Source organism: Actinomycetota bacterium (assembly GCA_016700055.1).
Taxonomy (GTDB): Bacteria; Actinomycetota; Acidimicrobiia; order Acidimicrobiales; family Ilumatobacteraceae; genus Kalu-18.
This window is the reverse complement of sequence record CP064997.1, coordinates 515,605-571,123: the sequence shown is the minus strand read 5'-3', so window position 1 is coordinate 571,123 and position 55,519 is coordinate 515,605. Positions and strand designations below refer to the sequence as shown.

Below are 55,519 nucleotides of genomic sequence, written 5' to 3'. Positions count from 1 at the left end.
CGGCAGCCGCGGCTTCGGGTACGACTCGCTGTTCGTGCCCGCCGAGGGCGACGGGCGCACCTTCGCCGAGATGAGCGAGGCCGAAAAGCACGCCCTCAGCCACCGCGGGGTCGCGTTCAGGGCGCTGCTGGAGGCGTTCAGGAATCAGGGCTGAGCGGTCACGACGACGGTCACGACCCGGTCACGGCGACGGTCACGACCCGGTCACGGCGACGGTCACGACGAGGCCGGTGTGGTCGCTGCCGGGAATGTCGAAGTCCCGCACCTGAACCGCGGTGACACCGTCGGTGGTGAGCGCGTGGTCGAGCCGCACGAACGCCGGAAGCCAGCCGTCGGCCGGCCACGAGCGGGACCAGCCTTGGCCGAGGCGCTGGTGCGCGTCGGTGAACCCCCTGTCGAGCAGGTCGCGAAACGCCGGGTGCCACCAGCTCGCGTTGAGGTCGCCGGCCAACAGTGCCGGTGGCCCGTCGGCGAGGGCGGTGTCGGCCGCCGCGTCGAGAGCCCGCCGCCAGGCGCCGCCGTCTTCCTGCAGCGGATGCGTCGGATGGGCGGTCACCACGCGGATCGGCTCGGTGCCGCCTGCGGCCGAGGCGACGTCGAGCTCGATCACCGCGCCCCACCGCGGCCCGGTGCGGAACACCTCGCCGCGCGAGATCGGCATCCGGCTCCACAGCGCGATGCCGTCGCCGCCGGGGCGGACGCGCTCGGCCCGGTAGGGGTAGTCCTGCGCGGCTCCGGCGTCGTCCAACGCCGACGCCATCGCCGGGGTCAGCTCGTTCAGCGCCAACACGTCGACGTCCGCGCGGGCGGCCTCGGCCATGACCGCCTCGGCCGCGTCCTGCATGCGCGGGTTGACGCGCAACACGTTGGCCTGCAGCACCGTCAGCCGCGGCGCGGCGTCTGGCACGTCGGGATCGCCTCCGGGGAACAGCAGCGGGGCGGCGAGCCAGACGAGGGCGGCAACGACCACGGCCGCGGTGCCAGCGATCCACCAGCGCCTGGTGAGCGCGGCGGCGACGGCGATCGGCAACGCGGGGGCGAGCAGCGCGGGAGTCAGCGCCTGGAGCGCGTAGACGGGACCCCACGATCCGCCCCAACCGGTCACCTGGGTGAGCAGCAGCAGGCCCATCGCGCCGAGCGCGACCCACGCCGCGGACTCGGCGAGGCGCGCGGCCGAACTCGGCGTGCGGGACTCGGTCTTCTCGCTCACCTGGTCGCTACAGTGCCGGGACCCGGCCGGCGTAGCCCAACTGGCAGAGGCACGGCGTTTAGGTCGCCGTCAGTGAGAGTTCGAGTCTCTCCGCCGGCACTCACGGCACGGGCAGCCAGGCGAGCACGATCTGGGTCACCTTCACGTCGGTGCGCTCGAGGCTGACCGGCAGCGTCGTCGACTGGCCGGCCGCCGTCACCCAGGTGGCTTCGATCTCGCCCACCTCCTCGGCCAGCTCCACCTCCAGCTCGTCGACGTCGTCGAGCAGGTCGGTGAGCTTGTCCTTCGCGCTGTCCAACCTCGTGCCGCTCTGGCTCGTCCGGCTCCGGCGACCGGCCATCGACCCCGACTTGGAGAGCACCGAGCCGAGCATGCCCTTGCGGCTCCTGCCGCCGAGCAGTCCGCCGAGGATCGAGCCCGCGGTGGACAGCAGCTCCTCGTTGCGCCGGCCCTCCTGCTGCTCGGCCAGCAGCTCGACCTTGTCCTCGGCGGCGGCGATCTGGTCGCGCAGGCGCTCGACCTTGGCCTCGTACTTGTCCCGCAGCGCGGCGACGGCCTCGTCGGCCTTCGCATCGGCGGCATCGCGACACCGCTGCGCGAACGCCTCCGGTGTCTCGCCCGGGCGCGAGTACAGCTTCAGCGGCTCGTTGACCTGTAGCTCCAACGACCGCGAGCGCGCGAGGTGGTCGACGAGGTCACGCTGCACCTGCTTGACGAACGTCGCCGACGCGATCGGTGCGTCGCCGATGACGTACTTGCAGCCCGCCGGAGCCTCCGTCCGCAGGTCGCGCTCGTCGTAGTCGACGGCCTGCACCGTCGTGACGTCGACGTGTGCGCCGACGGGGTACAGCACGCACTCGTACTCCTCGTCGTGGACGAGGTCGGCCTTGGTCTCGTCGTAGCGCAGCGCGACCCGCGCGACGAGCGCGGCCCCATGGCGGGTGCTGGCCGGATCGCCGCCGACGGTGCCGAGCCACGGCGCCGCGGGGTCGGCCCAGCGCACCGCCACACCCCCGGCGACCTCGGGCATCACCGTCGTCTCGTCATCGCCCAAATCCGGAAGTGCGATATCTGGTGACAGACGGGTGTCTTGAGGTATCGCACTTCCGCCGGCCGCCGGCGATTCGCGGGGAAGTGCGATATCTGGTGACAGACGGGTGTCCTGAGATATCGCACTTCCGGGAGCGTCGGCGCCGGCTGGGGTCAGGGTCGCGATCTGGTCGCGGGTGAGCGGGCCGCGGAGGTAGCTCATCGCCCAGCGGGTGGTGAACACCTCGGGGGAGTCCTTGCCCGCGCGGCGCAGCACGAACTCACGCTTCGCGAGCCCGGAGATGGTGTCGCCGACGGCCTGCACGTCGACCCCGCCCGCCGCGGCGCTCATCCCGTCCAGCAGGCGGGCCTTATCGCGCTCGGTCTGGAGCCTGCCGATCATCCACGTCCCGGCGTTGGAGAGCGCCTTGTAGTCGACGTCGACGGGGTTCTGCGTGGCGAGCACCGTGCCCACGCCGAACGCCCGCGCCTGCTTCATCAACGTCATGATCGGCTTCTTGGTGGGCGGGTTGGCGGTGGGGGGCACGTAGCCGGCCACCTCGTCCATGTAGACCAGCGCGCGCAGGTCGGTCGTGCCGCTCTGGCGCCGCATCCACGTGACGACCTTGGCCAGCACGAGCGCGGTCACGAACTGGCGCTCCTCGTCGGACAGGTGCGCCGTGGTGAGGATCGCACAGCGCGGTCGGCCGGCAGGGTCGTGCAGCAGCGCATCGATGTCGAGCGCCGGGCCCTGCGCCCACGCGGCGAAGCTGGGCGAGGCGAGCAGCCCGTTCAGGCGCATCGCGAGCGCCATGCGATCGTCGGGCGGGAAGAAGGTGTCGAGCTCGAACACGCCGAGCTTGCGCAACGGCGGAGACTGCACCTGGCCGACGAGCGTGGCGAGGTCGAGCGAGCGACCCGCCGCCCACGACGTCTCGATCAGGTTCGCGAGCAAGATGTGCTCGCGCGAAGACAGCGGGTCGCTGGCGATGCCGACCAGGCCGAGCAGACCGGCGACGTAGCCCTCGATCTCGTCGCGGGTGGTCTCGAGGTCGTTCGTGTCGGCGGGCGCTTGTAGCGAACCGACGATGTTCACCGGCACCCCGGCGGTGGATCCCGGCGTGTAGATGGTGAAGTCGACGCGCTCACGCAGGGCGGTGATCTGCTCGGGGCCGAAGCCCCACCCCGCCAGGCCGGTGCGCCACAGCTCGGCCTGCTTGGCGGCGTGCTCGTCGGGCGTGATGCCGTCCTTCGCCGCGTCGCCTTCGTTGATCCACGGCCGGAACTCCGCCGCGGACAGGCCGGGAAAGGTCAGGCACAGGTTGGTCAGGTCGCCCTTCGGGTCGATCAACAGGGCGGGGATGCCTGCCGTGAGGCACTCCTCGATCAGCACGATGCCCAGGCCCGTCTTGCCGGATCCGGTCATGCCGACGATCACCCCATGGGTGGTGAAGTCGCCCGCGGGAAGGCGGATGTCGGTGCCGGTGCGTTCGTGGGATGCCGCGTCGACGGCGCCCCCGAGGAAGAGCTCTGCCACGGGGACGAGGTTAGGTGAGGCTCCCCGCTCGGCCGCTACAGGCAGCTACAAGCCGCTCACGTGCCGGCGCACCGAAAAAGCACGCTCAGCGGATCCACTGGCCGGCGTTCACGTCGATCGACTCGCCGGTGATCGAGCTCGACATCTTCTCGCTGGCCAGGAACACCACCGCCTGGGCGATCTCGTCGGAGCCGGGCAGGTGGTGCAGGGCGGTCTGCGCGGCGACCTCCTGGTACACGTCTTCGAAGCTCGTCTCTCGAGCATCTGCTTGGGCCTGCAGGTACGTGCGCACCGAGTCTCCCCAGATGTAGCCGGGGTGCACGGAGTTGACCCGGATGCGGTCGGGCCCGAGCTCCACCGCGAGCACCTTCGCCAGGCCGAGCAGCGCCATCTTCGACGCGGTGTAGACGCCGAAGTTCGCCCGGGTGCGCCGTGTCGACATCGTGTTGATGAACACGATCGCCGACGGTGCCGCCGCGCGGAGCGGAGCGACGGCGGCCTGCGCGAGCCACACGTGGCCGAAGAAGTTGACGTCGAACGCGGAGCGGAACGTGGCCTCGCTCGCATGCTCGATCGTCTCGAACGGAGGTTGCACGAAAGCGCTGCTGACCAGCACCTCCAGCCGCCCGAAGTGCTCGATGCACGCGTCGACGAGGCGCCCGCACTGGGCGGGGTCGGTGATGTCGGTCGGCACCACCAGCGCGTCCCTGCCGAGCTCACGCACCTCTGTCGCGACGCTCTCCAGCGTGTCTGCCGAGCGGGCGGCGAGCACCACGTCGGCGCCGGCACGGGCGAGGGCGAGCGACAGGTCACGGCCGAGCCCGGGGCCGACTCCGGACACGAGCGCCACCTTGCCCGCCAGCAGCCCGCTCGTCGCCCCGAGCTGGGGACCGTCCGGCGGCACGGTCCTTCGGTCGTCGGGCATCGGCGCGCACCCTACGCTCCACGGGATGCAGCAAAGGGGTGTCAACCGGGTGGTCTTCGCGGTGTGGGACTTCGACGAGGGCAAGCGGTTCTACGAGCGCCTGCTCGGGGCGACGTTCGCGCCGGAGAACGACGACGGTGAGGCCGCCGCGTTCGGGGTGCGGGTGGCGATGGCCTGGGACGCCGGCGTGGAGCTCGTGTCGCCCTTGCCCGACGTGGAGAGCCCGATCCGGTCGGAGATGGAGCGCAACGGCGAGGGCCTGAAGGGCGTCGTGTTCGCGGTGCCCGATGCCGACGCGGCGCTGGCCAACGCCAACGAGCTCGGCCTCTACGCGTACTACTCCCTCGACTACACGCGCGAGGTGATCGACTCGAAGTGCGGCGGGCGCTTCGACACGTACAAGGAGCACTTCCTCGTCGCGCAGCCCCCGCTCAGCGGCACCGTGCTGCTCGGCGAGTTCGTCGAACGGGAACCCGCGACGTGAGCCAGGAGGCGCTCGAGAACCAGTTCGGCCTCGCGGACCGGGTGGTTGACCCGCAGTCGCTCGCGCGGGCTGTAGACCGCTTCGCCGACCGCGGCATCGTGCTGCCCACGTTCGCCCAGCTGGCCGACCCGTCGACGATCGATCCCGCGCTCGTCGGCGATGCCGACCCGTCGGGGCCCGACCCGCGCAACCTGTGGCGGGTGCACTGGTACAACGACCTCGCGGGAGGTCGCGTCGCCGTGCCCGAGCACGTGGTGCTGCCGGCCGAGCTCACCGGCGTGCCGAGCCCGATCGTGGTCGTGTTCGGCGACCGGTTCCCGATGATCGACGCGCACAAGGTGCTGGCTGCATACGCGTGCCTCGCGCCACGGGTGGTCACCGGCCAGTTCGACCCCACCCGGCACCGCGCGATCTGGCCGAGCACCGGCAACTACGCGCGAGGCGGGGTGGCGATCAGCCGCATCATGGACTGCCGCGGGGTGGCCATCCTTCCCGCCGGCATGAGCCAGGAGCGCTTCGACTGGCTCGACCGCTGGTGCCTCGACCCGGCCGGTGACGTCATCCGCACGGTCGGCACCGAGAGCAACGTCAAGGAGATCTACGACGCGTGCAACGCGCTCGCGGCCGACCCGGGCAACTTCGTGTTCAACCAGTTCTGCGAGTTCGGCAACCACCTCGGTCACTACGAGGTGACCGGTCGCGCACTCGGCCACGTGTTCGAGGCCGTGCGCGACGGCCGGCGGGCATCGTCCGGTGCCGAGCTGTCGCTGGCCGCGTTCGTGTCGGCCACCGGCTCCGCGGGCACGATCGCCGCGGGCGACCGGCTGAAGGAGCAGTACGGCACGCGCATCGTCGCCGTCGAGGCCCGCGAGTGCCCGACGATGCTCGAGAACGGCTTCGGCGAGCACAACATCCAAGGCATCGGCGACAAGCACATCCCGCTGATCCACAACGTGATGAACACCGACGTCGTCTGCGCGGTCAGCGACCGAGCCACCGACGAGCTCGACGTGCTGTTCAACACCGCCGCCGGTCGCGCGCACCTCGTCGACCGCAAGGGGGTGGCCCCGGGAATGGTCGAGGCGCTCGGCCACTTCGGGTTCTCGTCGATCTGCAACATGCTGGCGGCGATCAAGACCGCCAAGCTGTGGGACCTCGGCCCAAACGACGCGATCGTGACCGTCGCCACCGACGGCGCCGCGTTGTACCCGAGCGAGCGGGCGAAGACCCTGCAGCGCCGTTTCGGGGGCGAGCTGAGCGCCGTCGCCGCCGCCGAGGTGTTCGGCGAGCACCTCGGCCACATCGGCACCGACGACATGATCGACTGCACCGACCGTGACCGCACCAGGGTGTTCAACCTCGGCTACTTCACGTGGGTGGAGCAGCAGGGCACTCCGTTCGAGCTGTTCGAGGAGCGGCGCTCGCAGCAGTTCTGGCACGGTCTGCGCAGGTACCTGCCGGTGTGGGACGAGATGATCGTCGACTTCAACGCCCGCGTCGCCAAGCGCTAGGTGGCCGAGGTGCACGACCAGCCCCTGGTCGCCGGGTTCCGCTGCGCCGTGTGCGGGGCGGTGGTCGACGTCGCCCGCGCGCAGCCGTGGCACTGCCCGAACGACCGCGGCGACCGTCACCACGTGCTGCACATCGTGCCCGCGCCGACGCCGGTGCGGCGCTGGTACGCCGACGCCGACCCGTTCGTCGCGTTCGGGCCACACCTCGCGTGGTGGGCCTTTGCCCGCGCGAACGGGATGACTGCCGACGCGTGCGCCGCGCTCAGCCGCGCCGTCGGCGCTGAGGTCGCCACAGTGGCTGGCGCCGGTTTCCAGACGACACCGTTCGCGCGCGCCGACGCGTTGAGCGACGCGCTCGGCTTCACCGCCGACGGGGGAGTGTGGGTGAAGGACGAGACGAATCAGGTCGGCGGCAGCCACAAGGGCCGCCACCTGTACACGATCCTGCTCCACCTGCGCGCCGCGGAACTGCTAGGCATGGCGCCGTGGAAGGCCGCCAACGAGCGGCCACGGCTGGCGATCGCGTCGTGCGGCAACGCCGCGATCGCCGCCGCCACACTGGCCGCGGCGTCGCACTGGCCGCTCGACGTGTTCGTGCCCGAGTGGGCCGATGCGGCCGTGCTCGCGCTGCTCGCCGACCTCCACGCGACCGTCACCCGCTGCCCTCGCCTCGACGACGACCCGCCCGGCGACCCGGCGCTTCACCGCTTCCGCGAAGCCGTGGCGGCCGGCTCGGTCCCCTTCACCGTGCAGGGCCCGGAGAACGCGCTGTGCCTCGACGGGGGGCGGACCCTCGGCTGGGAGATCGCCGAGCAGTGGCCGGGCGCGTCGGGCGGGCGGCCCACCACGCTCGACCGCTTGTTCGTCCAGGTGGGTGGGGGAGCGCTGGCGTCGAGCGTCGGCGCCGCTCTCGGGATGACAGCCGTACGACCCCGCCTCCACGCCGTGCAGGCGCAAGGCTGCGCACCGTTCGACCGGGCCTGGCGGCGCGCCGGCGACGTGCCCGGCGGACGGGCCGCCTCCGGCGCGCACTGGGCGCAGTGCATGACCCCGTGGGTGAACCCGCACTCCGCGGCCGACGGCATCCTCGACGACGAGGCGTACGACTGGCTCGGCGTCGTCGAGGCGCTCGGCTCGGCGGGCTCGCCGATCGTCGTCCCCGAATCCCTCGTCATCGAGGCGGCTGAGCTGGGACCGCTCACGACGGGCATCGACGCCAGCCCGACGGGCACCGCCGGCCTTGCCGGGCTGCTCGCCGCGCGCCGCGACGTGGACGACGGCGAGTGCGTGGCGGTGGTGTTCTCCGGCGTGCGCCGTGCTCAGCCGCGCGGGTCGGCCACCTCGATCAGCTGACCGTTGGCCACCTCGTAGACGAAGCCGCGGATGTGGTCCTTGTACATCACGAAGGGGCTGTTGTGCAGCCGACCCATGCTCTGGCGCACGTCGGCGTAGGGGTCGGCGAAGCTCTCCAAGGCCCATGACGGGCGGATGCCCACCTCGGCTTCGAGCGTCGCCTTGAACACATCCTCGGTGATCTTCTGCATCCCGCAGTCGCTGTGGTGGATGAGCAGGATCTCCTTGGTGCGCAGCAGGCGCTGGGACAGCACCAGCGAGCGGATCACGTCGTCGGTGACCACGCCGCCGGCGTTGCGGATGATGTGCGCCTCGCCGTGGCCGAGCCCGAGCATCTCGAAGATGTCCATCCGGCTGTCCATGCACGTGACCACGGCCAGGTGCCGCCGGGGCACGAGCCCCAGCCCGGCATCGGAGAACGTCTCCATGTAGCGGGCGTTGTTGGCGACCAGCTCGTCGGTGCTCGGCGTGAACGCGTCTTCGTCCGCGGGGTCGCTCGGATCAGCGGTCGGGGGAGCCACCCGGCCATTCTCGCGTCAGCCGCCCGGTCGGCTCCCAAACGACGGAGGTAGCCTGCCCGCCATGTCGAATCCCGTGGCCCCTAACGCCCTCGAAGCCGGCGGGTTCGACCCGCGCAGCGACATCTTCAACCGCCTGTTGAAGAACCGGGTGATCATGCTCGGCACCGACGTCAACGACGAGATGGCGAATCAGGTTTGCGCCCAGCTGCTGTACCTCGAGGGCGAGGACGCAGCCACCGACATCTGGCTGTACGTGAACAGCCCCGGCGGCTCGGTCACGGCGGGCATGGCGATCTACGACACGATGCAGTTCGTCAGCTGCGACGTGGCCACGGTGTGCCTCGGCCTGGCCGCGTCCATGGGCCAGTTCCTGCTCACCGCCGGCGCGACCGGCAAGCGCTACACGCTGCCCAACGCCCGGATCATGATGCACCAGCCGCTGGCCGGCATGCGGGGGCAGGCGGCCGACATCGCCATCCAGGCCGAGCAGCTGGCCTACACCAAGAAGCGCATGGCCGAGCTGATCGCGTTCCATTCCGGACAGCCGGTCGACCGCATCCAGGCCGACTCCGAGCGTGACCGCTGGTTCACCGCCGAGGGCGCGAAGGAGTACGGCCTGGTCGACAAGGTCATCCTGAAGCGCGGCGAGATCGTCTGATCAATCCCCCGAACGACCACTCGCTGCATCGACACGTAACAGCGTCAACGGGCGCTCACCCCTCGGTCGGCGGCGTCGTCTCGGTCGGCGGCGGTGATTCAGGCGGCGGTGATGTAGTCGGCGGTGTTGTGGTCGGTTGCGTCGCCACCGGCGGCATCGGGCCTTCGATCCCGATCACCGCGGGCATCTCCAAACCGCAGGTCGTCGCGACCCACGAGTTGACCGAACGCGCGCTGCGCTCGGCCGCGTAGGCGGCGTCGGCCACGCGCTGGACGCTGGCCGGGTCGTCGGGCAGCACTGTCGCCGCCGTCTGCACCAGCTCGGTGAGCTGGTGCCACTCGCGCTCCACGGCAAGCGGGGTGATGCCGTCGAGGTGCTCGTAGGTGGCGACGATCGCGTCGACGTCGGCCTGCGCCGCAACCGGGCCGTCGAGGGTGGCCAGCACCTCTGCCAGCTCTCCGCAGAACCGCTCGGCGCCGCGGTCGTCGTCGCTGCACCCGAGCGCGCCCGCGCCGCCGACGACGGCGAGCGACGTGATGGCGAAGATGCGGCGACCGGGGCGCATACGGCCGGGCAGTCTCGCACTGCTGGCAGCTCCGCGCAGGGCAGCGGTTGCCTTGTCACACCCCCTGGGTAGGTTGATCCGCAGCAGGCCTCACCGCCTGCGCCGTCGTGGGGCCGGCCGAGCGTCCCTCCCGTAACACCTGGCCCGCACGAGAACGTGGCGGGCCCGTCAGCCGGGAGCCCTGCGATGCTCGCCACCGTCAACACTGCCAGCCTGCTCGGCGTCCGCGGCCTGCTTGTGACCGTCGAGGTCCACTCCGCGGTCGGGCTGCCCGCGTTCAGCGTCATCGGTCGACCCGACGACGTGTGTCGCGAGGCCCGTGACAGGGTGCGCGCGGCGATGCTGTCGAGCGGGCTGCGGTGGCCGAACAAGCGGCTCACCGTCGGGCTGGCGCCACCCGACGAGCGCAAGGTCGGTGCGGGCCTCGACGTCGCGATCGCCGTCGGCATCCTCGTCGCCGAAGGTGAGGTGCCCGCCGACGCGGTCGCCGGCTGGGGCTTCGTCGGCGAGCTCGGTCTCGACGGCTCGCTGCGCTCGGTGCCGGGAATGGTGCCGATGGTGCTCGCTCTCGACCGGCCGGCGGTGGTGCCCGCCGACGCCGTGGCCGACGTGCGTGCCCTCGCCGCGGCCGAGGTACGCGGGGTGTCGAACCTCGCCGAGCTGGCCCTCTGCCTGCGCGGCGAGCAGCCCTGGCCCGACCCGCCCGCTCCGGGCGCGCCTGCGCCGCCGCCGCCCGAGCCCGACCTGGCCGAGCTGCGCGGCCAGGTCTCGGCGCGTACCGCGCTCGAGCTCGCCGCCGCCGGCGGGCACCACCTGCTCGTCGTCGGGCCGCCCGGGTCGGGCAAGACGATGCTCGCCCGACGCTTGCCGAGCCTGCTGCCCGACCTCGACGCCGTGACCGCGCTCGAGGCGATCCTCGTGCGCTCCGCAGTCGGGGTGTCGCTCCACGACTGCGCGCCCATCGGGCGGCCGCCGTTTCGCGCGCCCCATCACTCGTCCAGCCTCGTCGCGCTCGTCGGCGGGGGCACGCAGCTGCTGCGCCCAGGTGAGATCTCGCGAGCCCACGGCGGGGTCCTGTTCCTCGACGAACTGGGCGAGTTCAGCCCGTCGGTGCTCGACGCCTTGCGCCAGCCGCTCGAAGAAGGCGTCGTGCGTGTCGCCCGCGCCCGGGCGTCGGCAACCCTGCCCAGCCGGTTCCAGCTCGTCGCGGCGTCGAACCCGTGCCCCTGCGGCGGCGGCGCGCCCGGTACCTGCGAATGCGACGAGACGGCCCGGCTGCGCTACGTGCGCAGGTTCAGCGGTCCCCTGCTCGACCGTTTCGACCTGCGCGTCCTCGTGCAGCCCGCGAGCGCCGCCGAGCTGCTCGACGCCGCGCCGAGCGAGCCGAGCCGGCTGGTGGCGGCGCGCGTCGCCGCTGCCCGCCGGCACGCGCTCGACCGCCAGGGCCGCCTCAACGCGGCGCTCGGTGCAGAGCAGCTCGAGCGCTTCGCCCCGCTGTCGAACGCCGCCCGGTCGGTGCTGCGCGACGAGATCGAGCTCGGCCGGCTGACCGGGCGCGGGCTGCACCGGGTGCGACGAGTCGCCCGGACCATCGCCGATCTGGCCGGTGACGAGGTGCTCACCAGCGATCACCTGGGCGTCGCGCTTGGGCTGCGGGTGCGGCTCACCCAACAAGCGGCGGCCGGCTGATGAGCGCGCCAGCACCCACGCACGCCGGCCCGGGCGGTCTACCTCCCGAGGCCTTCGCGGCGGCACTCGCCGGGTTGCCGCGCATGACCCCGCGGCGGCTGGCCGCGCTACTGCGCTGGTATCCACCCGAGCAGGCCTACGCGGTCGCCGTCGGTGCCGCGCCTGCCGATCCGCCGAGCCGCGAGCTGCTCGCCGCCGAGGGCCTCGGTGCGCAATGGCGAACCGCCGGGGCGAGTGTGTCCCCGGCCGCGGTGTGGGACGCGTGCGAGCGCAATGGCATCGGCGTCACTGTGCTCGGCTCCGACGCCTACCCGGCGGTGCTGGCCGCCGACCTCGACCCACCGGCGGTGCTGTTCCATCGAGGAGACCTCGCTGCACTGGCAGCCCGCCGCGCCGGCGTCGTCGGCACGCGGCGGTGCACGTCGGCTGGGCGGCTCACTGCCGTGCGCCTCGGTGAGGGTCTCGCTGCCGAAGGGGTCGCCGTCGTCTCCGGTCTGGCGCGAGGGGTCGACGGCGCCGCGCACCGCGGCGCGCTCAGCCAGGGAGGCGCCGGCCCAATCGGCGTCGTCGCGTCCGGGCTCGACGTGGTGTACCCGCGCGAGCACGCGAACCTGTGGGCGGCCGTCGCCGAACACGGTGTGCTGCTCGGCGAGGCGCCGCCGGGCACCGCCCCCGAGGCGCACCGCTTCCCGCTGCGCAACCGCATCCTCGCCGCGGTGTGCGAGGTGATCGTGGTCGTGGAGTCCAAGTCCACGGGAGGTTCGCTGATCACCGTTCGCGAGGCGCTGCGCCGCGACGTGACGGTGCTCGCCGTTCCCGGTGCACCGGACGCCGCGGCGGCGGGCACCAACCAGCTGCTGCAGGACGGCGCGCTCGTGGCTCTCGACGTGGCCGACGTGCTGATCGCGCTCGGTCTCGACGCTCGGCGTGCCGTGGCCCGGTTGCCCTTCGACCCCCGGCCGATACCGCCGGCTTTCGACGCCGGAGTGCTCGCCGCGCTCGGCCCGGCACCTTCCACGCTCGACGACGTGGTCGCCCGGCTCGACGCCGGTCTCGGCGACGTCGCGCTGGCGCTCGGTCGCCTCGAGGCGAGCGGCTGGGTGGCGGTCACCGGCGGCTGGTTCGAGTCCCTGCATCCGCGGATCGGACCGACGTGAGCAAGTACCCTGCCGCCCGTGGCGTGGCACGTCGACGAGTTCACGCGTTCGCTGACCGCCTCGTCCGCGCACACCGTCAGCGCCTACCGCCGCGACGTCGAGGCGTTCGCCTCGTGGGCCGAGCGCGCCGGGGTGGACTCGCCCGGCGAAGTCGACCGGCTGCTGCTGCGGCGGTACCTGGGATTCCTCGCCACTCGCCAGTATGCGAAGCGCAGCGTGGCCCGCAAGGCGGCGGCGTTGCGGCGCTACTTCGGCTGGCTGTGCCTCACCGGCGTCGTCGCGACCGACCCCTCCACCACCTTGCGGGCGCCGTCTGGCGAAGGTCGCCTACCGAAGGTGCTCGACGGCGAAGAGCTCGCCCACCTGCTCGAGGCACCTCCGGCAGACGACGAGCCGTCATGGCGCCTGCACCGCGACGACGCCCTGGTCGAGATCCTCTACGGCAGCGGCTTGCGGGTCAGCGAGCTGTGCGGGCTCGACCTCGACTCCGTCGACCTCGCCGCGGGGGCGGTGACGGTCTGGGGCAAGGGTGCCAAGCAACGCCGCGTGCCGCTCTCCCGGGCGGCCGCGGAAGCTCTCGTCGACTGGATGCGCTCACGGCGCGACGTCGCCGAACAGCAAGACCCGACGGCCGCGCTGTTCCTCAACACCCGTGGCCGCAGGATGGGTCCGCGCGACGTGCGCCGGGTGATCGACCGGCGTTCGCTCGCTCCCACCCACCCCCACGCGCTGCGCCACACGTTCGCTACCCACCTCCTCGACGGTGGCGCCGACCTGCGGGTGGTGCAAGAGCTCCTCGGCCACGCCGACGTCTCCACCACCCAGCGCTACACCCACGTCAGCAAGGACCGCCTGCGGTCCGCATACACCGAAGCTCATCCCCGAGCGTGAGCATCACGGGCATGACTCCCGCTCTCGCCGTGGCGTGGGAGCGCTGGCACCAGTCGGCGGAGAGCTCGGCGCGTGAGCAGCTGATCGTCCACTACTCGCCGCTCGTCAAGTTCGTCGCCGGCCGCGTCGGTGCGGGCCTGCCGTCGAGCGTCGACACCGGCGACCTCGTCAGCGCCGGGGTGTTCGGGCTGATCGACGCGATCGAGCGCTTCGACCCGTCGCGGGGAGCCAAGTTCGAGACGTTCGCCATCCCGCGCATCCGGGGCGCCATCCTCGACGGCCTGCGCGCGCTCGACTGGGTGCCGCGCTCGGTCCGCTCCCGGGCACGCCTGATCGAGGCCGCGATCTCGAAGCTGGAGGCGACGCTGCACCGCGCTCCGACCGACGAAGAGATCGCGATCGAGCTGCGCGTCGGGCCCGAGGAGTTCCAGAAGTGGCTCGCCGCGGTGTCCATCGCCACGGTCGGGCCGCTCGACCATCTCGTCGGTTCGAGCACCGTCGAACCCCGTCCGTTGCACGGCGACGACTTCGAATCGCCACCGGCGGTGATCGAGGAGACCGAACTGCGCGAGCTGATGCGTGCCGAGCTGAAGCGCCTGCCAGAGCGCGAACGCACCGTGATCGCCCTCTATTACGACGAGGGTCTGACGCTCGCGGAGATCGGCAACGTGCTCGGAGTGACCGAGAGCCGGGTCTCCCAGATCCACACCAAGGCCGTACTGATGCTGCGCACTCGCCTCACCGGCGCCGGTATGTAGGCGTCGCTGCACACCCTCGTCACCGCGGTCGATGCGATGACCCTTTCGGCGCCGATAGCGCCCCGGAACTCGTGCAGATCCTCCGAAGAGGTGTCGAGGTGTTCAGTCCGCTCGCTCTCCTACTGCTGTTTTCCCTGCTCACGCCGGCGCCGTGCCTGGTTGCTCCCGTCGACGCACCGGTCGTCGACACGTTCCGTGAGCCCGCCTGCACCTGGTGCCCGGGCAACCGCGGCATCGAGTACGCGACCGTTCCCGGACAGCCGGTGCGCTCCCCGATGCAGGGACGGGTCAGCTACGCCGGGGTCGTGGCCGGCACGCGTTACGTCGTCGTCGAACGGATGGTGCAGGGCGGCCAGCCCGGTTCCGCTGCGGACACCGCGCTGCGCTGGCGGGTGACGCTCGGTGGGCTCGCAACTTCGGGCGTCGGCCTCGGCGACGAGGTCGCGCAGGGTGCCGTCGTCGCCACGTCGGGGTCGACGCTTCACTTCGGGGTGCGGCGCGGTGACGAGTACGTCGATCCCGCTCCGTTGCTCGCCGAGTTGAGGACCCGGCCACGCCTCGTGCCCCTCGACGGGCAGCGCCGGCTCCCCGCCCCACCGGCGGTGATGTCCTGCCCGGTCGCCGCCGCCGGCGCGTCGGGCGGGCAGTGGGGGACCGCGCGAGCGGTCCGCTAGGATCCTGCGTCGGCCAGGGCCGAGCAGTCGGCGCTGGTGCCAGTCATCCCATTGCACGCCTCCCACCCTGCGGTCGTCGCTTCGGCGGCGCGGTGAGCCGTGCTGGCAACCGCAGACGAGGAGACGAACACCAAGATGGCAATCATCACCATGCGCCAGATGCTCGAGGCGGGTGTGCACTTCGGGCACCAGACCCGGCGCTGGAACCCGAAGATGAAGCGCTTCATCTTCGGCGAGCGCAACGACATCTACATCATCGACCTGCAGCAGACGCTGGAGCGGATCGAGGCGGCCTACACGTTCGTGCGCGACCTGGTCGCGAAGGGCGGAACGGTGTTGTTCATCGGCACCAAGAAGCAGGCCCAGGACCCGATCATGGGTTACGCCGAGAAGTGCGGCATGCCTTACATCAACGAGCGCTGGCTCGGAGGCATGCTCACCAACTTCGAGACCATCCACAAGCGCGTGCAGAAGATGCAGGAATACGAGCGCATGAAGGCCTCCGGCGAGTTCGAGGCGATGCCGAAGAAGGAGGCGTTGCTGCTCGGGCGTGAGCTGGAGAAGCTGCAGAAGAACCTCGGCGGCATCCGGCACATGACGCGCCTGCCCGACGTCGTGTTCGTGCTCGACACGAAGAAGGAGCACATCGCCGTCACCGAGGCGAACAAGCTGAAGCTGCCCGTGGTGGCGGTGGTCGACACGAACGTCGACCCCGACCTGGTGCAGTACCCGATCCCCGGCAACGACGACGCCATCCGGGCGAACGACCTGATGACCAAGGTGATCGCCGAGGCCGTGCTCGAGGGCAAGTACATCGCCGCCAAGAAGAACCCAGCGGCCGCGCCCAAGCGCACTGCAGAAGAAGAGGCCGCCTTCGCCCAGCAGCAAGCCGACGCCCGGCGCCAGGCGGCTCTGGCCCAGGCCGAGCGAGACGCGCGAGTTGCCGCTCCGAAGGCAGAGGCGGCCGAGCCGGCCGAGGCCGCTGCCCCCGCCGAGCCGGCCGAGGCCGCTGCGCCAGCCGCTCCGGTCGAGGAGGCTGCCGCCGAAGCCCCCGCCGAGCCGGCCGAGGAGGCCGCTGCGCCCGCCGCGCCGGAAGAGGCTGCCATTGAAGCCCCCGCCGCTGCAGGCGGCGACACCACCCCCGAAACGGAGAGCTGACCACCGATGGCTTTCACCGCGAAAGACGTCCAGACGCTGCGCCAGGCGACCGGCGCGGGGATGATGGACTGCAAGAAGACGTTGGAGGAGACCGGCGGCGACATGGAAGCTGCGAAGCAGCTCCTCCGGGAAAAGGGCCTCGCCGCGTCGGCCAAGCGCGACGACCGCGAGAACGCCCAGGGCGTCGTTGCGCTCGTCGTCGACGGCGACGTTGGTGCGATCGTGAAGCTGAAGTGCGAGACCGACTTCGTCGCCAGCTCGGACCAGTTCAAGCAAGAGGCCGAAGAGCTCGCCGAGCTCGTCGCGTCGAAGGGGACCGAGGCCGTTTCCGAGCGGGCGAGCGTCCTCGAAGATCTGAAGATCTCGCTGAAGGAGAAGATCGAGCTCGGCGACGTCGTGCGCATCGCTGCTGCGCCAGGCAACGTGCTCGGCTCCTACCAGCACGTGCAGGGTGGCCGCGGGGTCAACGCGGTGCTGGTCGAGGTGGTCGGTGGCAACGCAGAGCTCGCGCACGACATCGCCGTGCACATCGCGTTCGCCCGTCCGAAGTACCTCACGCGCGACGCGGTGCCGGCGGCCGAGGTGGAAAAGGAGCGGGCGACGCTCGAGACCATCACCCGCAACGAGGGCAAGCCCGACGCCGCGGTCCCGAAGATCGTCGAGGGTCGACTGAACGGCTTCTTCAAGGACGTCGCCCTACTCGAGCAGCCGTACGCAAAGGACGACAAGTTGTCCATCGCCCAGGTGCTCGGCACGGCGTCGCTCGCCGGCTTCGCCCAGGTCGAGATCGGCTGATGGCAGCCGCCTCGTCCGAAGGTGACGGCACCGTCGGCACCAGGGCCCGCTGGACCCGGGTGGTACTGAAGCTGTCGGGCGAGGCGCTGGCCGGCTCGGGCGGGTTCGGCCTCGACGCCGCGATGCTGACCAGGATGGCGGGCGAGATCCGCGAGGTTCGGTCGACGCTCGGCGTCGACGTGTGCATCGTCGTCGGCGGGGGCAACTTCTGGCGTGGCCTCCAGGGCTCTGGCCAGGGGATGGACCTCGCCCAGGCGGACTACATGGGGATGATCGCCACGGTGATGAACGGCCTCGCGCTGCAGGACGCGCTGGAACGGGTCGGCCAGCACAGCCGGGTGATGACCGCGGTCGAGATGCCCAAGGTCGCCGAGCCCTACATCAGGCGCCGCGCCGAGCGCCACTTGGAGAAGGGGCGTGTGGTGATCCTCGCCGGCGGCACCGGCAACCCCTTCTTCACCACCGACACCGCCGCCGCCCTGCGGGCCGCAGAGATCGACGCCCAGGCGATCCTGAAGGGCACGCACTCGGGGGTGGACGGGGTGTACACCGCCGACCCCAAGCTCGACCCCACGGCCACGAGATACGAGGCGATCTCCTACCTCGACGTGATCGCGAAGGACCTGAAGGTGATGGACTCGACCGCCATCGCGTTCTGCCGCGACCACAAGATCCCGATCGTCGTCTTCGACGTGAGCAAGCCCGGCAACATCCGGTCCGTCCTGGAGGGTCAGCGCGTCGGTACGCTGGTCGGGTGATCGAAGAGACCCTCCTCGAGGCCATCGACAAGATGGACAAGGCGGTCGAGCACGTGTCGAGCCAGTTCACGACCGTGCGCACGGGTCGAGCTTCGCCCGCGCTGGTCGAGAAGCTGCTCGTCGACTACTACGGTTCCGATGTGCCGCTGCAGCAGCTAGCCGGGTTCCAGGTTCCCGAGGCACGCCAGCTGCTCGTCAAGCCCCACGACCGGGCCTCGCTGAACGCGATCGAGAAGGCCATCCGAGACTCCGATCTCGGCATCAACCCCTCCAACGACGGCGCCGTGATCCGGCTCAACTTCCCCTCGCTCACCGAGGAGCGCCGCAAGGAGTACGTGAAGGTCGTGAAGCACATGGCCGAAGAGGGCCGGGTGGCGGTGCGCAACATCCGTCGCGATGCCCGCAAGCATCTCGAGACGGCCGAGAAGGCCGGCCAGATGTCGGCCGACGACTTGGAGCGGGCGGAGAAGGAACTGGAAAAGATCACACACGAGCATGTGGAGCACATCGATCATGCCCTCCACCGCAAGGAAACCGAGCTGCTCGAGGTCTGAAAGACCCGCCGGGGAAGGAGACAGGCCATGAGCGACGACGTTTGGCGTCGGGGGCGATCGAGCGAGGACGATCCAGGCGACGAGTTCGGCCGGGGGCTGTTCGAGGACGACGAGCCGACGGAGCAGGTACCAGAGACCGAGGGTCCGCCGCTTTCGTTCGGCGACGGCACGGGCGACCTTCCCCATTGGACCGAGCCGCCGACGGGAGAGGTGCCGCGCCTCTTCGAACGTGAGGCAGAAGAGGCGCCCTCGGGTGCCGACCACAGCGACGACCTCGACGTGTGGTCGTCGTTCAACTCGTCGGGGCCGGCGTGGCGCGACGACGACGACGAGGACACGACGCTCGACGGGGTCGACTACGAAGGCGCCCCGGAGCAGTTCGAGTCGACCGACGCCCCGCGCCGGGAGCCGACCCGGATCTCGATCGGCACCGGCCTCGAAGAGCCGTCGGGACGCCCGATGCCGCGCCAGCGAGGTGGCCGCCAGCCACGCGGGCCACGTCCGGACGCGACCCGCGGCCAGCGCGCCGAAGGGCCCGGCGCTGGTGGGCGCCGGGGACCGACCAGGTCGGGCACGGGAACGCGAGGTCGTGACATGCCGACCGCGGTCGCCGTCGGGCTGATCATCGCCGCCGCGTTCATCGCCGCGCTGTTGTGGAAGCCCGTGGCCGTGCTCGCGATCGTCGTCTTAGTGTGCGGTCTCGGTGCGGTCGAGTACTTCGACCGCGTGTCCGAGCGCGGCTACCAGCCGGCCAATGTCGTCGGCATCGTCGGATGCCTGGCCGCGCCGCTCGTCGCGTACTGGGTCGGCGACGGCGGCTTGCCGCTGGTGCTCGCGTTCGCGTTGCTCGCCGGGGCCACCACATTCGTCGGGGCTGCCGGCCTCGACTCGTCTCCGCTGCCGAACCTGGCCGTCACCATGCTCGGCGTCACGTGGATCGGCCTGCTCGGCAGCTTCGCGGCGCTGATCCTCGGCCTCTCCAACGTGGCCGGCCTCGACAACGTCGGCACCGACACGCTGTTCATCGTCGCCCTCGGGATCGTGGTGAACGACATCGGCGCACTGTTCATCGGCTCTGCTGCAGGCAAGACCGCACTGCGCCCGTGGATCAGCCCCAACAAGTCCGTCGAGGGCCTGATCGGGGGCACCGTCGCCACCCTCGTCGCGGTCTGGGTGGTCAGCCTGCAGAGCGACACGTGGAACGACCTGCCCGAGGTGCTGCTGCTCGGCCTCGTCATCGCGGTGCTCGCCCCACTCGGCGACCTCACCGAGAGCATGTTCAAGCGCAACCTCGAGGTGAAGGACTTCGGCACCATCGTGCGCGGCCACGGCGGCGTGCTCGACCGCTTCGACGGGTTCTTGTTCGTGCTGCCCGGCGCCTACTACCTGCTGATGGCGCTCGAGCCCTGGGCCTCGTAGCCCCTCGCGCACGAGTACCGACAGCTTCCCGCCGACCGCTGTGCGCGTCGCCATCGCCGGGTGCACCGGGTCGATCGGCACCCAGACCCTCGAGGTGCTGCGCGCCGAGCGCGCCGGATTCGAGCTGGTGGGTCTCGGCGCCGCCAGCTCGGTAGAGCAGCTCGTCGCCCAAGCGCGCGAGTTCCGCCCTTCCGTCGTCGCCGTCGCCGATGCCGACCGCCGTGCGGAGGTGGCCGCGGCACTGCCGTTCGCCCGCGTCGTCGGCGACCTCTGCGAGCTCGTCGACGGGGCCGACGTGGTCGTCAACGCCGTCGTCGGCTTCGCCGGCCTGCCGGTGACGCTCGCCACGCTGCGCGCCGGCAAGCGCCTGGCGCTCGCCAACAAGGAGAGCCTCATCGCCGCCGGGCCGGTGGTTCGCCCGCTACGGGACACGCCGGGGGCCGAGATCGTGCCCGTCGACAGCGAGCACTGCGCGGTCCACCAGTGCCTCCGGGCGACGGTGCGCCCGGGAGTCGAGTTGAGCCGGATCGTCCTGACGGCGAGCGGCGGCCCGTTCCGCGGCCGCACCTCGGCCGAGCTGGCCGACGTCACCGTCGACGAGGCGCTCGACCACCCCACGTGGAACATGGGTCCGAAGATCACCGTCGACTCCTCGACCCTCATGAACAAGGGCCTCGAGGTGATCGAGGCGCACGAGCTCTTCGGCGCCGACTACTCGCAGATCGAGGTGGTCGTGCACCCCCAGTCGGTGGTGCACTCGATGGTCGAGTTCACCGACGGATGCACGATGGCCCAGCTCAGCCTGCCCGACATGCGCCTGCCGATCGGGTACGCGCTCGCGTATCCGGATCGGATCTCGACGCCGTTCGGACGCATCGCATGGGAGCGGCTCGGCAGGCTCGACTTCCAGCCGCCCGACCTGGCCACGTTCCGTTGCCTCGGGCTCGCCTACGAGGCCGGTCGCACCGGGGGCACGGCGCCGGCCTTCCTGTCGGCGGCGAACGAGGTGGCGGTCGAGGCGTTCCTCGCCGGGCGCATCCGGTGGCCCCAGATCGCAGAAATCGTCGAGGCCGCGATGCAGAAACACGTCGCCATGGCCGATACTGGTCTCGGCTCAGAAGACATAGTCGCTGCCGACGCCGATGGGCGCCGGGAAGCGACCCGAGCCCTCCCACGATGAGCGACACAAAGCCACTGCCGCCCCCCGGACAGCTCCCTCCGCCGTCTGGGCCGCCGAACCGCTCGACGGGCGCGTACGAGAAGTTCCGTAGCGAGATGGTGGCCGGTGGTGCCACCGAGGAGACCGCGACGGTCCCCGCCCGCGACGGCATCGTCGGAATCCTCGTCATCGTCGGGCTGCTCGTGTGGCTCGGTGTGACCAACATCTGGATGCTCGTCCTCGTGATCGGGCTGCTCGTGTCGGTGCTCTTGCACGAGGTCGGCCACTTCGTGACGGCGCGCGCCGCCGGCATGAAGTGCACCCAGTTCTTCCTCGGCCTCGGCCCCAAGCTGTGGAGCTTCCGGCGTGGCGAGGTGGAGTACGGGCTGCGCGCCATCCCCCTCGGCGCGTTCGTGCGCATCGTCGGCATGAACAACCTGGACGACGTCGACCCCGCCGACGAGGACCGCACCTATCGCTCCAAGTCGTACCCCTGGCGGATGCTCGTCATCACTGCCGGCTCGATCATGCACATGCTGATCGCCGTCACGCTGCTGTTCGGCGTGTACGCCAGCGCCGGGCGGCTGGAGGACACAGGGCGGGTGCGGGTGGAAGCCACCACGGAGGGCAGCCCCGCCGAGCTCGCCGGATTGCAGGCCGGTGACGTCGTCCTCGCCATAGAGGGAACGGCCGTGTCGTCGCGAGCCGAGCTCGTCGAGGAGATCACGTCGTTCGACCCGGGCGACGAGGTGACGTTCACGTACGAGCGTGACGGCGTCACCAACGAGGCGACGACCGTGCTCGTCCAACACCCGCAGGTGACCGACGAGGACCTCGCCTATCTCGGGGTGGCGAGCGACAGCCTCGCGTACGTCGACCAGTCCCTCGGCCAGGCCCTCGTGCACAGCGTCGGCGACCTCGTCGAAGGTTCGGTGCGCTCGGTGGAGGGCATGGTGAAGGTGCTCAACCCGGTCAACCAGTGGCAGCACCTCACCGGCCAGCGTGACGACCTCGCTACGCGGCCGACCACGGTGGTCGGGGTGACGCAGGTGGCGGGCGACATCGGTGGCCTCGACGGGCTGAAGGGTGTGCTCGCCCTGCTCGCCGGTGTCAACGTCTTCGTCGGGTTGTTCAACATGTTGCCGCTGCTGCCCTTCGACGGCGGCCACGCGGCGATCGCCACCTACGAGCGCCTGCGCAGCCGGGGCGGTCGGCGCTACTACGCCGACGTGTCGAAGATGATGCCCGTCGTCGTCGGGGTGATCTCGCTGCTCGCGTTCTTGATGTTCACCGGGCTCTATCTGGACATCACCCAGCCGCTGTAGTTCCGGTAGTAGTTGCGGCACACTTGGACCCGTGATGCGCGAACGCCGTCCCACCCGCCAGATCCACGTCGGCAAGGTCGCCGTCGGAGGCGATGCCCCGGTCACGGTGCAATCGATGACGATCACGAAGACCGCCGACGTCGAAGGCACCCTCCAGCAGATCTATGCCCTGGCCGCCGCGGGCTGCGACATCGTGCGCTGCACCTGCAACGAGACCGAGGCAGCGGTTGGGCTGGCGCAGATCGTGCCCCGCTCGCCGCTGCCGATCGTGGCCGACATCCACCACCAGTACAAGATGGCGCTGGCGGCGATGGAGGCCGGCGTGCACGGGCTCCGCCTGAACCCGGGCAACATCCGCCGGCCCGAGCACGTGAAGGCCGTCGCCGCCGAGGCGCGCGACCGCGGGGTGCCGATCCGCATCGGGGTCAACGGCGGCTCGCTCGACCCCGAGCTGTACGACAAGTTCGGTGGCAAGGTGACGCCCGAGGCGATGGTCGAGTCCGCGATGCGTGAGCTCGCGTACTTCCAAGACGTCGACTTCGACCTGGTGAAGATCAGCGTCAAGGCCTCGAACGTGCCGCTGATGGTGGAGGCGTACCGCCAGCTGTCCGAGGCGACCGATCACCCGCTGCACCTCGGCGTCACCGAGGCCGGGCCGCCGCCGGCCGGTCTGGTGAAGGCCACCGCGGGGATCGCGACGCTGCTGCTCGAGGGCATCGGCGACACCATTCGCTACAGCCTCACCGCCGATCCGGTGGAAGAGGCCCGTGCCGGTCGCCAGCTGCTCGAGGCGCTCGGGCTGCGGGAGCGCAAGAACGTCGACCTGATCGCCTGCCCGTCGTGTGGGAGGGCCGAGATCGACGTCATCGACGTCGCCGAGCGCGCGATGAAGGCGTTCGGCGAGCGCAAGTTGCCGTTGCAGGTGGCGGTGATGGGTTGCGTGGTGAACGGTCCCGGCGAGGCGCGTGAGGCAGACCTCGGCATCGCCGCCGGGTCGAAGCGGGGGCATCTCTTCGTGAAGGGGCGCAACGTCGCCGTCGTGCCGGAGTCGGAGATGGTCTCGGCGCTCGTCGAATGGGCGGAGTTCATCCACGAACACGGGACCGAGGCCGCGATCGCCAGGGCCGACACCGCCCGCGCCGAGCGCGAGGCCGCGAAGGACCGCGGCGACCTGCTCGACGCGAAGGGCGACGACGTGAACCGGGCGCGGGACAAGATCGTGGAGATCCGCAAGACCGTGCAGGGCTGACCCCCGGCGGCCCGACCCGGGCGCTGGGTCAGTCGAGCGCGGCGGCGACGGTGGTGAAGCTGTAACCCTGCGCGCGCAGCGAGTCGATGATCGTGCCCAGCGCGGCGACGTCCTGCGAGGCGGAGCCGACGTGGAACATCAGGATCGCGCCCGGCTCGACCCTGTCGAGGACGCGGGTGACGATCTGGTCGGCGGGCAGCCCGTTCCAGCCGAGCGAGTCGATCGTCCACATCACCGTCCACGGGTAGCCCGCCGCGCCGACGTCGGCGAGCACCGAATCGTCGATGTCGCCGTACGGAGGGCGCCAGAACGGCTTGGTCGTGTGCCCGATCAGCGGGGCGAGCGTGAGATCGGCGGCGGCGAGCTCGTAGGCACGTCCGGTCGGGTCGGTCAGCGCCGGCGACGCCGAGACGCCGGTGAGAGACGGGTGGGAGTACGTGTGGTTGATCACGTGGTGGCCCTCGGCGGCCATCCTCCGCACCGCGCCGGGATGCGCGCTCGCCCATTCGCCGGTGATGCCGAACGATGCCGCGACGCCCTTCGCGGAGAGGATGTCGAGGATCTCGTCGGTGTAGCCGTAGTCGGAGCCCGCGTCGGCGGTGATCGCCACCGTCTGCGCAGTCGTCGGCAACCGCCAGACTGCTTGCGACGGGGCTCCGGGCACCGTCGGCGGCGCGGTCGGTGGCGGTGCGGTGGGCGGCGGTGCCGTGGGTGGCGGTGCGGTCGGCGGTGCGGTCGGCGGCGGTGTCGGTGGGGCGGTGACCGGCGTCGTCGTCGTCGGCGTCGTCGTGGTCGTGAGGGTGGTCGTGGTCGTCGTGGTCGTGGTGGTCGTCGTGTTCGTGGTGGTCGTCGTGACAGCGGCGGTCGTGCTGGTCGAGCTGGTCGTCGCGGTGGTGGTCGAGCTGGTCGAGCTCGACGACGAGCCGTCGTCACCTCCACAGCCCGCCGCCACCAGCAAGAGGGCGACCAGGAGGACGAACCGATGGCTCCTCACCGTCTACGAGGGTAAGGCGCCAGGGCCGGTGACGGGAGAGGCGTTGGTCAGGTACCGCTGACGCGGAACAGCGTCGCCGTCCCGACGAGCGTCAGCTCTTCTCCGGGGGCGAGGAAGCACACCTGGCCGGGGCCGAGCAGGTCGGTGCGCCCGAGGGCGCAGAGCACGAGCTCGCGGCCCCGGGCGTGGACCACCGACTCGCCGCGCACGTGCTGCGCGTAGACGATGAATGGGGCCGCTTTGTCGGTGCCGTAGCGCCACAGGTCGGTGGTGACGGCCGACGGCCGCACGATCGGGTCGGTCAGCGGCGTCGTGTCGACGATCTCGAGCAGCTCGTGGACGTCGACGTGCTTGGTGGTCAGACCGCCGCGCACGACGTTGTCGGAGGCGCCGAGCACCTCGACTCCGGTGCCGTGGAGGTAGGTGTGGAGGTTTCCCGGCCCGAGGTAGACGGCCTCGCCCGGTTGGAGCACGAGGTGGTTGAGCAGCAGCGGCGCGAGAGCGGCGTGGTCGTCGGGATGGCGATCGGCGAGGCGCGTCACCCACCTGCACGCGGCATCGTCGCTGCGGCGGCAGGCGTCGACGACCGGTTCGATGGTGGCGCAGTCCTCGAACAGCCAGCGCAACCCGGCCGCCGTGTCGCCGCCCGCGAAGTGCCCGGTGAGCTCGGCCGCCGCGGGTCCTAGGGCGGCGAACAGGTCGTGGATCTCGTCCAGGGGCCGGAATCCGCACAGCACCTCGAACGGGGTCAGCGCGCAGAGCAGTTCGGGCTTGGCGAACGGGTCTTTGTAGATGCGGTGCGCGCTGCTCACGGGGACGCCCTGGGACTGCTCACGCGCGAAGCCGGCCTCGGCCTGCTGCGCCGTGGGATGGGTCTGCAGGGAGAGCGGTTCACGGGCGGCGAGCAGCTTCAGCATGTAAGGCAGCGCGCCGGCCACCTCGGCGAGCGGCCTGTCGCGCTGGCCGCGCTCGACCACCGTCGCTGGCCCGGCGGAGTGGGTGCCGAACCAGATCTCGGCCCACGGCGTGCCGTCGGGCTCGACCCCGGTCAGCTCGGCGAGCGCGGTCGGGTCGCCCCAGTCGTAGTGCTGGACGACTCCCCGGACGTGGCGCACGGCAGCGTTCCTAGGCCCGGCACGTGTCGATGATCGTCGCCGCGGCGGCGTCGACCGGCACGTCGGCGCGCGTCGAGCTGGCCCGGTCGCGCACTTCGACGACACCGTCCGCAAGCCCCTTGCCGACGACGACGATCGTCGGCATGCCGAGCAGTTCGGCGTCTTTGAACTTCACTCCCGGCGACACCCCCGAGCGGTCGTCGAGCAGCACGACCAGCCCTGCCCCGCTCAGTTCGGCGGCGAGCTTCTCGGCGAAGCCGGCCACCTCGTCGCCACCCTTGCTGGTGGAGACGATGTGCACGTCGGCGGGCGCGACCGATCGCGGCCAGCACAGGCCGAGATCGTCGGCGGTGGCCTCGGCGATGGCCGCGACGCAGCGGCTGACCCCGATCCCGTAGGAGCCCATCGTCACCACCACCTGCTTGCCGTGCTGGTCGAGCACGTTCAACCCGAGGGCGTCGGCGTACTTGCGCCCGAGCTGGAAGATGTGGCCGATCTCGATCCCGCGGGCGATCTCGAGCCCGGAGGCACAACGCGGGCAGGGATCGCCGTCGTGCACCTCGGCGACGTCGATCACCCCGTCGGCCGCGAAGTCGCGCCCGGCGACGAGGCCGGTGACGTGGCGACCGGGATCGTCGGCTCCGGTGACCCAGCTCGTCCCGGGCATCACCCGCGGGTCGAGCAGGTAGCGGATGCCACTCGACGCACTGCTGCCGAGGGCGCCGGGGCCGATGTAGCCCTTGACCAGGCTCGGGTGGCTGGCGAAGTCCTCGTCGCTGAACGGCGCAGGCTCGGCCGGGGCCACCTTGGCCTCGAGCCGTTTCACGTCCACCTCGCGGTCGCCGGGCAGGCCGATGGCCAGCGGTTCCCGGCTGCCGTCGGGGTGGCGCAGCATGACGACGACGTTCTTCAGCGTGTCCGCCGCCGTCCACTGGCGGTCGTCACGGGAGAGGTCGGCGCGGGTGTTCAACAGGTCGACGAGCGTGGCGATGGTCGGTGTGTCGGGAGTGTCGACGACGCGTGCCGCCGGCGGCGCGTCGTCGGACGTCTCCTTCTGCAGGCGCACCTCGACCGCTTCGGTGTTGGCCGCGTAGTCACACGCAGTGCAGCGCACGAAGGAGTCCTCACCGACGTCGAGCGGGGCGAGGAACTCCTCGCTGGCCGACCCACCCATCGCGCCCGACATCGCCGACACGATCACGTAGGGCAGGCCGAGGCGGTCGAACGTGCGCTGGTACGCGACGCGGTGCGCGTCGTAGGACTGCTGCAGGCCGGCGTCGTCGACGTCGAAGCTGTAGGAGTCCTTCATCACGAACTCGCGGCCCCGCAGCAGCCCGGCGCGCGGCCTGGCCTCGTCGCGGAACTTCGTCTGGATCTGGTAGATCCGCAGGGGCAGGTCCTTGTACGAGGAGTAGAGGTCCTTCACGAGCAGGGTGAACATCTCCTCGTGGGTCGGAGCGAGCAGGAAGTCGGCACCGCGCCGATCGCGCAGGCGGAACAGGTTCGGCCCGTACTCGGTCCAGCGGTTCGTCGTCTCGTAGGGCTCGCGGGGCAACAGTGCGGGGAAGTGGACCTCTTGGAAGTCGGCGGCATCCATCTCGGCGCGTACCACCGCCTCGACCTTGCACAAGGTGCGCCACCCGAGGGGCAGCCAGGTGAACCCTCCGGGGGCGGCGCGGCGGATGTATCCGGCACGCACCAGCAACCGGTGGCTGCGGACCTCGGCGTCGGCTGGATCTTCCCGCAGGGTGCGCAAGAACAGCCTGGACATCCGCAACAACTGGCCCGTCGGCATCCGCACGAGGCTACCGGGCCGCGCTCGCGGCCCGCCCGGTATACTCGGGTGTCCTCAACGTTCGACGAGCGGAAGGCGTGGGCTTCGGCTCACGCCTTCTTCACTGAATGAAGTCAAGACTGCGAAAGGGGTGACCCCATGGCGAGTGCCGAGACGAAGGAAAGCCCACTCGTGGCGCGCGTCATGCCCCTCGTCACCCCGATCGTCGACGACTTGCAGCTAGAGCTGCACGACTGCGAGTTCGCCGGAGGCGTCTTGAAGGTCACCATCGACACCCCTGCGGGCTCACCAGGTGGCGTCGACCTCGACGTGCTCGCCCTCGCCACCAGGTTGATCTCCCGTGAGCTCGATCACGTCGACCCGATCCCGGGCCACTACACCCTCGAGGTCACGAGCCCGGGCGTGGAACGCGTGCTGCGCCGGCCGGAGCACTTCCGCCGTGAGCTGGGCAAAGAGGTGGCCGTGAGGCTGCGCGACGTGGTGAAGGGGGAGCGCCGAGTGCAGGGCAGCCTCGTCGCTGCCGACGAAGAAGGCATCGTCGTCGCCGTCGGCTCCGACCCGGCAGCGCAAGCCGGCGAGCGCCACATCCCCTACGACCAGATCGATCGGGCGCGCACGGTGTTCGTGTGGGGCCCGGCGCCGAAGCCCGGCCAGCGCCAACCTGAGCGCGCCCGTCCGGCGACCAAGGAGGCCCCGGCGTCATGAGCAACCTCGACATGGCAGAAGCCGTGAAGATGCTGGCCACCGAAAAGGGCATCTCGGTAGACACGTTGCTGCACGTGCTCGTCGACGCGCTGGCAACCGCGTACAAGCGCCGCCCCGGTGCGGCCGAAGAGGTCGAGGTGTCCCTCGACCCGGACACGCTCGACATCGCGTTCACCGCCTACGACGTCGACGAGGACGGCAACTGGGTGAACCCGCGCGACGACACGCCAAAGCGCGACGAGCTCGGCCGCATCGCCGCGCAGACGTTCCGCCAGGTGATGAGCCAGCGCATCCGTGAGGCCGAGCGCGACCGCAAGTTCGAGGAGTACGCGAACCGCGAGGGCGACATCGTCACCGGCATCATCCAGCAGACCGACAGCCGGTACACGCTGCTCGACCTCGGCAAGGTCGAGGCGCTGCTGCCCCAGGCCGAGCAGGTCTCCTTCGAGCGCCCCGACCCCGGAGCCCGGGTCAAGGCCTACATCGTCGAGGTGCGCCGCACGGCCAAGGGCCCCCAGATCGTCGTCAGCCGTACCCACCCCGGGCTGATCAAGCGGCTGTTCGAGCTGGAGGTGCCCGAGATCGCCGACGGCGTCGTCGAGATCAAGGCCTGCGCGCGCGAGCCTGGCCACCGCACCAAGCTCGCGGTGTGGTCGAACGACCACAACGTCGACCCCGTCGGCGCGTGCGTCGGCGCCCGCGGCGGCCGGGTGCGCATGGTGGTCAACGAGCTGCACGGGGAAAAGATCGACATCGTGCCGTTCAGCGAGGACCTTCCCGACTTCATCGCGAAGGCTCTGTCGCCGGCGAAGGTGAAAGAGGTGCGACTCAGCGCCGACTACACCCAGGCCGACGTGATCGTGCCCGACTTCCAGCTGAGCCTGGCGATCGGCAAGGAAGGCCAGAACGCCCGCCTCGCGGCGCGCCTCACCGGCGTGCGCGTCGACATCAAGTCCGAGTCCCAGCTCGCCGACGAAGAGGCCGGCATCTACACCGTCGACGAGGACACCGAGTACGCCGAGGGCGAGTGGGTGGCCAACGCCGAGACGGGCGACATGGAGTGGCACGCCGCCGACGGCACGGTGATGAGCGCCGAGCAGTGGCGCGAAGAGGCCGTCGCCGCCGCCGACGACACCTCCGGCGCCCGGCCCGACGCGCCCAAGGCCGCGCCCGACGACGCCGCGCCCGACGCCGCCGCGCCCGACGCCGCCGCGCCGGCGACCGCCGAAGACGCGACCTCGACCGACGACACGACCTCGACCGAAGACGCGACCTCGACCGAAGACGCGACCGAGTCCACGACCGGGGGGCAAACCTGACCGGCGCGACGACCGACCCCATTCGCACCTGCGTCGGGTGTCGGACGCGGCGCCCCCAGCACGAGCTGGTGCGGTGCGCGCTCGGCCCGGCCGGCACCGTCAGCGTGCAGCGCGGCGCGCCGGGACGCGGCGCTTGGCTGTGCATCGGGTCGAGGGAGTGTTTCGAGCAGGCCCTGAAGCGCCGCGGTTTCGAACGTGCCTGGCACAAGCCGGTGCAAGAGGGCACCCTCGATGCCCTGCGTGTGACGTTGGGGATGTCCGATGTCAGAGATCAGCTGCCAGAATTGCAGGTCGTCGGGCACCGCCGGCCCGCCGAAGCGATGAAGGACTGAACGCCGAGTGTCGAAGAACATGCGCGTGCACGAGCTCGCGAAAGAGCTCGGGATGACGAACGGAGAGGTCGTCGACCTCTGCGGCAAGCTCGGCATCGGCAACGTGAAGAGCCACTCGTCCTCGCTCGCCGAGGCCTACGCCGACATGGTGCGGCGCCGGGCCGAGCGCGACGGCCTGACCCGCGACGAGCAGCCAGAAGAGCCAAAGCCGGTGAAGCCGGTGAAGAAGGCTGCGCCGAAGAAGGAGGCTGCTCCGAAGAAGGACGCGGCGCCGAAGAAGGCAGCGGCCAAGAGCGCGCCGGACGAGTTCGCAACGGCGCCCGCTCCTGCCGAGACCCAGCCCGCGCCCGCCGCGGAGCAGCCGCCGGCGCCCGCCGTCGAGGTGCCCGCACCAGACGTGCCGGTCACTCCGGTGGCGCCTGCAGAGGTCGAGCTCACCCCTCAGCCGGCGCCGGTCCCCGAAACCGTGGCCGAGGCTGAGGCCACACCGCCCCCGGCGCCCGCCCCGGCCCCGGCTCCGGCTCCCGAACAGGTCGCCCCGCCCGCCCCCGTCGCTCCGGTGGCGCCGGCGGAAGAAGAGCGGCCCGCGGCGACCGAGGTGGTGTCCCCGGCCCAGGTGGAGCCCGAGCACCGCATCGTGTCCTCACGCACCATCGCTCCGCTGCCGCCGATTCCCGCTCCCGCTCCCGCCCGCGCGGCTCCCGAGCCGACGCGCGTCGCTCCGACGCGCCCTGCGCCCGTCGAGGCTCCGGCGGCCAAGGTCGCCCCGGCACCGACGTCGCCGCCTCCTCCCGTGTCGCCTTCGGGTCGCCAGATCCCGCCGCCGCCGGGTCGCCCTCTGTCGCCGACGGGTCGTCCGATCCCGCCGCCTCCCGGCGGTCCTCGCGCTTCGCGCCCCGCAGGCCCTTCCGCGAGGCCAGGTAGCGGCCCCCGCCCGAGCGGTCCCGGCGGACCGCGCCCCGGCGGCCCGGGTGGCCCGCGCCCTGGCGGCGCGCGTCCGGGCGGCGGCTATGCCGGCGGACCCGGCGGTGCCCGCCCCGGCGGCGGCTACGGCGGTGGCCCTGGCGCACCGCCGCGTGGCCCAGGAGGGCGACCGAGCGGCCAGCGCCGCGCCCCGCGAAAGGGCGGGCGTCGTCGTCGCCGCAGCCTGGAAGAGCTCCAGCCGCAGTCGATGACGTCGTACTCGCCGACGGACGCACCGGTGCCCGAGGGCACGATCGTCATCGAGCGTGGCGTCTCGGCCCAAGAGTTCGCTCCCAAGCTCAACCGCACCGCGGCCGACGTGGTGAGGTTCTTGCTGAAGAACGGCGAGATGGTCACCGCGACCATGACGCTCGCGGACGAGCAGATGGAGCTCTTCGCGCTCGAGGTCGGCGCCGACTTGTTGCTCGTCGACCCGGGCCAGCAAGAAGAGATGGAGCTGCAGGCGCTGTTCGACGACAGCGACGACGACGACGAGGACGCGCAGCGCCCGCGGCCGCCGGTGATCACCGTGATGGGCCACGTCGACCACGGCAAGACCACCCTGCTCGACCACATCCGCCACGCCAACGTGGTCGCCGGTGAGGCGGGAGGCATCACCCAGCACATCGGTGCGTACCAGGTGGTGCAAGACGGTCGCCGGATCACGTTCATCGACACCCCCGGTCACGCCGCGTTCACGAAGATGCGCGCTCGTGGGGCGCAGGTGACCGACATCGTGGTGCTGCTCGTCGCGGCCGACGACGGCGTGATGCCCCAGACCGTCGAAGCGATCAACCACGCGAGGGCGGCCGAGGTGCCGATCGTGGTCGCGATCAACAAGGTCGACAAGGAGAACGCCGACGTCCAGCGCGTGCTCTCCCAGCTCTCCGAGCAGGGGCTCGTCCCCGAGTCATGGGGTGGCGACACCATCTGTGTCGAGATGGCGGCCTCGCAAGGACTCGGCGTGGACGACTTGCTCGAGCAGCTGAGCGTCGTCGCCGAGCTCGAAGAGCTCACCGCCAACCCGACCGGGCGGGCCAAGGGCATCGTGCTCGAGGCGAACCTCGACGTCGGTCGTGGCCCGGTGGCCACCGTGCTGGTCGACAAGGGCACGTTGAAGGTCGGCGACCCGATCGTCGCCGGCGCCGCGTGGGGCCGGGTCAGGGCGCTGCTCGACGACAAGGGCCAGCAGGTGAAAGAGGCCGGCCCGTCGGCCCCTGTGCAGGTGCTCGGGTTGTCGTCGGTGCCGAACGCCGGCGACGAGTTCCGGGCGGCGCCGGACGAGAAGACCGCTCGCGCCGTCGGCGACGCCCGCGAGCAGATCCAGCGGCTGCGCAACCAGCGCGGCGACGCCCGCGTGCAGAAGGGCGTCAAGTTGGAGGACATCTTCAACCAGATCCAGTCCGGCGAGGTCGCCACCTTGAACCTGGTGCTGAAGGCCGACGTGCAGGGCTCCCTCGAAGCCGTCACCGAGAGCCTGCGCCGCCTGGAGCGCGAAGACGTCAGGCTCGCCTTCGTGCACCGCGCGATCGGCGGGATCACCGAGAACGACATCACGCTCGCGGCCACGACCAACGCCACGATCATCGGCTTCAACGTCCGGCCCGATCGCAAGGGCCGCGAGCTCGCCGACGCCGAAGGCGTCGAGATCCGCGAGTACGAGATCATCTACAAGCTGCTCGAGGACATCGAGCGGGCGATGGTCGGCATGCTGGCTCCCGAGTTCGAAGAGGTCGTCACCGGCGAGGCCGAGGTGCGGGAGGTGTTCCGTGTGCCCCGCATCGGCGGCATCGCGGGCTGCTACGTGCGCAGCGGGCAGATCACGCGCGGCTCGAAGGTGCGCTTCCTGCGTGACGGCGTCGTCATCTGGAAGGGTGCCATCCAGTCGCTGCGGCGATTCAAGGACGACGTGCGTGAGGTCCGGGAGGGCTTCGAGTGCGGCATCGGGTTGTCCGACTTCCAGGATCTGAAGCAGGGCGACCTGATCGAGACGTTCGAGGAGCGGGAGATCCCCCGCACCTAGGGCCTCGGTAGGGTGGCATCCATGGCCTCCCCCCCGCGACGCCGGCCGACCAGCACCCACCGCTACCCGCGCAGCGCCCGCCTCGGGGTGTCGTTGCGCCAGGTCATCGCCGACGAGCTGGTGCGCATCGACGACGAGCGGTTGACGTTCGTCACGATCACGACCATCGACGTCGACAACGAGATGAACCGCGCGATCGTGTACTTCGATTCACTGTCCGGCGAGGACGGCGACGACGAGATCATCGCCGCGCTGAGCGACCACAGAGTGCGCCTGCAGGGTGCCGTCGCCAGGCAGATCCGTTCCAAGAAGACACCTGTGCTCACGTTCCGTCCCGACGAAGTGATCCGCGCGGCCGAGCGCATCGAGCAGATCTTGCGTACCGACGCCCCCCGTCGCCGGGTCGCCGACGAACCCGGCGCCGAGGACACCGCCTGATGGGGCGAGGCCGGCCGGCCACCACCCACGGGCTGGCGGTGGTCGACAAGCCGGCGGGCGTCACCAGCCACGACGTCGTCGACATGGTGCGCCGGCGGTTCCACGAACGCCAGGTCGGCCACGCCGGCACCCTCGACCCCGACGCCACCGGAGTGCTGCTCGTCGGGGTGGGCCAGGTGACGAGGCTGCTGCGCTTCCTGACCGCGCTCGGCAAGTCGTACACCGGCGAGGTCGTGCTCGGCGTCGAGACGGCGACGCTCGATGCGGCCGGCGAGGTGACCGCCACCCACGAGATGTCGACGGTGACCCTGCAAGACGCGCGACGGGTGGCCGCGGAGCATCTCACCGGTCGGATCATGCAGGTGCCCCCGATGGTGTCGGCGCTGAAGGTCGGCGGTCGCCGCCTGCACGAGCTCGCCCGTGAGGGGATCGAGGTCGAGCGCGAGCCGCGCCCGGTGACGGTGAGTCGCTTCGAGATCGCGCCCGGCGACGTCGAAGGAGTGCTCCGGATCGACGTCAGCTGCTCGTCGGGGACCTACGTGCGCTCGCTCGCGGCCGATCTCGGACGCCTGCTCGGAGGCGGCGCCCATCTGCGGAACCTGCGCCGCACCGCAGTCGGACCATTCACGGTCGCCGACTCGGGCCCGCCGGCCGACTGCGTGCTGCTCACCCCCCGCGAGGCGCTGCGCGGCATGGCCGAGGTGGTCGTCGACGAGACCACCGCGGCGCTCGTCGCCCACGGTCGGGTGCTCGACACCTGGACGGGTGAGGGACCTTGGGCGGTGGTCGACACCGGGGGTGCCTTGCTCGCGGTCTACGAGGCGTTCCGTGAGGGCCTCGCCAAACCGGCCGTCGTGCTCGCCGCGTCACCCACCGGGTAGCGTCACGCAACGTGCGCGTGTTCGCCGATGCCGATCGACGTCCTTGGCCCGGTGAACGCTGCGTGGTCACGATCGGCGCGTACGACGGCGTCCACCTCGGCCATCAAGCGGTGATCCGCGAGGTCAACGAGCTCGCCGCCGCATGTGGCTGCAAGTCCGTCGTCGTCACCTTCGACCAGCACCCGGCGGTGGTGGTGAGGCCGGAGTCGGCGCCGATGCTGCTCACCGACACCGCGCTGAAGCTCGAGCTGCTCGCGACCACCGGTATCGACGGCACCTACGTCGTGCACTTCGACGAGAAGCAGGCGGCCGAAGAGCCCGCCGACTTCGTGAGGCGGGTGCTCGTCGACGCGCTAGGGGTGCGCACCGTCGTGGTGGGGGAGGACTTCCACTTCGGACGGCACCGGTCGGGCAACGTCGCGCTGTTGCGCGAGCTCGGTGCCGAGTGTGACTTCGACGTGCAGCCGATGCCGCTCGTGGCGCGAATCGACGGCATCGACGAACCGATCAGCTCGACAGCCATCCGCCGCGCGCTCGCCGGGGGAGACGTGGAGATCGCGGCGCAGATGCTCGGCCGCCCGTTCGAGGCGAGGGGAGTGGTGGTGCCCGGCGACCAGCGCGGCCGGTTGCTCGGGTTCCCGACGGCGAACGTGGTCGTCCCGAGCGAGATCTGCCGGCCCGCCGACGGTGTGTACGCGGGCTGGTACGAGCGTCCCGACGGCAGCGTCCACGCCTGCGCGATGAACCTCGGCCGCCGGCCGACGTTCTACGAGCACGCCGGCGCGTCGATGCTCGAGGCCCACCTGCTCGACTTCGACGGCGAGCTGTACGGCGAGCAGGCGCGCGTCAGGTTCACGAACTTCTTGCGCAGCGAGCGCAAGTTCGACGGGGTCGACGCCCTGGTGGCTCAGGTGAAGCTCGACATCGAGCACGCCCGCGCCGCACTCGGGGCGTAGCGTCCGCTAGTCGAACGCCGGCCAGACCACCGAGCCGTCGTCGCCGTAGAGGCCACGTACGAGGTCGGGATCGAAGCGGCCCTCGATCGCCGGCGCGGTGTCGCCGAACAGACCGATCTCGTGATAGGCGTCGACCTCGGCCTGCAGGCCGGACTCGTGCGGGACGCCGGGAAAGCTGTCCTGCGGCGTGGTGTCGAGGATCAGCTGCGCCTCGACCTGCCAGCGGAACACCTCACCTTCGGGGGACAAGAAGTTGGGGTTGCCGTTCGCGTTGATCAGCGCGAGGGCCACGGCGGAGGCCGCGGCCGGGTCGGCGAGAGACTCTGCGAGGCCCTTCATCGCCGCGCGCATGAAGTCTTCCGCCGCCGTCGGATGCTCGGTGAGGAAGGTGGCGTTGGTGTAGATGATCCCGAAGCTGCCCGGCACACCGAACTCGCTCGGGTCGAACAGCGTGAACGGGACTCCCGCGCGCTCGAGCTGACCAGGCTCGTTGCTCTTGTAGCCGGGGAACCCGACGATGTCGGGCAGCTCGATGTGGACGAGCGGGTCGAACCCTTCGATGAGCACCGTCTCGTAGTCCCGGCCCTCGATCAGGTCTGCCCCGGCGAGCATCGCGGCCACGCTCGGGGTGATCTTGCCCTTCACCCCGATGGTGGTGCCGCGCAGGTCTTCGAGGGTTTCGGCCTCTCCTTCCTTCACGATCAGGCTGTCGATCGCGGTGTGGCCCTCGACCGCGAGCACCACGAACTCGGCGTCGTTCGCGTTTGCGAAGTTCAGCACCTCGCTGAACGAGCCACCGGAGGAGAACTGGGCATCGTTCGCCGCGATCAGCGGGTAGTTGGTGGTGGAGAAGCTGGGCTTGACGGTGACGTCGAGACACAGGTCGTCGAAGTAGCCGCGCTGCTCGGCGACGAGCACCTCGACGATCGAAGCGGTGGCCGCGAAGTCGAAGCTCGACAGGAACGTGATCGGCCCCGCCGCGCGGTTCGCCACGCAACGGCTGTCCGGGAAGGCGGCGCCGGCGACGACGTCTTCGATGTCCTGGGGTGCGGACGTCCCTGGCTCGGCGCCGTCGTCGCCGCCGCAGGCGCCGAGTACGCCGAATGCGAGGGCGCCGAAAGCGACGATGGCGACGGTCTGGCGGGTTCTGGTCATGTTGCGCTGGCGCGTCACAGCAGTGCCTTTCGGGCAGAGAAGCGATGGGTTTTGTGCCAGCGCACGGCGGGGTGCTCCGCTGCGTGCGAGAAGGCCAGCGGCCCCCCACTTCGTCCGTGCGCCGCTCACCCTACATACCGATCGTCGGCTCGCGCCGAGCGGGTCATGGGCCGAGACGACGCTGCGAGGCGTGCCAGCGGAGCAGGATCCGCTCGGCGACGGTGATGAGGGCCAGTCCGAGCGCACCGAGGAGTGCGGTGCAGAGAATCGAAGCCCAGAGCGGATCGCCTTCGTTGAACGCCTGTGCCCGCCGGCCGATCGCGCCGAGCCCCTGGTTGGAGAGCGCCGCACCTTCGGCGAAGTACGCCGCGGCGAGGGCGAGGCCGAGCGAGTACCGAGCGGTGGACATGAGCGTCGGCAGCGCCGAGGGCAGCCGCAGCCGCCACAGGATCTCGCCGGCCGACGCGTCGACGCTGCGCAGCAGCTCTTGGGCCGCCGGATCCGCCGAACGCAGCCCGGTCACCATCGCGAACGTGAAGGCTGGCAAGCTGACGAACGCGACCACGAACAGCACCGGGCGGGTCCCGGCGCCGAGCCACAGCACCACCGACGAGATGTAGGCGACCCAGGGTGTGACGAGCACCAGCGTGAGCACGGGAGCGGCGGCTTCCTCGGCGAACCTGCTGGCGGCGAGCAGCGTGCCGAGCACCAGCGCGGCGGCGAGCGCGATGGCGAGCCCGACGAGCGCATGCCAGCCGGTGACGAGCGCGGCGCGGGCGTAGACCCCTGGCGTGTCGGCGAGCTCGGCCAGGATCGCGCTCGGGGCGCGCAACACGTAGGGCTTCACGTCGAACGCCGCGACGACCAGCTCCCAAAGGAGGAGGAACACCACCAGCCCGAAAGCTCCGGCGAGCGGGGCCCGGAACCTGGTCCAGTGCCGCCTGTTCACCGTCCGGCCCCCTCGTGCAGCAGGTGCCGCAAGCGGCTTTCGAGGGCGAAGAAGGCGGGGTCGTCCTCGACCTCGGGTCGGCGAGGGTGGGCGAGGTCGATGTCGACCGTGCCGACGATCCGTCCCGGGCGCTGAGACAGCACGGCCACCCGATCGCTGAGGAACACCGCTTCGGCGAGCGAGTGGGTGACGAACACCACGGTGGTGTCGAACTGCTCGCAGAGACGCACGAGGAGGTGGCGCATGTCGGTGCGCGTGATCTCGTCGAGCGCGGCGAAGGGCTCGTCCATCAAGAGGATCGGCGCGCCGAGGGCGAACGCCCGTACGAGCGCCACCCGCTGGCGCATCCCGCCGGAGAGCTCGTGGGGATACGCATCGCGGAACTCGGCGAGGCCGACCTCGTCGAGCAACGCCACCGGGTCGGGGCCGTCGCCCGGGTTCGCGCGCTTGTTGACGTCGAGTAGCAGGCGGGCGTTGGCTTCGACGGTGCGCCACGGCAGCAGTGCCGGGGCCTGGGGGACGAACCCGATCCGCTTCGCGGCACGTGCGACGGCGGGCGGCCGCCCGCCGACGAGCACCTCGCCCGAGCTCGCCCGCTCGAGGCCGGCGATGAGACGCAGCAGCGTGGTCTTGCCGCTGCCGCTCGGGCCGAGCAGGGTGAGCACCTCGCCGGGGCTCATCGTCAGCTCGATCGGATCGAGAGCGACGAGGTCGCCGAAGCTCTTCTGCACGCCGTGCAGTTCGACGACCGGCAACACCGGCGTGAGGGTACCGGTTGTTCGTGGCCATCGACCCTCGTAACATGCCTGGGTCCGTCGTAGCCCCGGCCATGCAGCCGGCCACGCTCCGGCGCGATGCCGCCTGGCCGTCGGCCAGGGGCGACCTCCTCACCGCAGGAAGGCAACACACCATGGCCAAGACCGACTCGATGAAGCCGGGAACCATCGACGAGCACCGTCTCCACTCGTCCGACACCGGATCGCCCGAGGTCCAGATCGCGCTCCTCTCGGACCGCATCAATCACCTCACCGACCACCTGAAGACCCATCCCAAGGACCACCACAGTCGCCGTGGGCTGCTGATGCTGGTCGGTCGCCGGCGCCGCATGCTCGACTACGTGAAGGACCGCGACGTCCAGCGCTACCGCGACATCATCGCCAAGCTCGGTCTGCGCCGGTAGCATCCAGCAGAACGGGCCCGCACCAGGTGCGGTCCGTTCTCACATCACCGAGCGGCAACGAGTCGGTTGTCAGTCGATGGTCCCGCGGCCCCCGGTCGCCGCGTGGTTGCCGACTGGGAACCGGCCCGCCGCTCCAATTGGTCCGCCCGGGAGACAACGGGCGTGGCCGGAAAGGAAGCGCAACATGGCCGATGCCATTCGCGTGTCGGGGGCCATCGATGGCACCGACAAGACCCTGTCGTTCGAGACCGGCAAGCTCGCGCTCCAGAGCCAGGGTGCCGTCGTCGCCACCATCGGGCGCAGCACAGTGCTCGCCACGGCGAACGCAGCCAAAGACGTCCGTCCGGGCGTCGACTTTTTCCCACTCACCGTCGACGTCGAGGAGCGGGCGTACGCCGCCGGCAAGATCCCCGGCTCGTTCTTCCGTCGCGAGGGCCGACCGACCGAAGAGGCCATCCTCACGTGTCGGCTGACCGACCGGCCGCTGCGGCCGGCGTTCGCCAACGGTTTCCGCAACGAGACCCAGGTCGTGCTCACCGTGATCGGCGCCGACCAGACGAACCCCCATGACGTGCTCAGCATCAATGCCGCGTCCGCGGCGCTGATGATCAGCGGGATTCCCTTCGACGGTCCGATCGGTGCGGTGCGCCTTGCGTACAGCCAGTCGGGCGAGTGGATCCCCCACCCCACCTACACCGAGTCGGCAGAGGCCACCTTCGAGCTCGTCGTCGCCGGCCGTGAGCTGGCGAACGGCGACGTCGCCGTGATGATGGTCGAGGCCGGTGGCAGCGTGAAGAGCTTCGAGTACTACGAAGCCGGCGCGCCGAAGGTCACCGAAGACGTCGTCGCGCAGGGCCTGGAGGCCGCGAAGCGGCCGATCTCGGCATCGATCGGGCTCCAGCGCCAGCTCGTCGCCTCGGTCATCGCCACCCACGGTCCGATCGTCCCGCTCGAGTTCACCCCGGTGCTCGACTACGGCGACGACGTGTTCGCCGCCGTCGAGCGCGTGGCCACGCCACTGCTCTCTACTGCCGTCACCATCTCTGCGAAGGCCGAGCGCAACGCAGCCACCGACGCGGCCTCGGCCGCCGCGGTCGCCGAGCTCGCCGGCACCGCCGACGCTCCGGGCGAGTTCGCCGGGCGCGACAAGGAGATCCGCGAGGCGGTGCGCAGCCTCACGAAGAAGCTCGTGCGCAAGCGGATCGTCGAAGACGGAGTCCGCATCGACGGCCGTGGCCCGCGCGACCTGCGCCCGGTGTCGGCCGAGGTCGGCTTGTTGCCCACCGCGCACGGCACCGGTCTGTTCCAGCGTGGCGAGACCCAGGTGCTGAACGTCTGCACCCTCGCGATGCCGCGCATGAACCAGCTCATCGACTCGCTGTCGCCGGAGAACACCAAGCGCTACCTGCACCACTACAACATGGCGCCGTGGGCTAACGGTGAGACCGGGCGCGTCGGTTCCCCCAAGCGGCGTGAGATCGGCCACGGCGCGCTGGCCGCGCGGGCCGTACTGCCGGTGGTGCCGAGCCAGGAGGAGTTCGCGTACACGTTGCGCCTGGTCTCCGAGGTGCTCAGCTCCAACGGATCGACGTCGATGGCCTCGGTCTGCGCGTCGAGCCTGTCGTTGATGGACGCCGGCGTCCCGATCAAGGCCGCAGTGGCCGGGATCGCGATGGGGCTGATCTACGCCGAGGGCAAGTACCTCGCTCTCACCGACATCCTCGGTGCCGAGGACGCGTTCGGCGACATGGACTTCAAGGTCGCCGGCACCTCCGACGCGGTGACGGCGCTGCAGCTCGACACGAAGATCGACGGCATCCCCGCCGACGTGCTCGCGGCCGCGCTGCAGCAGGCCCGCGAGGCCCGCCTGTCGATCCTCGAAGTGATGAACGCGACCATCGCCTCCCCACGTGCCGAGGTGGCCGAGAGTGCGCCGAAGATCACGTCGATCACCATCCCGCTCGACAAGGTCGGAGAGGTGATCGGCCCCAAGGGCAAGGTGATCAACACGATCCAGCAGGAGACAGGTGCAGACATCGCTGTCGACGACGACGGCGTGGTCGGCATCGTCACCATCGGTGCGGTCGACGCTTCGAAGATGGAAGACGCGAAGAGCCGCATTCTCGCCATCGTCGACCCGCCGAAGGCCGAGCTCGGTGGCATCTACCTCGGCCGGGTGGTGAACATCACCAAGTTCGGTGCGTTCGTGAACATCCTCCCCGGCCGTGACGGGCTCGTGCACATCTCCAAGCTCGGTCGCGGCAAGCGCGTCGCGTCGGTCGAGGACGTGCTCCAGCTCGGCGAGGAGATCACCGTGCGCGTCGACGACATCGACGACAAGGGCAAGGTGAGCCTCACCCCGATCTACGAAGACGGCGACGACGGCGACGGCGGTGATGCCCCCTCGGCCCCCAGGGCCCGGCAGCGCTCGGAGCCGAACGGCGACGGTGAGGCGCGCTCGCGTTCCGCAGCCGACGACGCCAGCCGTGGCGCGGTGGCGGTCAGCTTCGACGACGCCTTCGACGAGGAGATCCGCCAGGTCCACGGTGACCTCGGCCCCGCCGGGGCCGACGACCGCAAGCCGCCGCGTGACGATTCACGCCACGACGACGATCGCCGGGCCAGCCGGCGCCGTCACCGCTGAGCGGTCGAGCGGTGGATCAGCACCGCATCACCGTCCTCGACAACGGTCTGACGGTGGCCACCGAGCACGTGCCAGGCGCGCGCTCGGTGGCCATCGGTGCTTGGGTGGGCATCGGGGCCAGGGACGAACCGGGCGAGCTCGGCGGTGTCGGCCACTTCCTGGAGCACGCGCTGTTCAAGGGCACCGCCACCCGGTCGGCGCGCGACATCGCGAGCCTCGTCGAGACCGTGGGCGGTGACGTCAATGCGTTCACCGCGAAGGAGTACACCGCGTTCTACTGCCGCCTGCCCGCGTCGCACCTCGCGCTCGGGTTCGAGGTGCTTGGCGACCTGCTGGTGCGGGCCGAGCTGCGCGACGACGACGTCGAGAGCGAGCGGCACGTCATCTTGGAAGAGCTGGCGATGGACGACGACAGCCCAGAAGACGTCGTGCACCGGGTGCTCGCCGAGCTCGTCTTCGCGTCCCATCCGCTGGGGCGCGACACCGCCGGCTCGATCGAGACCGTCTCCGCGATCACACCCGACGCGCTGCGCGCGTGGTTCGCCGAGCGTTACCGCCCCGACGTGATGGTGCTGTCCGTGGCCGGCAAGATCGACCACGACCACGCGGTCGAGGCTGCCCAGGGCGCGTTCGGTCACATGGAATCCGGCTCCGGCCGCCCACGACGTGCAGCGCCGGCTGTGATGGGCCCGGCCGAGGTGGCGGTCGACGACGACACCGAGCAGGTGCACCTTGCACTCGGCATGCGCGCGCCTGCTCGTGAGCATCCCGACCGGGCGGCGCTCGACGTGCTCGCTCACGTCGTCGGCGGGGGGCCGGCGAGCCGGCTGTTCGACAGCATCCGCGAGCAGCGTGGGCTCGCCTACAGCGTGTACTGCGCCACCTCTGCCTATGACGACGCCGGGGCGCTCACGGTGTACGCGGGTACCGGTCGCGAGCACCTCGACGAGCTGCGCCTGCTGGTCGACGAGGAGCTGGCCGCAGTCGCCGCCCGGGGGATCGAGCCCGCCGAGCTGGCTGTGGCCAGCGGATACCTGTGCGGCTCGTACGAGCTCGGCCTGGAGGATCCCGGGGCCAGGATGTCGCGCCTCGGGGCTCAGCTCGTCACCACCGGCCGGGTGCGCCCCGTCGACGAGCAGCTCGCGCGGTGGGCGGCGGTGAGCCTCGCCGACGTCGCTCGCCTGGCCGCCGAGCTGCTCGGCGGGCACCGGGTGACGGCCGTGGTCGGTCCGGCGGCGACGTGACAGACTGGCCCCCATGGGCTTCCTCGACAAGGCGAAGGACACGATCTCGAAGGCGACCGAGACCGCCAAGGACAAGATCGACGACGTGAAGGACAAGCGTAAGGTCGACGACCTGCTCGACGACCTGGGTCGCATCGTCTATCGCCAGCGCACCGACCGCGGACGGCCCACGGACGACGCCGACATCTCGCGCCTCGTGGCCGAACTGCAGGCGCTGGAAGCAGAGGGGACCGACATCGGTTCGGGCCGCGATGGTGACGACACCGGCGGTCAACCGCTGCCGCCGCCCACCCCTGCCGAGTGAGCGAGATCCGCGTCGGCGTCTTCGGCGCCGGCGGGCGAATGGGTGCCACGGTGTGCGCTGCCGTAGTCGCGCAGCCCGGCCTGAAGCTGGTCGCCGCCGTAGACCCGCGAGCAGCTGGTGAGCCGCTGCACGGGCTGACGATCGGCGCCGATCCGCGCACGCTCGCCGATGCCGGTGTCGACGTGGCCGTCGACTTCACGGTGGCCGAGGCCGCACGCACCAACTTGCAGTGGTGCGCGTTGCACGGCATGAACGTGGTGGTCGGCACCACCGGGATGACCGACGACGAGGTCGAGTCGCTGGCCGGCGCGTTCACCCGGTCGGGGTGCCTGATCGCGGCCAACTTCGCGATCAGCGCGGTGCTGATGATGCACTTCGCGCAGGTGGCGGCGCCGTTCTTCGACACCGCCGAGATCGTGGAGCTGCACCACGACGCGAAGCTCGACGCGCCGAGCGGCACGGCGCTCGCCACAGCGCGGCGGATGAGCGAGGCCAGGCGAGGTGCGGGCGACCTCAAGCCGTGGTCGCCCGACCCCACCCGGCACGTGGTCGCCGAGGGAGCGCGGGGCGCCGACGTGGACGGCGTGCGGGTGCACGCCGTGCGGATGCGCGGCATGGTCGCCCACCAAGAGGTGATGCTCGGCACCACGGGGCAGACCCTGACGATCCGGCAGGACAGCTACGACCGGGAGAGCTTCATGCCGGGAGTGATGTTGGCCGTGCGGTACGTCGTCGACCACCCGGGGCTGACCGTCGGGCTCGAGCCCGTGCTCGGTCTGCTCGGGCGTTGACCGCGCTCGGCCGGTTTGCCGGGGTCAGCTCGCGGCGCTGAGCGCGGCGTCGTAGTCGGGCTCCTGGCCGATGCTCGGCACGAGCTCGCGGTGCACGACGGTGCCCGACTCGTCGATCACGACCACGGCACGGGCCAGCAGGCCGGCGAGGCGGCCGTCGACCATCTTCACCCCGTAGTCCTCGCCGAAGGAGCTGCGGAACGTGGAACCGGTCAACACGTTGGCGATCCCCTCGGCACCGCAGAAGCGGCCAAGTGCGAACGGCAGGTCGGCCGACACGCACACGACGACGGTGCCGCCCAGTCCGCCGGCACGCTCGTTGAACGTGCGCACGCTCGTGGCGCATACGGCGGTGTCGATGCTCGGGAAGATGTTGAGCACCACCTTGGAGCCGGCGAGGGAATCCTTCGTGATGTCGGACATGTCGGCCGCGGTGACGGTGAAGTCCGGAGCGGGGGCGCCGACGGCGGGCAGCTCTCCGGTGGTGTGAACGGGGTTGCCCCCGAGGGTGGTCTCGGCCATGGAGATGGTCTCCCTTTCGGACTTCAGCGGCAGACGGTGGACGTGCCGTGGCGGCGGGCGAGCTCTTCCTTCAGACCCTTCGCGCCGTAGGCGGCGACGATGCGGTCGGCGGGGAGCAGGTCACGTTGGGCGGTCACGTCGCGTGCGAACGCGTCGATGCATCGCTCGGGCTCGATGTTCGCGGCGGCGAGGATCGCCCCGGTGCAGCCGAGCATCCCGGCATAAGCGAGCACCGTTGCCCGGCCCACGTAGTACGGCTTCTTGAAGGCGGCGAGCGTCTCCAACATCCGTGCGGTGTCGCCGGTGGAGTCCTTCAGCCCGGCGACCTTGATGGCCTTCAGGTCCTCGATGCTGATCCCGGGCGGGGACTGCTCGGGCCAGTGGTAGGCGAGCACCGGCATCGAACCGGCAGCAGCGACCACTTCGCCGTAGAACTCGCGCACGTCGCCCTTCGACGGCGAGAGCACCAGCGCCGCGCTGGCCCCGTGCTCGCTCGCCCGGGCGGTGAGGTCACGCACGCTGACGCCGGCGGCGAGGTCGCCCGTGCCAAGGATCACGGGGGTGGTCGCCGGTACCGCGCTGCGCACGGCGTCGAAGAGCTGAAGCCGTTCCTTCATCGACAGGTGCGAGGCCTCGCCGGTGGTTCCGGCCACGACGACGGCCTGTACCCCTCGCTCGACCAGATGGGCGCCGTGGCGGGCCGTGGCGGCGTTGTCGACGTGGCCGTGCTCGTCGAACAACGTGACCAGCGCGACGCCGACACCGGTGAAGACGGGCTGCTCATTGGCCATGGATGGTGCCTCCTCGGGGGCTGCGACGGGGGTGACGGGTGGTGAGGGCCGGCTTCGAGAGGTCCGCTCGCCCCGCCGCCCGAAGGCGACCTTTCGGCTCGGAGTCCGTCTCGGCTGTCGCTGCCGCCGTGTCGGCGGCGCTCCCTCCCATGGGGCTGCACCGTAGCGCGAGTGACCGTCGAACGGACAGGGACCATGGACCGCAGTGGGACCCATGGCGGCCGACCCGGAGGTGCTCAGCCGACGGGATCGTCGTGACCGGGATGCTCGTGCAGCGGATCCTCGATCTCCTCGATGATCTCGGGCAGCCCGCGCCGCACGCGCCCGGCCGACTGGAGGATCGACAGCAGGAACAGCCCGCCGACCACCCACCACTGGTAGTCCTCGAGCCAGTCGAGGAACGAGCGGATCTGGTCCTCGAAGATCTGCCCACCCACCCACAGCACGACGAGCTTGGCGGCCACGCCGAAGGCGAGCAGGACGCAGAAGCGCACGGGTGGCATCCGTCGATGGCCGGCCATCAGGCACACGAGGTTGCTGCCGGGCATGACGAGCACGAGCAGCCAGCCCGCCCGGTCGATGCCGGTCTGGAACCAGCGGTAGATGGCCGGCATCTCGCCGATCTGGCCCTCCGTCCAGTCGATCGCCCGCCGCCCGTACCAGCGCCCGAGGAAGAAGAGCACGAAGCCGGCGATGTACACGCGCACGAAGCCGATGGTGGCGTAGGGCAACGCGTCGATGTAGGGGACCGAGCCGAACAGGTTGCGGTTGCGGCTGGACAGCGCGAGCGTCAGCGCCGGTCGTTCGTCCACCCAGGCGGGGCCGATGTTGGAGCCGAAGGTGCCGGCGGCCAACAGCACTCCCGCGGCGACGAGCACCGATCTCCGGGCGAGGGCAGAGGGGTTCGGATGCGGGCCGACAGCCGCGCCGGGCACGCCATCGGCAGACACCAGATGCACCATACTGGGCTTCACGAAGATCCGTCAGGGGGACTGCGATGCTCGGGTTGATGCAGGACGTACCGCTCACCATCACGCACTTGTTCGACCGCGCCGAGCAGTACTTCGGGCACAAGCGACTGGTCACCGCGACCGCCACGGGCCGTGAGCGCACGACGTATTCCTCCTGGGCGGAACGCACGAGGAGGCTCGGGGGAGTGCTCGACGACCTCGGCATCTCTGCCGCCGGGCGGGTGGCGACGTTCGCGTGGAACACATCGAGGCACCTCGAGCTGTACTTCGCCGCCCCGTGCACCGGGCGTGTGCTGCACACGCTCAACATCCGCCTCTTCCCCGAGCAGCTCGAGTACATCGTCAACCACGCCGAGGACGAGGTGATCTTCGTCGACCGCTCACTGCTCGCCCTGCTCGCCCCGCGGCTCAAGTCGTTCACGACGGTCAGGCACCTGGTGCTGATGGACGACGGCAAGGGCGACGTGCCAGACGACCTGGCCGGCATCGCGCTGCACCAATACGAAGAGCTGCTCGGCGCCGCTGCGCCCGTCGAGTTCCACGTCGACGACGAGTGGCGCGCGGCGAGCATGTGTTACACGAGCGGCACCACCGGCAACCCCAAGGGTGTCGTCTACACGCACCGCAGCACGTTCCTGCACACGATGGGAGCGATGACCGCCGATTCGCTCGGCGCCCGCGAGAGCGACACGATCCTGCCGGTGGTGCCGATGTTCCACGCGAACGCGTGGGGGCTCGCGCACGCCGGGGTGGCCACCGGCGCCAACATGGTGATGCCCGGTCCCGACCTGTCGGGAGCTGCCATCGCCGACCTGATCGTCGAAGAGGCGGTCACCGTCGCCGCCGGCGTGCCGACGATCTGGATGCAGGTGCTGCCCGAGCTAAAGGGGCGTGACACGTCCAGCCTGAGGGCGATCCCGTGCGGCGGCTCGGCGGTGCCGAAAGCGCTCTCGGAGGCCTACCGGGAACAGCTCGGGCTGCCCATCCTGCAGGCGTGGGGGATGACCGAGACCAGCCCGATCGCGGCCGTGTGCACCCTCGACGCCGAGGAGCACGACCTGCCCGCCGAGCAGCAGGCGGATCTGCGCACGATGGTCGGGCGGATCGCGTTCGGCGTCGAGTGCCGCGTGGTCGAGCCCGACACGTCGTCGCCCGTGCCCCGCGACGGCGAGACGAGCGGCGAGCTGCAGTGCCGCGGCAACTGGATCGCGGCGACGTACTACAACGACGCCCGCGCGGCGGAGAGCTTCACCGGGGACGGCTGGTTGCGCACCGGCGACGTGGCGACGATGGACCCGAAGGGGCGCATCCGCCTCGTCGATCGCACCAAGGACCTGATCAAGTCCGGCGGGGAGTGGATCTCGTCGGTGGAGCTGGAGAACGAGCTGATGGCTCACCCGGCGATCGCCGAGGCGGCCGTGGTCGGCGTGCCCCACCCCCGCTGGTCGGAGCGGCCGCTCGCCTGCGTGGTGGTCGCCCCCGGCGCCGAGCTGACCAAGCAGGAGGTGCTCGACTACCTGGCGCCGAGGGTGGCGAAGTGGCAGCTCCCCGACGACGTCGTGTTCATCGACGAGGTACCGAAGACGAGCGTCGGCAAGTTCTCGAAGAAGACCCTGCGCGACCGCTTCGCCGACTACGTCCTGCCCACGACCTAACCCGCGTTCTCGGTCGGATCCGTCGCGCTATGTGTCACAAATCCGACCGAGAACTTGGGGGGAGAGCGGGTTACACGCGGCCGAAGGCTGCTTCGGCGAGGGGCAGGGTGCGCTTTTGCAGTTCGTCGACGCTCAGGTGCTCGGGGTTGCCCTCCAAGATGTCGAGCGCGACGTGGCGCAGCTTGCTCACCCGGCGCAGCTCGGCGACCACCGAACCGACCCCGGCGAGCACCACCGGCGAGGTGTCGTCGCCCACCGCGGACCGCACACCGGCATCGACCGCCCGTAGGAAGCGGGCCAGATCCTCGTCGACGTCGTGCTCGTCGCCGGCGGGTCCATGGCTCGCCGCGGCGACACGGCCGCCCGAGACCCTGCCCGACGCCTGAGCGCGCATGCGCGCATCGCGCCTGACGAACCAGTTCGCGTCCTGCATCGAATGCGGCACGCCGTCGAGGTCGACCTCGGCCGCGGTGTAGCGGGTGCACCGGACGAGGCGTACGTCGTGCTGGCTGAGCGCGAGCACCCAGTAGCCGTGGTCCGTGGCGAGCACCCTGCGCAGCGGTTCGAGGTTCGCCGTACGCGCCACCGTCACCTGTTCGGCGGCGTCGACCGGGAACCGGAACGCGCGAAGCCCGCCGCGGTGCACGATCACCGCCAGGCCGGATTCGAGGTGTGACCAGAACTGGCTGTCGTCGAGCAGCGCCCGAGCGGGCGCGAGGAGCGTTGCCGTGTCCGGGCCGCGCAGGCCCTGTGACTCGAGCTGGTCGGCCGCGTCGTTGAGCAGGTTCTTGAACCGGATCGGGTCCTGGTCGCGCTCCCGGCCGGCACGGTGGGTCGGCAGATAGATCGACACGCACGGCGCTTCGACCGCGGCCTCGAGATCGTCGAGCACCACGGTTGAGATGGCATCCATCATGATCGGAGGTCCTCCTTCTCCCGCCCACCATGGCCCGCCGGTGCAGGCCGGGCAAGAGGACATGGTCCGCGAATCCTCCGGGCGGGCGGCGTCGTATGTATCCTCGCCGCCGATGCGGAATCTCGATCGGGCGCTGTGGCGCAGCGCGCTGGGGCGGGTCGTTCCTGTGGCGGCAGTGGTGCTGCTCGTCGCCGGGTGCGGTGGAGACGACGGCGGCGGCGAGGACGGCACCGAGACGACGGCCACGTCGGGATCGCCGGCGCCGGATACGACGCCGAGCCCGCCGAGCCCGCCGGGGCCGGCGGTGACGGTGCAGGCCCTCGACAACTCGTTCCGTCCGGAGACCGTGACCGTCTCCGTCGGTACCGAGGTGCTCTTCGACAACCGGGGGCGCAACGACCACAACGTGCTCCCCTCCGACGGGGGCGACGAGTGGGGGGTGCAGGTGGAGGAGTTCCGCCCCGGTGACCAGTACACGGTCACCTTCGACGAACCGGGCGAGTATCCGTACTACTGCTCGATCCACGGCACGGCCGACGTCGGGATGATCGGTACCGTGGTGGTGACCGGCTAGAAACGGGTTACGAAGGTGAGCGGCGCACGGCCAGGCGGGCGCCGAGGGGGAGGGAAACGACATGGGATCACGCCGCGCACTCGCGTTCATGACGGTGGCCGCGCTCGCGTTCGCCGGCTGTGGGGGTGACGACGGAAGTGGCGGTGACTCGACCGAGACACCCTCCACCGAGACCCCGTCCACCGACGCTCCGGCCACCGATGCGCCGGCCACCGACGCGCCCGCGACCGACGCGCCGGCCAGCGACGCGCCCGCCACCAACGCGCCCGAAGGTGATGCCGACGGGGTGCTGAACGTGCCCGAGGAGTACCCGACCATCCAGGCCGCGGTCGACGCTTCCGAGCCCCACGACCTCGTGCTCATCGCCGCCGGCACGTACAACGAGGCCGTCAACGTGGAGACGAACGAGCTCACCATCCGCGGCGTCGACCGCAACACGGTGATCCTCGACGGCGAGTTCGAGCTCGACAACGGCATCCGCGTCCTCGGCGCGAACGGGGTGGCGATCGAGAACATGACCGCCATCAACTACACGTTCAACGGCTTCTTCTGGACCGGTGTCGAGGGCTACCGCGGCTCGTATCTCACGGCCTGGCGAAACGGCGACTACGGCATCTACGCGTTCGACTCCGTGAAGGGCCAGCTCGAGTACTCGTACGCCGCGGGCAGCCCCGACGCCGGCTTCTACATCGGCCAGTGCTACCCGTGCGATGCCGTGATCGACACGGTGGTGTCGGAGCACAACGGGCTCGGCTACTCCGGCACCAACTCGGGCGGCAACTTGACGATCGTGCGCTCGACGTTCAACAACAACCGCGCCGGCGTGGTGCCGAACAGCGGTAGCTACGAGCTCTGCTACCCCGAGCGTGAGACGACGATCGTCGGCAACGTGGTGCACTCCAACAACCAGGCGGACACGCCCGCGATCGACGTCGCCATCCTGGCGATGGGCAACGGCATCCTGTCCGCGGGCGGCGTAGCCAACGTGATCGAGCGCAACCTGGTGTACGACCACGACAAGACCGGCATCGGCCTGGTGCCCTTCCTGGAGGAAGACCCGAGCGACACCGAGCCGACCGAAGAGGACTGGGCCGTACCCTGCGACGAGACCAAGGATGACGTGCCGGGAGAGGTGACCGGGGCGATCATCTGGAACTCGAAGAACAACGTCGTGCGCGACAACGTGCTCGAGGACAACCGGGCGGCCGACATCGCCGTCGGCGTGGCCGAAGGCGACGGCTCCGGCCTCGGCAACTGCTTCGCCGGCAACACCTTCACCCTCTCCGCGCCGACCGACCTCGAGGCGCTCGCGCCGTGTGACGCAGCGGGTGCAGGCGACTGGACCGCAAACGCGCTGAACGTGGTGGAGTGGCTGGTCGAGGCGGAGACCCGACCACCTTCGGTCCCCTTCGAAGAGGCCGAACTGCCCGAGCGCCCGACGCTCGACAACATGCCCGACGCGGCCACCGCCCCCGCCCGACCGGCCACTGACGTTCCCTTCGCGGTCGACCTCGACGCGATCGCGGTGCCGGTCAAGCCGTCGTGAGCCTGCGCGCCGGCGGGGTGATCGCCGCGGCGCTGCTCACGATCACAGCCTGCTCGGACGGTGCGGGGGGTACGCACTCCGCGCCTCATGGCGAGGCATTCCCCGTGGCGCCAGCGGCGCTGGCGGGTACACCCGACGCGGTCGTCACCGGGCCGCAGGGGCGTGACCCGCAGTTCGTCGTGCGCTGCGGGCTGAGCCACGTCGCGCCCGACGACCCGATCGTCTACCCGGGTGAACCCGGCGCGTCCCACATGCACACGTTCTTCGGCAACCGTGCCGCATACGCCGAGGCCACGTACGACTCGATGCAGGGGGCGGCGACGTCTTGTGAGCAGCGTCTCGACACCGCGTCGTACTGGGCGCCGGCGCTGCTGCGTGAAGGGCGGATGGTCGAGCCGATCGAGGCGGTGGCGTACTACCGCGCCGGCGCCGGCATCGACCCGACCACCGTCGAGGCCTACCCGCCGGGGCTGATGATGATCGCCGGAGACCCGACGGCGACCTCGCCCCAACCGCTCGCGGTCGTCTCGTGGTCGTGTGGCACCAGCTCGGCCCGCTCGGAGGTGCCCCCGGAGTGCCCCGCTCAGCGGGGGCTGCGCCTGCTCGTCACGTTCCCCGACTGCTGGGACGGCGAGCGCCTCGACACTGTCGGTCACCGTGACCACGTGCACTACTCGAGCGGTGGTGGTTGCCCGCCGAGCCATCCGGTGGCGATCCCCCAGCTCACCCTGACCGTCTCGTACCCGGTGAGCGGCGATCCCGCGGGGCTCGCACTCGCGTCCGGGGGCGTGCTGTCGGGCCATGCCGACTTCGTGAACGCCTGGGACCAGGACAAGCTGGCCACCGAGGTGCGCCTGTGCCTGCACCGCGGCGTGGTGTGCGGCGTGTCGAGCGGGCGGGTGAACGGCTAGCTACATCCGCCCGGCGTCGATGACCCGCTGCAGGAACTGGGCGGTGCGCGGCTCGCGGGGGTTCGCGAAGATCTGCTCGGGTGCGCCGTCTTCTAGGATCCGGCCGCGATCGAGGAAGCAGACCCGGTCGCTGATCTCGCGGGCGAAGCCCATCTCGTGCGTGGCGAGGATCATCGTCATCCCGTTGCGCTTCAGCTCACGCACGACGTCGAGCACCTCACCGACGAGCTCGGGATCGAGCGCGGAGGTGATCTCGTCGAGCAGCATCACCTCCGGTTGCATCGCGAGGGAGCGAGCGATGGCGACGCGCTGCTGCTGGCCGCCCGAGAGCTGGTCCGGGTAGGCGTGGGCCTTGTCGGCCAGCGCGAACCGGTCGAGCAGCGCCATCGCCGCCGCGTCGGCGTGCGCTCGATCCACGCCCAACACCTTGCGTGGGGCCAGCGAGACGTTGTCGAGCACTCGCATGTGCGGGAACAGGTTGAAGCTCTGGAACACCATGCCGATGCGACGCCGCACCGGGTTCGGGTCGCGGCCCGGCTCGCTCACGTCTACGCCGTCGAGCAGCACCCGGCCGTCGTCGATCGGTTCCAGCAGGTTGATGCAGCGCAGCAGCGTGCTCTTGCCCGAGCCGGAGGCACCGATCAGCGAGATCACCTCGCTCTCGGCCACGGCGAGGCTGATCCCGTCGAGCACGACGTTGCCGCCGAACGCCTTCGAGACGGCGTCGACGACGATCTTCGCGCTCAACGGACCGCCGTCGCCGAGGTGCGCCGGCGCTGCCTGGCGAGGAGGTGGTCGGTGAGGCGCGTCAGCGGCACGGTGACGGCGAGGAAGATCACCGCGGCGGCGACGTAAGGCGTGAAGTTCGCGAACTTGGCCTTCTCGATCCCCGCCTGGCGCAGGATCTCCACCGGTCCGATCAGGCTGACCAAGGCGACGTCCTTCTGCAGGCTGACGAGGTCGTTCATGAGCGGTGGCACCACGCGCCGCACGGCCTGGGGCATGACCACGTGGCGCATCGTCTGGCTGCTCGACAGCCCGAGCGAGCGGGCGCCCGCGCGCTGGCTCTCGTGGACGCCTTCGATCCCGGAGCGGAACACCTCGGCGACGTACGCGGAGTAGGCGAGGATCAGCGCCACCGAACCCCAGAGCAGCGGGCTGTTCCAGGGCCTCGGCATGCCGAGGCCGGGCACGCCGAAGCCGACGAGGTACATGGTGAGGATCACCGGCACTCCCCGGAACACGTCGGTGTAGACCGCCGCGAAGGCCCGTAACGGAAACAGCGCCGGGCTGCGCACGTTGCGCGCGATCGCGACGAGCATGCCGAACACGAGGATCGCCGGGGCGGTCCAGGCGAAGATCTTGAGATCGAGCACGAACGCGTCGAGCAGGCGGGGGAACGAGTCGCGGAACTGCGCGCCGTCGAAGAAGCTTGCCTTCACCCTGTCCCAGCGCGGCGCGAGCGGGACCAGCAGTACGACCGCGGCGACGACGACCGCGGTGGAGACGGCCGCGATGCCAGCCGAGCGCCGGCGCTGCCGACGCTCGTACTGCTGGCGGCGGGTCAGCACCGGTGGGCTCGGTCGGCGTCTCGGTGGAGGGCGCTCAGTCGACGGGGATCACCGGCGGGCTGTCGGGCTGTTCGGCGAGCCACGTCTGCTCGATCACCGCGAGCTCGCCCGAGTCGCGCAGCGCGGCGAGCGCCGCGTTGACGCACTCGACGAGGTCGTTGTCCTTCTCGAACACCATCCCGAACTCGTCGGCGATGCCGCCGGCGCCGAAGGGGAACTGGGCGATGACCGCCGAGCCCTCGATCTCCACCGCGGAGATGTACAGCGCGGTCGGCAGGTCGGCGACGATCGCGTCGATCTGGTCGGCCTCCAGCGCGGCCTTCGCGCCGACGTTGTCGTCGTACACGAGAGGCGCCGAACTGGGCTCGATGATGTCGACGATGAAGTCGAGGCTCGTCGTGCCGACCTGGGCCCCGAAGCGCAGATCCTTCAGGTCGGCGAGCGTCTCCGCGCCGGCCGCAGCGGACTCGGGGAAGCCCACGATCGCTTGGTTCGTCGCGTAGTAGGGGTCGCTGAAGGTGATGTTCGCGGCCCGCTCTTCGGTGATCGAGTACTGCTGCAGGTTGAAGTCGAAGTTCTTCGCCCCGGGCTGGATCGCCTCGTCGAACGTGGTGCGCACCCAGGTGACGGCCTCACCCTCGAACCCGAGCTGGCCGGCCACGGCGAGCCCCACCGCGGCCTCGAAGCCCTCGCCGCTCTCCGGGGCGTCGTTCAGCACCCACGGTGAGAAGGCGGGGCTTCCCGTGCCGATCGTGAGCGCGCCCTCCTCGAGCGTCTTGCCTTCTGCGCACGCGGCCGGATCCTCGACGTCGCCGCCGGAGCCCCCGGTGTCGGCGGTGTCACCGTTGTCGTCGCCGCCGCAGGCCGCGAGCACGAATGCGGCTGTGGCGAGCAGGGCCAGGGGGCGTCGAGCGGTCATTCGTGTTCCTCCGGTCGTCCGGGTTCTCTCGCGGCGGCGAACGGTCGCCGGCTCGCCGCCGACGCTAGCCCGCAGCTCACGTCCGTCGGGGGAGGTAGGCACCCTTGACGTTGAGACAATGGGTGTCTTAGTGTCTCAAGGATGTCGGCTGCCGAGACCCCCGCGCGCCGCGTGCTCGACGCGGCGAAGCGCTGCATGGAGCGCTGGGGTGTCGACAAGGTGACCGTCGACGACATCGCGACCGAGGCGGGAGTCTCCCGGGCGACGCTCTACCGGATGTTCCCCGGTGGCAAGGACGTGCTGTTCGAGTCGCTGCGCGTCCAAGAGCTCGAGGAGTTCTTCACCCGGTTGAGCGATCACCTGCGCGGCGCCGACAGCTTCGAAGAGATCGCCGTGCGCGCCGTCGTGCACTCCACCCGTGAGCTTCGCGCCGACGAACACCTCGCCCTGATGATGGCCTCCGAACCGGGCACGACCATCTCGTCGCTCACCGTCGACGGGCTGCCGCGCATCATCCGGGTGGCGACGCTGTTCCTCGCCCCGCTCGTCGACCCGTACCTCGACCGCCGCGAGGCCGCTCGCTTCGTCGACCTCGTCGCGCGTCTCGTCATCTCGTACTTCCTCGCCCCCTCCGGCCAGATCGATCTCGGCGACACCGAGTCCGCCCGTGAGTTCTTGCACCAGGTCGTGCTGCCGTCCTTCGCGGCCGCCGTTCCCGCTGCCCACGCCTCCTGACAGCCATCTGACAGCCACTGCCAGCCAAGCAAACCCATCCGTCCCTCCCCTGGAAGGTCACCACCTTGAGCACCACCGAACAGAACCCGACCACCGCTCCCGATGCGGGCGCACGCGACGACTCGGCGATCCTCGACCGCGCGTCGCTGAACGACATCGAGGCCATCCTCTCCGTGACGAACACGTCGGTCGACGAGATCGAACATGTCGTGAAGGACAACGCCGACGCCATCTTCACCTGGGACTACAGCCTCTCCCGGCCGGCACTGCGCAAGCTCTACGAGAAGGCGAAGACCGGCCAGTGGAACGCGACGACGGACCTTCCCTGGGACACCCAGGTCGACCTCGAGCAGGTCGTGTCGGCAGACCAGGTGGCGATCATGGCCGGGCTCGACCCGAACCGCTACGACGGCACGGTGATCGAGCACTGGACCGACAAGGAGTGGCTCGCGTTCGGGATCGAGCAGCGCAAGTGGACGCTGTCGCAGTTCCTGCACGGCGAGCAGGGTGCACTGATCTGCACCGCGAAGATCACCGAGACGGTGCCGTGGTACGACGCCAAGTTGTACGCGTCGACCCAGGTGGTCGACGAGGCCCGCCACGTCGAGGTGTTCGCCCGCTACCTCGACGAGAAGCTCGGCGGCGGATACCAGATCAACGCCCATCTGCGGATGCTGCTCGACGACATCGTCAACGACAGCCGCTGGGACATGACGTACCTCGGGATGCAGGTGATGGTCGAAGGCCTCGCGCTCGCGGCGTTCGGGTTCATGCACCAGATGACCGAAGAGGTGCTGCTGAAGCAGTTGCTGCGCTACGTGATGAGCGACGAGGCCCGCCACGTGGCCTTCGGCGTGCTGTCGCTGAAAGAGGTGTACGAGGGCATGAGCGATGCCGAGATCAAGGATCGCCAGGAGTTCGCCTACGAGGCCGCGGTGCGCATGCGTGACCGGTTCTTGTCACAAGAGGTCTGGGAGCGCATGGGGGTCAACCCGCGCGACATCGTGCCGATCGTGCTGCTCGACCCGACCCGCGACCTCTTCCAGCAGATGCTGTTCTCGAAGATCGTCCCGAACTGCAAGAAGCTCGGCCTGCTCGACCGCAACGAGGCCTGGCTGCGCCGGCGGTTCGAGGAGATGGGCGTCATCCAGTTCGAGGACTGGGAGAACACCGGCGACGAGTACCTGAAGTTCGAGCTCGGGGCCGAGGCACCGAACCCGGTCGCCACCGTCTGAGGCGTG

The 55,519-nt window shown here is 70.5% G+C and carries 56 protein-coding genes and 1 tRNA gene (2 of these 57 running past the window's edge); 39 read left to right on the top strand and 18 right to left on the bottom strand.

Going from position 1 to position 55,519, the window contains the following annotated elements; genetic code table 11:
- Positions 1 to 154 carry the end of an RdgB/HAM1 family non-canonical purine NTP pyrophosphatase gene (gene rdgB / locus IPM43_02800; GenBank protein ID QQS25327.1) on the top strand. 452 nt of this gene lie to the left of the window's left edge, so the window shows 154 of its 606 coding nt (coding positions 453-606); its start codon lies beyond the left edge, outside the window; it ends in the stop codon at positions 152 to 154.
- A 39-nt stretch (positions 155 to 193) separates the two neighbouring features.
- Here the strand turns inward: rdgB and IPM43_02795 are convergent, their stop codons facing one another.
- Positions 194 to 1,210, bottom strand: coding sequence for an endonuclease/exonuclease/phosphatase family protein (locus IPM43_02795; protein QQS25326.1), 1,017 nt, complete (start codon positions 1,208 to 1,210; stop codon positions 194 to 196).
- Positions 1,211 to 1,235: 25 nt separating this feature from the next.
- On the opposite strand from IPM43_02795, the gene IPM43_02790 reads away from it, so the two are divergent.
- A tRNA-Leu gene (locus IPM43_02790) sits at positions 1,236 to 1,309 on the top strand.
- Position 1,310: 1 nt separating this feature from the next.
- Here the strand turns inward: IPM43_02790 and IPM43_02785 are convergent.
- Complete coding sequence (locus tag IPM43_02785; protein ID QQS25325.1) at positions 1,311 to 3,776, bottom strand: ATP-binding protein; 2,466 nt, start codon at positions 3,774 to 3,776, stop codon at positions 1,311 to 1,313.
- Positions 3,777 to 3,861: 85 nt separating this feature from the next.
- On the bottom strand, positions 3,862 to 4,701 hold the full coding sequence (locus IPM43_02780) for an SDR family oxidoreductase (GenBank protein QQS25324.1): 840 nt from the start codon (positions 4,699 to 4,701) through the stop codon (positions 3,862 to 3,864).
- 25 nt (positions 4,702 to 4,726) lie between these two features.
- Between IPM43_02780 and IPM43_02775 the strand changes: the two genes are divergently transcribed.
- Genes IPM43_02775 through IPM43_02765 form a run of 3 tightly spaced genes read left to right on the top strand, consistent with a single transcriptional unit; the run spans position 4,727 to position 8,049 of the window.
- On the top strand, positions 4,727 to 5,185 hold the full coding sequence (locus IPM43_02775; GenBank protein QQS25323.1) for a VOC family protein: 459 nt from the start codon (positions 4,727 to 4,729) through the stop codon (positions 5,183 to 5,185).
- A complete protein-coding gene (locus tag IPM43_02770) occupies positions 5,182 to 6,696 on the top strand; it encodes a pyridoxal-5'-phosphate-dependent protein subunit beta (protein QQS25322.1) in 1,515 nt (504 codons plus the stop codon). The genes IPM43_02775 and IPM43_02770 overlap by 4 nt, the downstream gene beginning before the upstream one ends.
- Before the next feature lie 9 nt (positions 6,697 to 6,705).
- On the top strand, positions 6,706 to 8,049 hold the full coding sequence (locus IPM43_02765; GenBank protein QQS25321.1) for a PLP-dependent lyase/thiolase: 1,344 nt from the start codon (positions 6,706 to 6,708) through the stop codon (positions 8,047 to 8,049).
- Here IPM43_02765 and IPM43_02760 read toward each other — a convergent pair.
- Positions 8,016 to 8,477, bottom strand: coding sequence for a carbonic anhydrase (locus IPM43_02760; GenBank protein QQS26309.1), 462 nt, complete (start codon positions 8,475 to 8,477; stop codon positions 8,016 to 8,018). The two genes, IPM43_02765 and IPM43_02760, sit on opposite strands and share 34 nt — an antisense overlap.
- Before the next feature lie 154 nt (positions 8,478 to 8,631).
- On the opposite strand from IPM43_02760, the gene IPM43_02755 reads away from it, so the two are divergent.
- Positions 8,632 to 9,228, top strand: a complete 597-nt coding sequence (locus tag IPM43_02755) for an ATP-dependent Clp protease proteolytic subunit (protein QQS25320.1) — start codon at positions 8,632 to 8,634, stop codon at positions 9,226 to 9,228.
- A gap of 55 nt (positions 9,229 to 9,283) precedes the next feature.
- Here IPM43_02755 and IPM43_02750 read toward each other — a convergent pair whose 3' ends face one another.
- Positions 9,284 to 9,793: a hypothetical protein gene (locus IPM43_02750; GenBank protein ID QQS25319.1), complete on the bottom strand. Its 510-nt coding sequence runs from the start codon at positions 9,791 to 9,793 to the stop codon at positions 9,284 to 9,286.
- A 186-nt stretch (positions 9,794 to 9,979) separates the two neighbouring features.
- Between IPM43_02750 and IPM43_02745 the strand changes: the two genes are divergently transcribed.
- The 13 genes from IPM43_02745 (at position 9,980) to ispG (ending at position 23,379) form a co-directional block, all read left to right on the top strand.
- The gene (locus IPM43_02745) at positions 9,980 to 11,482 is read left to right on the top strand and encodes a YifB family Mg chelatase-like AAA ATPase (GenBank protein ID QQS25318.1); all 1,503 of its coding nucleotides are present in this window, start codon (positions 9,980 to 9,982) and stop codon (positions 11,480 to 11,482) included.
- Positions 11,482 to 12,639, top strand: a complete 1,158-nt coding sequence (locus tag IPM43_02740; GenBank protein ID QQS25317.1) for a DNA-protecting protein DprA — start codon at positions 11,482 to 11,484, stop codon at positions 12,637 to 12,639. The genes IPM43_02745 and IPM43_02740 overlap by 1 nt, the downstream gene beginning before the upstream one ends.
- A gap of 9 nt (positions 12,640 to 12,648) precedes the next feature.
- Positions 12,649 to 13,530: a tyrosine recombinase XerC gene (locus IPM43_02735; GenBank protein ID QQS26308.1), complete on the top strand. Its 882-nt coding sequence runs from the start codon at positions 12,649 to 12,651 to the stop codon at positions 13,528 to 13,530.
- Between the two features lie 11 nt (positions 13,531 to 13,541).
- Positions 13,542 to 14,288 (top strand): FliA/WhiG family RNA polymerase sigma factor, encoded by a 747-nt coding sequence (locus IPM43_02730; GenBank protein QQS25316.1) that lies wholly within the window; start codon positions 13,542 to 13,544, stop codon positions 14,286 to 14,288.
- Between the two features lie 98 nt (positions 14,289 to 14,386).
- Positions 14,387 to 14,962, top strand: coding sequence for a M23 family metallopeptidase (locus IPM43_02725; GenBank protein ID QQS25315.1), 576 nt, complete (start codon positions 14,387 to 14,389; stop codon positions 14,960 to 14,962).
- Positions 14,963 to 15,097: 135 nt separating this feature from the next.
- Positions 15,098 to 16,120, top strand: coding sequence for a 30S ribosomal protein S2 (rpsB, locus tag IPM43_02720; protein ID QQS25314.1), 1,023 nt, complete (start codon positions 15,098 to 15,100; stop codon positions 16,118 to 16,120).
- 6 nt (positions 16,121 to 16,126) lie between these two features.
- On the top strand, positions 16,127 to 16,915 hold the full coding sequence (gene tsf / locus IPM43_02715) for a translation elongation factor Ts (protein ID QQS25313.1): 789 nt from the start codon (positions 16,127 to 16,129) through the stop codon (positions 16,913 to 16,915).
- Entirely contained in the window at positions 16,915 to 17,673 is a 759-nt protein-coding gene (locus tag IPM43_02710; GenBank protein ID QQS25312.1) for a UMP kinase, read from the top strand. The genes tsf and IPM43_02710 overlap by 1 nt, the downstream gene beginning before the upstream one ends.
- Positions 17,670 to 18,227, top strand: a complete 558-nt coding sequence (gene frr, locus IPM43_02705; GenBank protein QQS25311.1) for a ribosome recycling factor — start codon at positions 17,670 to 17,672, stop codon at positions 18,225 to 18,227. The genes IPM43_02710 and frr overlap by 4 nt, the downstream gene beginning before the upstream one ends.
- Before the next feature lie 27 nt (positions 18,228 to 18,254).
- Entirely contained in the window at positions 18,255 to 19,646 is a 1,392-nt protein-coding gene (locus IPM43_02700; protein QQS25310.1) for a phosphatidate cytidylyltransferase, read from the top strand.
- Positions 19,647 to 19,686: 40 nt separating this feature from the next.
- Positions 19,687 to 20,826, top strand: coding sequence for a 1-deoxy-D-xylulose-5-phosphate reductoisomerase (locus IPM43_02695; GenBank protein QQS25309.1), 1,140 nt, complete (start codon positions 19,687 to 19,689; stop codon positions 20,824 to 20,826).
- On the top strand, positions 20,823 to 22,130 hold the full coding sequence (locus tag IPM43_02690; protein QQS25308.1) for a site-2 protease family protein: 1,308 nt from the start codon (positions 20,823 to 20,825) through the stop codon (positions 22,128 to 22,130). Before IPM43_02695 ends, IPM43_02690 begins: the two co-directional genes overlap by 4 nt.
- 34 nt (positions 22,131 to 22,164) lie before the next feature.
- The gene (gene ispG, locus IPM43_02685; protein QQS25307.1) at positions 22,165 to 23,379 is read left to right on the top strand and encodes a flavodoxin-dependent (E)-4-hydroxy-3-methylbut-2-enyl-diphosphate synthase; all 1,215 of its coding nucleotides are present in this window, start codon (positions 22,165 to 22,167) and stop codon (positions 23,377 to 23,379) included.
- 28 nt (positions 23,380 to 23,407) lie between these two features.
- On the opposite strand, the gene IPM43_02680 is transcribed toward ispG, so the two are convergent.
- Positions 23,408 to 23,989: a polysaccharide deacetylase family protein gene (locus IPM43_02680; GenBank protein QQS25306.1), complete on the bottom strand. Its 582-nt coding sequence runs from the start codon at positions 23,987 to 23,989 to the stop codon at positions 23,408 to 23,410.
- Between IPM43_02680 and IPM43_02675 the strand changes: the two genes are divergently transcribed.
- On the top strand, positions 23,979 to 24,434 hold the full coding sequence (locus IPM43_02675) for a hypothetical protein (protein ID QQS25305.1): 456 nt from the start codon (positions 23,979 to 23,981) through the stop codon (positions 24,432 to 24,434). The genes IPM43_02680 and IPM43_02675 overlap by 11 nt on opposite strands.
- Here the strand turns inward: IPM43_02675 and manA are convergent.
- Positions 24,421 to 25,488 carry a mannose-6-phosphate isomerase, class I gene (gene manA / locus IPM43_02670; protein ID QQS25304.1) on the bottom strand — a complete coding sequence of 356 codons (1,068 nt, stop codon included), beginning with the start codon at positions 25,486 to 25,488 and terminating at the stop codon, positions 24,421 to 24,423. The genes IPM43_02675 and manA overlap by 14 nt on opposite strands.
- A 10-nt stretch (positions 25,489 to 25,498) precedes the next feature.
- On the bottom strand, positions 25,499 to 27,259 hold the full coding sequence (locus tag IPM43_02665) for a proline--tRNA ligase (GenBank protein ID QQS26307.1): 1,761 nt from the start codon (positions 27,257 to 27,259) through the stop codon (positions 25,499 to 25,501).
- Positions 27,260 to 27,421: 162 nt separating this feature from the next.
- Between IPM43_02665 and IPM43_02660 the strand changes: the two genes are divergently transcribed.
- The 7 genes from IPM43_02660 to IPM43_02630 all read left to right on the top strand — a co-directional run bounded on the left by IPM43_02660 (position 27,422) and on the right by IPM43_02630 (position 34,900).
- On the top strand, positions 27,422 to 27,988 hold the full coding sequence (locus tag IPM43_02660) for a ribosome maturation factor RimP (GenBank protein ID QQS25303.1): 567 nt from the start codon (positions 27,422 to 27,424) through the stop codon (positions 27,986 to 27,988).
- Positions 27,985 to 29,307, top strand: a complete 1,323-nt coding sequence (gene nusA, locus IPM43_02655; GenBank protein QQS25302.1) for a transcription termination/antitermination protein NusA — start codon at positions 27,985 to 27,987, stop codon at positions 29,305 to 29,307. Before IPM43_02660 ends, nusA begins: the two co-directional genes overlap by 4 nt.
- Positions 29,308 to 29,375: 68 nt before the next feature.
- Positions 29,376 to 29,639: a YlxR family protein gene (locus tag IPM43_02650; protein QQS26510.1), complete on the top strand. Its 264-nt coding sequence runs from the start codon at positions 29,376 to 29,378 to the stop codon at positions 29,637 to 29,639.
- Between the two features lie 19 nt (positions 29,640 to 29,658).
- Positions 29,659 to 32,625 (top strand): translation initiation factor IF-2, encoded by a 2,967-nt coding sequence (gene infB / locus IPM43_02645; protein ID QQS25301.1) that lies wholly within the window; start codon positions 29,659 to 29,661, stop codon positions 32,623 to 32,625.
- Between the two features lie 21 nt (positions 32,626 to 32,646).
- Positions 32,647 to 33,063 (top strand): 30S ribosome-binding factor RbfA, encoded by a 417-nt coding sequence (gene rbfA / locus IPM43_02640; protein ID QQS25300.1) that lies wholly within the window; start codon positions 32,647 to 32,649, stop codon positions 33,061 to 33,063.
- The gene (truB, locus tag IPM43_02635; protein ID QQS25299.1) at positions 33,063 to 33,944 is read left to right on the top strand and encodes a tRNA pseudouridine(55) synthase TruB; all 882 of its coding nucleotides are present in this window, start codon (positions 33,063 to 33,065) and stop codon (positions 33,942 to 33,944) included. The genes rbfA and truB overlap by 1 nt, the downstream gene beginning before the upstream one ends.
- Before the next feature lie 11 nt (positions 33,945 to 33,955).
- Positions 33,956 to 34,900 (top strand): bifunctional riboflavin kinase/FAD synthetase, encoded by a 945-nt coding sequence (locus IPM43_02630; GenBank protein QQS25298.1) that lies wholly within the window; start codon positions 33,956 to 33,958, stop codon positions 34,898 to 34,900.
- Between the two features lie 6 nt (positions 34,901 to 34,906).
- Here IPM43_02630 and IPM43_02625 read toward each other — a convergent pair whose 3' ends face one another.
- The 3 genes from IPM43_02625 to IPM43_02615 form a co-directional block, all read right to left on the bottom strand.
- A complete protein-coding gene (locus tag IPM43_02625; GenBank protein QQS25297.1) occupies positions 34,907 to 36,055 on the bottom strand; it encodes an ABC transporter substrate-binding protein in 1,149 nt (382 codons plus the stop codon).
- A gap of 163 nt (positions 36,056 to 36,218) precedes the next feature.
- The gene (locus IPM43_02620) at positions 36,219 to 37,004 is read right to left on the bottom strand and encodes an ABC transporter permease subunit (GenBank protein QQS25296.1); all 786 of its coding nucleotides are present in this window, start codon (positions 37,002 to 37,004) and stop codon (positions 36,219 to 36,221) included.
- Positions 37,001 to 37,684, bottom strand: a complete 684-nt coding sequence (locus tag IPM43_02615) for an ABC transporter ATP-binding protein (protein ID QQS26306.1) — start codon at positions 37,682 to 37,684, stop codon at positions 37,001 to 37,003. Before IPM43_02615 ends, IPM43_02620 begins: the two co-directional genes overlap by 4 nt.
- A gap of 230 nt (positions 37,685 to 37,914) precedes the next feature.
- Here IPM43_02615 and rpsO point away from each other — a divergent pair, with 230 nt between their 5' ends.
- The 5 genes from rpsO (at position 37,915) to IPM43_02590 (ending at position 43,167) form a co-directional block, all read left to right on the top strand.
- On the top strand, positions 37,915 to 38,184 hold the full coding sequence (gene rpsO, locus IPM43_02610; protein ID QQS25295.1) for a 30S ribosomal protein S15: 270 nt from the start codon (positions 37,915 to 37,917) through the stop codon (positions 38,182 to 38,184).
- A 184-nt stretch (positions 38,185 to 38,368) separates the two neighbouring features.
- A complete protein-coding gene (locus IPM43_02605; GenBank protein ID QQS25294.1) occupies positions 38,369 to 40,828 on the top strand; it encodes a polyribonucleotide nucleotidyltransferase in 2,460 nt (819 codons plus the stop codon).
- A gap of 11 nt (positions 40,829 to 40,839) precedes the next feature.
- Entirely contained in the window at positions 40,840 to 42,072 is a 1,233-nt protein-coding gene (locus IPM43_02600) for an insulinase family protein (GenBank protein QQS25293.1), read from the top strand.
- Between the two features lie 13 nt (positions 42,073 to 42,085).
- Positions 42,086 to 42,376 (top strand): hypothetical protein, encoded by a 291-nt coding sequence (locus IPM43_02595; protein QQS25292.1) that lies wholly within the window; start codon positions 42,086 to 42,088, stop codon positions 42,374 to 42,376.
- 5 nt (positions 42,377 to 42,381) lie between these two features.
- Entirely contained in the window at positions 42,382 to 43,167 is a 786-nt protein-coding gene (locus IPM43_02590) for a 4-hydroxy-tetrahydrodipicolinate reductase (protein ID QQS26305.1), read from the top strand.
- A gap of 24 nt (positions 43,168 to 43,191) precedes the next feature.
- Here IPM43_02590 and tpx read toward each other — a convergent pair whose 3' ends face one another.
- The 3 genes from tpx to IPM43_02575 form a co-directional block, all read right to left on the bottom strand.
- Positions 43,192 to 43,689: a thiol peroxidase gene (gene tpx, locus IPM43_02585; GenBank protein QQS25291.1), complete on the bottom strand. Its 498-nt coding sequence runs from the start codon at positions 43,687 to 43,689 to the stop codon at positions 43,192 to 43,194.
- Positions 43,690 to 43,712: 23 nt separating this feature from the next.
- Positions 43,713 to 44,480, bottom strand: coding sequence for a dihydrodipicolinate synthase family protein (locus IPM43_02580; protein QQS25290.1), 768 nt, complete (start codon positions 44,478 to 44,480; stop codon positions 43,713 to 43,715).
- Positions 44,481 to 44,716: 236 nt separating this feature from the next.
- On the bottom strand, positions 44,717 to 45,430 hold the full coding sequence (locus IPM43_02575; GenBank protein ID QQS25289.1) for a hypothetical protein: 714 nt from the start codon (positions 45,428 to 45,430) through the stop codon (positions 44,717 to 44,719).
- A gap of 47 nt (positions 45,431 to 45,477) precedes the next feature.
- On the opposite strand from IPM43_02575, the gene IPM43_02570 reads away from it, so the two are divergent.
- A complete protein-coding gene (locus IPM43_02570; GenBank protein QQS25288.1) occupies positions 45,478 to 47,106 on the top strand; it encodes a long-chain fatty acid--CoA ligase in 1,629 nt (542 codons plus the stop codon).
- Positions 47,107 to 47,176: 70 nt separating this feature from the next.
- Here the strand turns inward: IPM43_02570 and IPM43_02565 are convergent, their stop codons facing one another.
- Complete coding sequence (locus IPM43_02565; protein ID QQS25287.1) at positions 47,177 to 48,019, bottom strand: hypothetical protein; 843 nt, start codon at positions 48,017 to 48,019, stop codon at positions 47,177 to 47,179.
- 115 nt (positions 48,020 to 48,134) lie between these two features.
- On the opposite strand from IPM43_02565, the gene IPM43_02560 reads away from it, so the two are divergent.
- From IPM43_02560 to IPM43_02550, 3 genes are all read left to right on the top strand, one after another.
- Complete coding sequence (locus IPM43_02560; protein ID QQS25286.1) at positions 48,135 to 48,596, top strand: cupredoxin domain-containing protein; 462 nt, start codon at positions 48,135 to 48,137, stop codon at positions 48,594 to 48,596.
- A gap of 61 nt (positions 48,597 to 48,657) precedes the next feature.
- Entirely contained in the window at positions 48,658 to 50,142 is a 1,485-nt protein-coding gene (locus IPM43_02555) for a right-handed parallel beta-helix repeat-containing protein (GenBank protein ID QQS25285.1), read from the top strand.
- Complete coding sequence (locus IPM43_02550; protein ID QQS25284.1) at positions 50,139 to 51,053, top strand: DUF1996 domain-containing protein; 915 nt, start codon at positions 50,139 to 50,141, stop codon at positions 51,051 to 51,053. The genes IPM43_02555 and IPM43_02550 overlap by 4 nt, the downstream gene beginning before the upstream one ends.
- Here the strand turns inward: IPM43_02550 and IPM43_02545 are convergent, their stop codons facing one another.
- The 3 genes from IPM43_02545 to IPM43_02535 are packed head-to-tail and all read right to left on the bottom strand — an operon-like array spanning position 51,054 to position 53,543.
- Positions 51,054 to 51,788 (bottom strand): amino acid ABC transporter ATP-binding protein, encoded by a 735-nt coding sequence (locus IPM43_02545; protein ID QQS26304.1) that lies wholly within the window; start codon positions 51,786 to 51,788, stop codon positions 51,054 to 51,056.
- A gap of 8 nt (positions 51,789 to 51,796) precedes the next feature.
- Positions 51,797 to 52,621 carry an amino acid ABC transporter permease gene (locus IPM43_02540; GenBank protein ID QQS26303.1) on the bottom strand — a complete coding sequence of 275 codons (825 nt, stop codon included), beginning with the start codon at positions 52,619 to 52,621 and terminating at the stop codon, positions 51,797 to 51,799.
- Between the two features lie 37 nt (positions 52,622 to 52,658).
- Positions 52,659 to 53,543, bottom strand: coding sequence for an amino acid ABC transporter substrate-binding protein (locus IPM43_02535; GenBank protein QQS25283.1), 885 nt, complete (start codon positions 53,541 to 53,543; stop codon positions 52,659 to 52,661).
- 141 nt (positions 53,544 to 53,684) lie between these two features.
- On the opposite strand from IPM43_02535, the gene IPM43_02530 reads away from it, so the two are divergent.
- The 3 genes from IPM43_02530 to IPM43_02520 form a co-directional block, all read left to right on the top strand.
- Positions 53,685 to 54,278 carry a TetR/AcrR family transcriptional regulator gene (locus tag IPM43_02530; protein ID QQS25282.1) on the top strand — a complete coding sequence of 198 codons (594 nt, stop codon included), beginning with the start codon at positions 53,685 to 53,687 and terminating at the stop codon, positions 54,276 to 54,278.
- Positions 54,279 to 54,343: 65 nt separating this feature from the next.
- Positions 54,344 to 55,513, top strand: coding sequence for a ferritin-like domain-containing protein (locus tag IPM43_02525; GenBank protein QQS25281.1), 1,170 nt, complete (start codon positions 54,344 to 54,346; stop codon positions 55,511 to 55,513).
- A 3-nt stretch (positions 55,514 to 55,516) separates the two neighbouring features.
- Positions 55,517 to 55,519, top strand: the 5' portion of a protein-coding gene (locus tag IPM43_02520; GenBank protein ID QQS25280.1) for a UDP-N-acetylmuramoyl-tripeptide--D-alanyl-D-alanine ligase. It continues 1,320 nt past the right edge of the window; 3 of the gene's 1,323 nt are visible here — the first part of the coding sequence; its start codon is at positions 55,517 to 55,519; its stop codon lies off the right edge, out of view.

What these genes read in the sequence shown, in the direction of transcription:
- IPM43_02605 (QQS25294.1), top strand. Translation starts at nt 38,369, where the DNA reads ATGGCCGATGCCATTCGCGTGTCGGGGGCCATCGATGGCACCGACAAG.
- IPM43_02595 (QQS25292.1), top strand. Translation starts at nt 42,086, where the DNA reads ATGGGCTTCCTCGACAAGGCGAAGGACACGATCTCGAAGGCGACCGAG.
- IPM43_02750 (QQS25319.1), bottom strand. Translation starts at nt 9,793, where the DNA reads ATGCGCCCCGGTCGCCGCATCTTCGCCATCACGTCGCTCGCCGTCGTC.
- IPM43_02700 (QQS25310.1), top strand. Translation starts at nt 18,255, where the DNA reads ATGAGCGACGACGTTTGGCGTCGGGGGCGATCGAGCGAGGACGATCCA.
- IPM43_02580 (QQS25290.1), bottom strand. Translation starts at nt 44,480, where the DNA reads ATGGCCAATGAGCAGCCCGTCTTCACCGGTGTCGGCGTCGCGCTGGTC.
- tsf (QQS25313.1), top strand. Translation starts at nt 16,127, where the DNA reads ATGGCTTTCACCGCGAAAGACGTCCAGACGCTGCGCCAGGCGACCGGC.
- IPM43_02760 (QQS26309.1), bottom strand. Translation starts at nt 8,477, where the DNA reads ATGGAGACGTTCTCCGATGCCGGGCTGGGGCTCGTGCCCCGGCGGCAC.
- IPM43_02730 (QQS25316.1), top strand. Translation starts at nt 13,542, where the DNA reads ATGACTCCCGCTCTCGCCGTGGCGTGGGAGCGCTGGCACCAGTCGGCG.
- IPM43_02745 (QQS25318.1), top strand. Translation starts at nt 9,980, where the DNA reads ATGCTCGCCACCGTCAACACTGCCAGCCTGCTCGGCGTCCGCGGCCTG.
- IPM43_02615 (QQS26306.1), bottom strand. Translation starts at nt 37,684, where the DNA reads ATGAGCCCCGGCGAGGTGCTCACCCTGCTCGGCCCGAGCGGCAGCGGC.
- IPM43_02775 (QQS25323.1), top strand. Translation starts at nt 4,727, where the DNA reads ATGCAGCAAAGGGGTGTCAACCGGGTGGTCTTCGCGGTGTGGGACTTC.
- IPM43_02660 (QQS25303.1), top strand. Translation starts at nt 27,422, where the DNA reads ATGGCGAGTGCCGAGACGAAGGAAAGCCCACTCGTGGCGCGCGTCATG.
- IPM43_02535 (QQS25283.1), bottom strand. Translation starts at nt 53,543, where the DNA reads ATGACCGCTCGACGCCCCCTGGCCCTGCTCGCCACAGCCGCATTCGTG.
- rpsO (QQS25295.1), top strand. Translation starts at nt 37,915, where the DNA reads ATGGCCAAGACCGACTCGATGAAGCCGGGAACCATCGACGAGCACCGT.
- truB (QQS25299.1), top strand. Translation starts at nt 33,063, where the DNA reads ATGGGGCGAGGCCGGCCGGCCACCACCCACGGGCTGGCGGTGGTCGAC.
- rbfA (QQS25300.1), top strand. Translation starts at nt 32,647, where the DNA reads ATGGCCTCCCCCCCGCGACGCCGGCCGACCAGCACCCACCGCTACCCG.
- IPM43_02625 (QQS25297.1), bottom strand. Translation starts at nt 36,055, where the DNA reads ATGACCAGAACCCGCCAGACCGTCGCCATCGTCGCTTTCGGCGCCCTC.
- tpx (QQS25291.1), bottom strand. Translation starts at nt 43,689, where the DNA reads ATGGCCGAGACCACCCTCGGGGGCAACCCCGTTCACACCACCGGAGAG.
- IPM43_02740 (QQS25317.1), top strand. Translation starts at nt 11,482, where the DNA reads ATGAGCGCGCCAGCACCCACGCACGCCGGCCCGGGCGGTCTACCTCCC.
- IPM43_02570 (QQS25288.1), top strand. Translation starts at nt 45,478, where the DNA reads ATGCTCGGGTTGATGCAGGACGTACCGCTCACCATCACGCACTTGTTC.
- IPM43_02565 (QQS25287.1), bottom strand. Translation starts at nt 48,019, where the DNA reads ATGGATGCCATCTCAACCGTGGTGCTCGACGATCTCGAGGCCGCGGTC.
- IPM43_02560 (QQS25286.1), top strand. Translation starts at nt 48,135, where the DNA reads ATGCGGAATCTCGATCGGGCGCTGTGGCGCAGCGCGCTGGGGCGGGTC.
- IPM43_02530 (QQS25282.1), top strand. Translation starts at nt 53,685, where the DNA reads ATGTCGGCTGCCGAGACCCCCGCGCGCCGCGTGCTCGACGCGGCGAAG.
- infB (QQS25301.1), top strand. Translation starts at nt 29,659, where the DNA reads ATGCGCGTGCACGAGCTCGCGAAAGAGCTCGGGATGACGAACGGAGAG.
- IPM43_02755 (QQS25320.1), top strand. Translation starts at nt 8,632, where the DNA reads ATGTCGAATCCCGTGGCCCCTAACGCCCTCGAAGCCGGCGGGTTCGAC.
- ispG (QQS25307.1), top strand. Translation starts at nt 22,165, where the DNA reads ATGCGCGAACGCCGTCCCACCCGCCAGATCCACGTCGGCAAGGTCGCC.
- IPM43_02710 (QQS25312.1), top strand. Translation starts at nt 16,915, where the DNA reads ATGGCAGCCGCCTCGTCCGAAGGTGACGGCACCGTCGGCACCAGGGCC.
- IPM43_02690 (QQS25308.1), top strand. Translation starts at nt 20,823, where the DNA reads ATGAGCGACACAAAGCCACTGCCGCCCCCCGGACAGCTCCCTCCGCCG.
- IPM43_02555 (QQS25285.1), top strand. Translation starts at nt 48,658, where the DNA reads ATGGGATCACGCCGCGCACTCGCGTTCATGACGGTGGCCGCGCTCGCG.
- nusA (QQS25302.1), top strand. Translation starts at nt 27,985, where the DNA reads ATGAGCAACCTCGACATGGCAGAAGCCGTGAAGATGCTGGCCACCGAA.
- rpsB (QQS25314.1), top strand. Translation starts at nt 15,098, where the DNA reads ATGGCAATCATCACCATGCGCCAGATGCTCGAGGCGGGTGTGCACTTC.
- IPM43_02780 (QQS25324.1), bottom strand. Translation starts at nt 4,701, where the DNA reads ATGCCCGACGACCGAAGGACCGTGCCGCCGGACGGTCCCCAGCTCGGG.
- IPM43_02665 (QQS26307.1), bottom strand. Translation starts at nt 27,259, where the DNA reads ATGTCCAGGCTGTTCTTGCGCACCCTGCGGGAAGATCCAGCCGACGCC.